The sequence below is a fragment of the Paenibacillus cucumis (ex Kampfer et al. 2016) genome, assembly GCF_019748695.1.
Lineage (GTDB): Bacteria > Bacillota > Bacilli > Paenibacillales > Paenibacillaceae > Paenibacillus > Paenibacillus polysaccharolyticus.
In genome coordinates this window covers 115,344-173,014 of record NZ_JACLIC010000018.1, presented here as the reverse complement: position 1 = coordinate 173,014, position 57,671 = coordinate 115,344, and the positions used below count along the sequence as shown (strand labels likewise).

Sequence of the window (57,671 nt, the reverse complement as noted above, 5' to 3'; positions counted from 1 at the left end):
ATCATTGTTGCCTTTTATTTGGGATCGTTAGCTTTGTTCTGACGGCCGCCGATGCCAAATACATAATAACCAACCACTACAATCGCCATAAACGTTGCACCCACAATCAGCGGAAGACGTGTATCCGGATTGAAGGCCATACCGATAATGACCAGAATCAGATACACAATAATGATGTAATTACTGATCGGGAACCATTTGGACTTGAAGTTATGCTCCTCGAGTTCCTTACCCCAGCGCTTTCTGAATCTGAACTGACTGAACGCCAGTGCAAACCAAGGCACCATTCCTGGCAATACGCTTGCGCTGTAAATGTACAGGAACAGCTTCGAATCCGGCATCAGATAGTTAAGTACAACCCCGATCAGAAGAAGCGAGATGGTTACCACGATACTGTTGCGGGGAACCCCACCTTTGGACAGCTTTTTGAAAAAAGCCGGTGCTTGTCCGTTCTCTGCCAGTGTGTATAACATCCGTCCTGCGCTGTAGATCCCGCTGTTACATCCCGACATCGCTGCTGTCAGGACCACGAAGTTAATAATTCCTGCCGCTGCAACAATGCCGACTTTGGCAAAGGTGAGCACGAATGGACTTCCGGTCTCTCCTACCTCGTTCCACGGATACAACGTAACGATCACAAATATCGCACCTACGTAGAAAATGAGAATACGCCACACAATATTTTTGATCGCTTTGCGCAGTGTATGTTTCGGATTTTCTGCTTCTCCAGCCGTAATTCCGACCATTTCAACGCCCTGATAAGCAGCTGTTACGATACATAGTGCAAACAGGAATCCTTTGATACCTCCCGGGAAGAAACCTCCATGACTAATCAGATTAGACAAACCGATCGGTTGTCCTCCATTACCCCATCCGAAGAAAATAAGACCTGTTCCGATAACAATCATAGCCACAATGGCGGTTACCTTGATCATCGCAAACCAGAACTCGAATTCGCCATAGAACTTAACTGCTGCCAGATTGGCAGCCGCAATAATGAATACCCCGATGAGCGCAGGAATCCATTGTGGAATATCCGGGAACCAGTACCCCACATAAATCCCGATTGCCGTAACTTCGGCCATGCCCACCGTAACCCATAGGAACCAATAGCTCCAGGCTGTGAGGAACCCGGCAAGCGGACCAATATATTTGTGAGCAAATGTTGCAAACGAACCGGTCACCGGCTCCTGAATCAACATCTCACCCATAATACGCATAACAAAAAAGATAATGATCCCGGCCAGCAAATAGGCCAGTAATACGGACGGACCTGCCCATTTGATCGTGCTTGCCGATCCCATGAACAGCCCCACGCCAATCGTTCCGCCGAGCGCAATCAGCTCAACATGGCGGGGTTTCAACCCTCTCGATAGTTCCTTTGATTCCAAGTGATTCTCCCCTTTTCTCATAAACAGCTTCCAATTATCATTCCATTTCAATCCACTCACATTAACGCAATGCAGAATTACTTCATCAAATTGTACGAGATGTGAAGCAGAAATACAATATGGATTATGAGGAAGTAAGCACCTACAGGTACATATGTCAAAAATTGCTCAAATCTTCAATCATTTCTTTGTGATATGAGTAGCGCTTTTGTTCATGTTACCGGAACTTTTCCAGTGTGAATCACGTATGACTTTTAATGCCTTTCCCAACCGATCCATGAAAATTAAATGAGGAGGATAATGATGCCAAGCTTGTTATTGATCTTATTTCTGTTTAACCTTTCCCTGTTTCTACTGCATGAAATGGATGCGATCCGACGATCCGAATGGAAATTGTTTATCGTATTAAAAGATATGGAAGCAGAAAAAGCATATACATATTTCACATGGATTCATCTTCCACTGTATACGATCATCTTCTCACTTCTTTTCAGCTCCTATCAGACCATAACATTCTGGGTACTAGATGTATTTTTTATCATACATACCGTGTTACACTTTTTTTTCGAAAAGCATCCTCAGAACGAATTTAAAAATAGGTTCTCCAGAACTTTGATCTATCCAATGGGATGCATTGCACTGATTCATTTAATATTTCTTATGTTGAAATAAACATTACTAATCATTAGGAGGGTTGCACATGCAACCAAAACTGCTGGAAAAAGCCGAATTATTCGTTTCTAACACCCTGATGCTCAAGAAACCATTCAAATGGCAGAACCCCATCATGCGCCGTTTGGCGGCGTTGCTATATGTAGTGGAGAATAAAAGTATAGATCCCGAAGCCATTCAACAAAGCAACGACTTGTTGAAGCAGCATACCAAACGTTTTTCTGCATTTAGGGGCCCTTCTTCCTTTCATTTTGCAGCTATGCTATCTCTGACAACGGACCAACTTGCAAGACTGCAACATACGATTCAAGTCCATGACTTGATGAAAGAAATCAAGTTCCGCAACTCTGACTACCTGGTGATGGCTGCCTATCAGATCGCTGCTCAAGTGCCGCCTGATCAATATCAGCATACCGTGGAACGTGCCAAAGCATTCTATGACCGTATGAAACAAGAGCATCCCTTCCTCACAGGACATGATGACTATATTTTCACAGCGATGTTAGCCCTCTCGAATCTGGAAGTAGACACTGCTGTCGCGCATATGGAGCAGCTCTATCGGGAGTTAAAACCTCATTTTTCCGCGAAAAACAGCGTGCAGACCTTAACACACATTCTCGTTATTGGGGATGGCGGATCTCAGGTCAGTGAACGTTTGCTGGCTTTAAGCGAGGCTTTCCGTTCAAGGAATCTTCGGATGGATAAAACGTACACATTGCCTTCACTCGCACTCTTTGCGCTATTGCCAGCAGAGATCGACTTGCTGGTAGATCAGGTTATTGAGACATACGATTGGTTAAGAACTCAAAATGGTTTTGGGGCGTGGTCTATAAACAAACAGGAGTTGCTGCTGTTCTCATCTGCATTGACTGCACTTCAACATGTGGAGAGTCTACAGAATGAGATCCTTACATCTTCCATGTCTACAACGATTACCAACATTATCGTCGCTCAGCAAGCCGCCATGTCGGCAGCAGCCGCTGCGGCAGCCGCGACTGCTGCCTCTTCCACACAATCATAGTTGATATCGGTAGCGCAAAATTGAATATTGCTATATTAATTGATCATATTAAGCACCAACAAGTAAAAAAAACGATTATGCGAGTAAACCTGCATAATCGTTTTTTAAGGACAGTTACTTTTTTATTTCATATGAATTAGTTCCCTATAAAATACCTGTATCACGAAACTCCTCAATAAAGTCATTCAACCAATCCTCCCCATAATCCAGCGCGCCCATATCACTATCAATAAAGGCCACATCCAGACCCATCACCCAGAACCTGCGAGCGATAATAAACAAGTCGACCGCCTGTTCATCTGCATTTGTAAAGCTCCGAACGGATCGATATCCTTTCATCAACGCATCCCATAACTGCTGCTTCTTCTCCGCATCACCCGACTGGCGTTTCCGAATCTTCACTTGAGCCAGATCATACGCACGCCATCCCATAGCAGCCCATTCGAAATCATAATGGATGAAGCGTTCTTGCTGCTCAAACACATTGTTGTTTCCATGCATATCGCCATGACATAAGCCGTAGTCCAGACCTGAACTGGAGATGGTAGAGATCTTTTCTTTTAACACGGTGGTAAACGTTTGCAAAAATGCTGTTTCCTTATGACTTTCTCCAATGTAACGAATGATTCGCTCCAGTGGCTCATCGATGAGAAATTTCGTATCCAGCTTAAACCTTGTATTTACTGACTCCAACTCCGTTACTGATGCTGAAGCAAGTTCTCGCTCCTGTTCCAACTTAATCCCATCCATAGCTTGGTGCAGTTCAGCAGCAGAACGGCCAAAAGCGTAGCTGGAATCCTCATCTTCCAGATTATTTTCTGTCCCTTCAATATAGTGAAAGATCACAGCTGCCCGCTTTCCTTCAGCCGCATCCAGCATTGTATACCCGGTCTGATCTTTCGTTGGGATAAAGTCTCCCACCTCTGTATGCCCACTTGAACTTAGACCTTCTTTTAGTGCAGTCAGAACACTCAGTTCATAACGAACATCTGCTTCCGCCACCTCGGTACGATATATACGCAATATATAAGTTCCTGTGCTTGTGCGTACGCGGTAAGTATCATTCAAACCTCGCAGCCAAAATCTACATTCTTTCCAAGTACCGATATCATAATGTGCCTTTAATGCCCACTCCAGATATGCCGGACTGAGCACCGAACGCAAAGCTGTTGGATGATTAAACATAGTCAAGTTCCTTCCTGTCTGATATATCATTAATATACTTAATATATATTATAAAGGGATTTATTGGAACATTTATTAAGGAGACGCTTTAGCGGTCACAACTTTCCACTTTTGCTGCTGCTCAGGCTTAGACTCCAACCCACAACCAGACAAAGCCGCACACTCCCGGAACGCAAAATGTTTGCATCCCTTACACTTCTCTTGGTTCAGATGCCTTAATGCATAGGTTATAGCTTCTCCCGTATGTTCAAACCGATGTGCCGAATCTAACCGTTCCAACAAACCTGTTCGTTTCAGCATTTCCAGCGGTTGCTCCTGAAGTCCCGACAACAGTACGATCCCGCCAGAACGTTCAAAATGCTTGATTAAACTAGCCAGGTTAGCCTCTCCTGTTGTATCTATAAATGGAACTTTCCCCATGCGCAACAAGAGCATGCCTGGACGCTCCGGAAGTGAATCCATAACCGATTTTTCAAACATATCCGCTGCACCAAAAAATAATGGCCCTTCGATCGTATACAAGCTGATCTGTGGACAATCATGTCCCTCCCGTACCATATGAGCCATAACCTTCTCATGTTTATGATCCGGATCAGGCAGTACCTTGGCTACTTTCAGCATCTCGCTCATTCGTTTCACAAATAGAATGACCGCCAGAATCAATCCCACCTCCACCGCAGTCGTAAGGCTCGTGAATACCGTAAGGAGAAAGGTCAAAAGCAGTACAAGCGAATCCCCCGTTCTGGTTCGCAGTACATAAGCAAAGGATTTTCGTTCACTCATATTCCAGGCCACCAACATCAGAACCGGCGCCATGCTGGCAAGCGGAATATGGGATGCATACGGTGCAAATAAAATCAGAACAAGCAAAACAACAACACCATGAATTACGCCCGATAATGGAGACACTGCACCCGATTTAATATTTGTTGCTGTACGAGCAATGGCTCCTGTCGCCGGGATTCCACCGAACAATGGTGTGACAAGGTTGGCAATCCCCTGCCCGATCAGTTCCCGGTTGCTGTTATGGCGGCTGCCCGTCATACCATCAGCGACAACAGCAGACAACAGCGATTCAATACCACCGAGCATAGCAATGACAAAAGCAGGTTGCAGCAGATTCACGATACGCTCCCATGTGATCTCCGGCAAGCGGAATCCAGGTAAAGTTCCAGGAATAGTACCGAAAGATGAGCCAATCGTAGCCACCTGATCTTTGAAAAAGACGGCTGCAACAACGGTCGAGCATATCAGACCCAGCAGGGAAGCAGGCACTTTGGGTGCAAACTTCGGCACAAGCAGAAGAACAGCCAGGCACACCCCCGCTGTAAGCAAACTATATATATTAATCGTCCCGATGTGCATCCCGATCTCTTTCATATTGGAGTAAAAATCCTCATGTTTCGTGACACCAGTAAGTCCAAGCACATTCACGATCTGACCACTAAAAATCAAAACAGCAATGCCCGCCGTAAAGCCAATCGTCACGGGTCTTGGAATGAATTTAATTAATGCTCCGAGTTTGAATACTCCCATAACAATGAGCATCAATCCAGCCATCATGCCAGCAATCAGCAAATTTTCATAACCATACTGCATGACTATAGCAAAAAGAATCGGAATAAATGCCCCAGTCGGACCACCGATCTGAAATTTGGAGCCGCCCAGCAGTGAAATCAGAATACCTGCAATAATGGTGGTATACAATCCATATTCCGGCTTGACTCCAGAAGCAATGGCAAAGGCCATCCCTAAAGGAATCGCAATAATACCTACAATCAGTCCCGATATCAGATCCTTGCGCAAATCAGCTATTCGATACCCCGCATATCTCCCGATGCCTCTCATGCTCCATGACCTTCTTTTCTTCATATATTTGAATATTTGAATATAAAGTGAACACTACTCCTTGATATATGCTCTGTCAATCGCAAATATCACAATCCTATAAAATTGTGCTTCCGCTACCTGATCTTGCAAACATCAAAACAAGAGCTCCCTGCTAACTTCCGGTTGCTCTTGTTTCCTGTGTCAGCTGTCTTTACGCATATCCTCAAGCATCGAAATCGCATCGACTAGATGGTTATCAAAAATCTGCTTGGCAACGGCAAGCAGTTCCTTAATCAGCGGATCACGAAGGGAGTAGGTGACTGTAGTACCTTCTTTCATGCCCTGTACTACATTTTTGCTACGCAACACAGCCAGTTGCTGGGATACCGCAGAACCTTCCGTTCCAAGAATGCTTTGCAGTTCATTGACGCTTTTATCTCCTTCACTCAGCAGTTCCAGAATGCGAATTCGCATCGGATGTGCCAGTGCTTTGAAGAAATCGGCTTTGAACTGTTGTACGTTCTGATTCATATCCTTTTGCTCCTTCAATCGAACTCATCAACCTGACCCTATCATACCATAGAACGAAGTGAGGGCTTCCATTCACACGATATGATATGATGAAAAAGCGAATACATTATTTGGTGCAAAGGAGCAGTAAACATGTCTAATTCATCTGAATATTCGCCTTCTGGCGTTCCTATTATTCGTCATAAAGATTTGGATCGCGAATGGCAATCTACTTCTTATGCAACAACCGAATGGCTGCAGCGGATTGAGAAACACGCGGATACATATCTTGGCGAAGCCGACTCTGTGTTCCATGAGCTGGTGTCCGATAGAGTTCATATCGATGTCCATATCATTCGTCCAACAGCAGAACGTAATTATTATACGTTGTATACCACAGGTATGAGTGCCTTGCCAATGAATACGCCTGAAGATGCAGAGGACTATGAGTATGCAGAACTGATGATATGTTTACCTCCGGATTGGCCTCTATTAAAAGAAGAATTAAAGGAATCCGATAATTACTGGCCGATCCGATGGTTGAAAACGATGGCTCGACTGCCACATGACTATGATACCTGGCTGAGTTGGGGTCATACAGTACCCAATGGCGACCCGGCAACGCCATTTTCCAACAATACAGATATGTGCGCCTTAATCGTGTTGCCTCCACTTGAGGTTGAAGAGGATTTCCTCACACTGGACATGGGGGGTGGGCAAACTGTGCACTTCTATGCGATCCTTCCCATTTATCCGGAGGAGCTTGAACACAAGCTGGAGTATGGCTTGGACGCTCTGCTTGATCAATTTGAAGCACATGACGTGAACGAAATTTTGGATGTAAACCGGGTCAATACCTGCGTGGAAATGTAGCATCCTAATCCAGATATGTTCACAAAGAACATCAAAAAAGCTCAATCCTGTGCGCCTCTGCTACTGGACTGAGCTTTCTTGGATGGATATTTTGTTATTCGCCGTTACATATCAGTACGAACCATATTCGAACCAGTCAAAGTCCGCCACCTGATCGGAAGACTCACCATTACTGCTACTAAACATGCCGATACAGCACCCAACAAAACCACCAGCCACTTCCGTGCTCAAGCTGGTCGTATTCACTTGTCCTGCAACCAAATGATACTTACTTCCATCTGTACTGTAGTAGAAGCTGAGTTGCTGTCCTAGCGCCACCATTTTAATGTAAACACGCGGAGTTTCTCCATCCAGCACAACTCGGCCAACCTGTGATTCCTCACCACCAAGCCACGTCATTACCCGCAGAACCCGCTGCTCACCTTCACATGCACGTTCGATTCTCACGTGATACTGGTCATTCTGGATAACCACCAGACCCGCCGTCTCATATTCATGTTGCGGCACAAATTCCATCGCAGTCGCTGCAACATAATCCATATGCCGCTGCCGTACACAGACAAAGCTGGAATTCTCAAGTTCCTTCAATGTTTGCGGTTTCAGCTTCAAGCGCAGGTAACCTTTGCGTTCAGTCAACGAGTACAGGTTCTCCTGAGGATTACGGAGGAACATCCACTGCAGGCCCAATTCATCATTGTCGAAATTTTCACAGCGCAGATCTGGTTCCACAGGTACTGCTGGCAGATTCAATACCCCCTGCTCCTCCAGTTTGCCCAGCCCTTGATTGACGACAGGCCAGCCATCTTCCCATTCCACTGAAGCAATGAATGTCTCACGACCAAGATTACTGAAAGCCCCACCATATGGTCTGGAAGCCAACATCACCATGAACCATTGACCGTTAGGTGCCTGTACCAGGTCAGCATGTCCAACATTAATAACCGGATAATGCTTGCCCATATGACGATGCGTAATAATCGGATTATTCGGATTGCCGACGTAACCTTCGGTCAGACTGCTGCTGCGTGCAATCGTAACCGCATGGTTCAGACCTGTGCCACCTTCGGCAATCATCAGGTAATAATACTCGCCGATTTTATACAAATGCGGTCCTTCCGGCCAGATCACATCCACCATCGCTCCGCGCCAGAGAACATAGCTATCTCCTACCAGCCTCATACTACCAAGATCCAGTTCACGTAGCCACACTTCCCAGTTGCCATTGTAACGGACACCTTCCGAGCAAGGCCGTGTACCTAAATAATATGCTTTGCCGTCTTCATCGAAGAATATCGTTGGATCGATACCTTCCGCACCTTCAATAAAATAAGGATCAGACCATGGCCCAGCCGGATCGGTAGCGGTTACAACAAAGTTCCCACCATGAGATACATTCGTTGTGATCATATAAAAGAGTCCATCATGATGCCGAAGCGTCGGTGCAAAGATCCCCTGCGAATGCCCTGCGCCCTCCAGATTAAGCTGAGACTCACGATCCAGCACATTACCGATCTGTTTCCAATGAACCAGATCACGGCTGTGAAAGATCGGAACGCCAGGAAAATAGGCAAACGTGGATGTGACCAGATAAAAATCTTCCCCTACCCGGCAGACAGACGGATCTGGATAAAATCCTGGCATGATCGGATTGTTAAACGTGCATTGCTCGCCTTGATTAACATTGTTCATTCTTTTACCCCTCCAATGGTGAGTCCAGTGACAAAGTATTTTTGCAAGAATGGATAAAGCACGACAATAGGCATGGCTGTCACAATGGTGATGGCTGCCCGAATGGATACGGGGGTGACCATATTCGTCACATTTTTGTACTGATCCACATTGACCGTTCCCCCTTGTGACGTTGCCGAAGATAACAGCTTCATCAGTTCATATTGCAAGGTGGTCAAATTGCGGTTACCTGCCGTATAGAGCATGGAGTCAAACCAGGAGTTCCACTGACCTACAGCAATAAAGAGAGCCACCGTAGCCAGCACCGGCTTAGAGAGCGGAAGCACAATACGCATAAAGATGCGGAAATCTCCTGCACCATCCATTTTCGCCGATTCAATCAGCCCTTCGGATAACCCCTGAATATAGGTACGGATGACAATCATGTTGAATACCCCGATGAGTCCGGGAATAATGTAAACCCAGAAGCTGTTCAGTAGCCCCACTTGTTTGATCAGCATGTATCCAGGAATCAAGCCGCCGCTGAAATACATCGTAATCACAAAGAGTGTCGTTACAAACTTGTTGAACATGTATTCCTTACGGCTCAGTACATAAGCCAGCATGGCTGTACAGAAGAGCTGTACCACGGTTCCAATGACCGTTCTGGCAACTGAAATAAATGCCGCTTGGGTCAAATGTGGATTTTGGAACACAGAAACATAGTTTTGCAGCGTCCACTCTCTCGGCCAGAGATAGATTCCCCCGCGAATCGTATCCAGACCGTTATTGAAAGATACGGCAATGGTGTTTAAAAAAGGATATAACGTAACAACCATAACAAGCAACATAAATATGCCATTGGTGATAGAGAAAATTGAGTCACCCAGGCTTCGTTTTCCGCTAATTCGATTCACAGCGCTGCCCCCTTATCATATCAACCGCTCTTCACCAAGAGATTTGGCAATCCCGTTGGCGATAAAGATGAGCACTAGACTGACCACACTTTTGAAGATTCCTGCCGCGGTGGCAAGTGAGTAGTTTCCAAGATTAATCCCGTATTTTAGAACAAAGATATCAATCGTCTCGGATACATCCTGCACCAGTCCGTTCCCCAGCAAATATTGAATCTCAAAGCCTGCATTCAGTACGTTACCGACGTTGATAATCAGCAGGATAATGATGGTTGGTTTGATACTCGGAAGTGTGACATTCCACATTTTACGGAAACGGCCGGCTCCATCAATGGAGGCTGCCTCATACAGACTTGGATTAATGGACGCCATGGATGCGAGATAGATAATCGTGCCCCATCCGATCTCTTTCCACATGCTCGACAGACCAACGATGCCCCAGAAGTATTTGGGTTCGGCAAAGAAATTAATCGGCGCATCAATCAGCCCCAGCTTGGTCATCAGCACATTCACAATCCCGTTTTCCGTCGACAATACATTCGCAACAATGCCTGTCACGATGATCCACGATAGAAAGTGCGGAAGATAAGAAACGGTCTGCACGACACGTTTAAATAAAACCAGCCGCAGTTCGTTGAGCAAGAGCGCCAGACCAATTGAACCGACAAATCCAAGAAACAGACTGATCAGACTCATCGCCAGTGTATTGCGAATGACACGCAAGAAAGTCGGGTCTGTAAATAACGTTCGGAAATGATCCAGTCCTGCCCAATCCTGCTCCATAAAACCAAGGCCTGGTCTATAGTTTTGAAAAGCCATGAGCCAGCCCCATAAAGGCCCATACGCAAAAATAGCAATAAACGCAATGAAGGGGAATGACATCCACATCAATTGGCGCTGACTTTTCATTCTGGACAAGTTATACCCGATCCAGCTCTTCCCCGAAGGAATATGACTGGTGTTGACCGAGGACTGTAGCTCCTTTTTAGCCATGCTTTTCTCTCTCCTTGATTCCGAGTTTTATCTATATCATCCGAAGCGGATGATTCGAATCCATTCCTGTCCAATGGTACACGTTTATTTGTGGATTAAGAAAGGCTACAGGATATCCTATAGCCTCTCTGCCTTGACCTTAGCTATTACCTACTGATACCGCTTCTCGTATTACTCTTCACATCACTTATCATGCTATTTGTCATATTTCTCTTACCGGAGTACTTTTCGTAAGGCTTATCGTATTGCTTATCTTGCTTCTTATCGTATAACCTGTCTTACTACTTGCATCTGTTTCACCTGTTTAACCCCATAGCTCTACACGTCTGCGAACCTCTTCGGTCAGTGCATCCTCATAGGCTTTGATATCCGCACTTTCTTTCAGTGTGGATTGATATTCTTCCCACGCCTGATCAAACTCTGCTGGTGAGGTCATGATCACTTTAGGCAACCATTTGCGTTTCACATCGTCCATCTTCTGTCTGGCAATTGTTTCTGGCTTATTCGGTTCAAAATTGAACGTATAGATCGGGAACCATGGTTCGTTCTCTTCTGCAGGCTCCAGGAAATCCGTGAATTTGGTGTATCCGTAGGCCTTGAGCACTTTTTTATCAATGTCATTCAATGTAGCAAGGTATTCTTCAGGCTGTTCTTTCGGGTCCATCGCGTTTTTACCGTCTGCTGTCATGCCTTCATGGTGAGGGAAATATACCAGCGGGCTTCCAGTGTTGGCAAGTACCCAGTCCGGATCTTTCGAATTGGCACGTTGCTCCTCGTTACGGGAGAATACGCCTTTGTCATCCACCTGATAATCTACATCTTTCTGTCCCCACGTTCTCAGAACTTCCGTCTCCGGATCAAGCAGATCATTAATGTATTGAAGCGCTCCTTCAACATCTTTACAGCTCTTCGTGATCGCTAGTCCGCCGTTGACGTTCAGAATCGGCTTATGCTGATAACGGCCTTTCACATCTTCGGACAACGTAATGGACAGTGGTACATACGTTCTTTCATACAGCTTTTGTTTGACCAGAGAAGCCTCTGCGTCGAGGAACTGCCATCCCTGGTCGACCATTCCCAGTACGCGTCCCGTTGAAATTTTGGAAATGTACTGATCGTAGTTGGCTGTGAACGTTTCATTGTCGACGAGCCCTTTGTTGTAGACCTCATTGATCTTTTTAAAATAAGCCTTGGCTTCCGGAATCGTATTGTAGTTTTTCGCTGTTAACGTAGCCTTGTCGATAATAGCGGCACCTTCGTTCGGGTAGCCTGCCAGGAACAACGGCGGGTTCTCCAGTGCGAAGTAACGCCAGTCGTAAGAGATAATCTCAAAACCAATCGTTGGCTGACCATTAATCGTTGGATTTGCTGCTTTGTACTTTTCAATCAAATCGAAATATTGATCCAGCGTTTTGATTGTTGGATAGTTCGCCCACTCCAGCACCGCTTTTTGAATCCAGAACGCTTCCCCGTCATGGGATACTTTCATGGACTCACCCTGTAAATTTCCGAATTGCGGAATGAAGTAGATATGACCATCCGTTGAATTCTTCATTTTCTTCCAATTGTCACCGAGATAGTTTTTGATATTCGGATATTTGTCGATGTAGTCTTCAAGTGGTACAAGCGCACCGGCAGATACTAATTGCTGTGTACCATCACTGCCATCAATAAAATCCGGATACTCTCCGCCTGCAATCATTACTCCAATTCGTTCTTTGGCGGTCTGGCCTGTGAGCCAATCCATCGTGACACGCACGCCTGTCTTTTCCTCAATAGCCTTCATTACGCGGTTATCATCAGGTGCAAGCTTGCCTGGTACAGCAAAAAATGCGGAAAATTGCTTCAGTTCCTTGCCGTCTGCCGTTTTCTCTTCCGTTTTGGATGACCCCGGCGTACAACCGGCGAGCACAACCGTAAACATTAACGTCAGTAGAACGAGCTGCCTTAATCTTTTTCTGACATCCTTTTTCATCATGACCCCTCCAGCGAAGTATGTTGAGAGACACTCTTTAGAAAGCGCTTTCCAAAGGTTGATTTAAAATTATCATTGTTACTTGCTCTCCTCAACGGGACAAATTATAGACCTCATCCCAATAATTCCAGATATACAAAAAATCCTGCTCCCCCTCAAGGCGCGCAGGATGATGAATCCGAGTTATGCATCGTTTGTGCCCTTTTTCGATACTGGGCAGGCGTCTCTCCCCTGATTTTCTCAAACCGGTTAATGAAATAATCGGAGTCCCGATACCCAACCTTCGTTGCAATCTCATAGACTCTATAATCCGTTCTGCGTAACAATCGAATGGCCTCGTCAATACGAATCTGATTCAGGTAATCACTGAAACTCACGCCATAATGCTTTTTGAAAATCTGGCCCAGATAGGCGCTATTCATGAAAAAATGCTCTCCAAGCAGCTTCAAGCTGACATTTTCCATATAGTGCTCATGAATGTAAGCCTCGACTCGCGCCAGTACACCCATTGCATTCCACTTCTGACGCTCTTTCAGCTTCTCCGCACATGTGTATGAAAAGTGGCAGAGATTCTCGATATTCTCTTCCATGGACAGCATGGCATAGTTCGTCTGCAGAAATGTGGACTGCATCCATTCCTCATCTGAATTCAGATCCGTATCGTCCCTGTTCACTAATCCAAGCAACGTGTACGCCAAATAATGAAGATGAATGCCCACGATGCCCGGCTCAATGCGCTGCTCCAGAAAAAATTGAAAAATGGCCTGCGCATGACCGCGTATATCTTCAGTCTGTTGCTCCTCGATCGCTTGAATCAGTCCGTCAAAGAGCTGTTTCTCCCGTCCGGCTGGTTGATTGGTGAATACACTTGTGTCCATATGTTCAAAATAATAAATCGGCCCGTACGCACTAAAGAAACGCAAACTTTTAATCTTACCGCAAGAATAATAGGACTCGTGCAGTTCCTCCAGCCTGTGCACTTCCTTGCCGACATAGATGGCTATGGCTGCACCCTGTATCTGACTTAGCTCTGTATACAGCCTTGTAACGTATTGTTCCAGTGATAATGCCTCACGCTTCAGCAACAGGTCGGTCACAATATGCAGCACTCGGTTTTTCTCACCTGTAAAAGATTTCAGGACATAGCCTACATGATTCTGATTGATATGGGCTTCCACGAGCAGACTCCCATCGTTCTGCTGTTGTTCTCGCTCCGATTCCGTTTCAATCATCAAGCATCGCAACTTCGTCATTACATCCCCATATGAGACCTGGATACTGGCGAGTGTATCTTCATCTGCCGTTCCAATCAAAATCGATTGCACCTGTTGAGTCATAACGATATGTTCCTGTTTTTCCTGATGCCGCTTTTCTTCCGTTCTTTCCATGAAAGCCTTGCGGAAGGCCTCCAGCACTTGCAACAACTCATCCTTCACAATCGGTTTAAGTATATAATCGTTCACCTGATATTTGATCGCTTGTTTGGCGTACTCAAACTCATAGAAACCGCTAAGTAACACCATCTTCATCTCGCCGCCGTATTGTTCATAGATGATTTTGGCAAGTTGCATGCCATCCATTTCCGGCATTTTAATGTCGGATATGACGAGGTCAGGCCGCATTGTTCGGATACATTCGAGTGCCTGTACCCCATTAGAAGCCTGACCACAAACTTGAAACCCAAGTGAATTCCAATCGATCAGCAAAAGCAGTCCTTGGCGAATAAATGGCTCATCGTCCACAATCAGCACGTTGATCATATTCTCGCTCCTTATCCCTGAGATGCTTGTACAAGCGGAATTTGTATGCGAATCGTAGTCCCCTTGTACCTTTCACTGTCAATGCTTACTTGCACACGTTCATCGAAATACATTCGAAGCCGAATATATGCATTCATCACTCCAATGCTGCTCAGTTCGCTAAGCCGTTCCAGACTCGGATCAAGCAACATCGTTCGAATGAGTTCCAGTTTGTCCTTCTCCATGCCAACTCCAGTATCTTGGATCACAATATGTAGTTGCTCGTTATACTTCTGGAATCTGACTTCCACGACTCCATCATTTAAGCCACCTTCAATACCATGGATACAAGCGTTTTCGACAAACGTTAACACGGTCAGCTTCGGAATCTTCATCTCCAATATCTCAGCATCGGTAACGTCAATAACGAACTGTAACTTCTCGCCAAACCGATATTGCTGGATCACCAGATAACTTTCGACAAAACGAATTTCATCTTGAATGCTTACGAGATCATTGCCCCAATTAATCGTTTGCCTGAGCAGCAACGCCAGCTTCTGAATGATATCAGAGGTCTCATGTTCATCCTTGATCAGACTCCGCATGCGAATGGTTTCTAGTGTATTAAACATAAAGTGTGGATTGACCTGACTCTGTAGCGCCTTTAATTCAGCCTGTTTCTTGGAAAGTTCAAGCGCCTGCCGTTCGACCTGCCCTTTAAATACGATCTCGATCAGATTCCTGATTTTGATGACCATCATATTGTAACTATGGGTTAAGCTACCGATCTCATCCTTGCCCGCAGGTTCTACAATCACTTCAAATTTTTCCTGTTTAACTTGATCCAAATGCGTTGCAATTCGGCCTACCCTGTGAACAAGGGATCTGGAAATAAGCCAGATAAGCAGTGTTGGTACCAGCAGATTAACAATAATCAGCAGAAGCAGATTGAATCTGGAATCCACGATCTCCGTCAGAAAATCCAGCTTCTCTCCACGCACAATAATCTGCCAATTTTCCGATACGACAGGAATCAATTCTGTGGACTGTCCCTCATCCTTCGACATGCCAGACATGAGATGGAACGGCTTCCTTGCCTGATTCATCTGTGCATCATTGGAGAAAATAATCCGATCATTCGAAACGATATAGATTTTGCCGCCCGCTCCCTCATTTTTGAACGATTTGTTAATGAAGGCGTAGTCGAGATCTACCTTCAATACTTTTTCCACCTGTTGTTTCCCGAAATAATTGAGTTTGCGTATAATGCTAACCTTACGGCCGCCTTGAGTTTGCGACATCTCTGCCTGCTGCTTGTCAAAATAGGAATAAATCATCATCTGGTCGTCTGTGTTCATGAGCGCCTGATACCATTCACTTTTCCTTATGTCATCATTCAGCTTGATAAAGTTGCCGCCATTTACAAACGTATCGTTATCTACATAAAACGTCACCTGATTCACTTGCTGATAACTGTAATAATACCGAACCAGATTGTTGCCGCTCAGCATATCATAATATGCAAAATAATAGTCTTCCTGATTGTTGTATTTGGACTCCATAAACCGATTTAGCGTAGCATCCGTATATAAAAAATTGGATACGTACAGGCTGTTATCCAAGCTGTTCCGCAGATTAAAGCGAATCCGTTGCTGCATTTCGTTGATCCGGCCCTGTTCTTTGGCTTCAATCTGTCCTTTGATGCTTTGATAAAACACGGCATTAGTTGCCACCACAGGTACAAGCACACAAAAAATAAACATTATGTATAACTTCGTTCTAAGACTCCAATCATCCAGTAACTGAATACGCTTACACTTTAACTTGCGTTTCATGTCGTTGTTGTCTCCCCCACCCGTGTCATCCATTACCACCATTATAACGAGCCATGGTGATAATGTCTCATTTGAAGTCTACAACATTCGTGTGCCTATAATTACAACCCTTTTCAGTCTTATTTTAATAATTTCATTCGTACAAATCCGCTGAGATTGTGAATTTTTATGTGATTTTCATTCACATCCAATTTTCTTAAAACAGATACGAAACTTGTTTGGTATGAAAAGATTATATCAAAGTAGTTGTTGTTGATATCAAATTCTCAGGTGTGTTGTACACATTTTGGTATAACACCGATAATTATCGTCACAAATATTTATTTTTGGGTGAAAATGTTATTAATTGTTATCTTGTGATTCCAAAGGAAAGCTAAGAAAAGAGACCGACTAATTGATCGGTCTTTCCATATGTATGTCAGCGTGCTCCTTAAAGTATAAACTAATCGTAATCACCTCTGTATATATGAACTATTCGTAGAAACCACAAAACCCTTAAAAAGTAAAATTTATTTTCAATTTTTTTACATAATGAGTGTATACATTTTTTTCAAAAAAAGTATAATGAGAGAAGATTTGAGTTGGCCAACTCCAATACTACTATTACACTACTAAAAGGAGCTTTAAGGAGCTTTCAAATGAGAAGAATTTTCACTGTTTTTCTTACAATTTGTTTATTGGTATCAAGTGTTCCCCTAGCAGCATCTGCAGAAAACAACGAGAAGGTTTCTCCTGTTATTGATGAACGAGTAATCAATATTTTAGAACAAAATAATATTGACTATCAAATTCAAGATGGTACTCTTAAGTTAAGTGAAATTACACCTGAAGCTATCGCTACTGTAAACAAATTACTTAATTCAGAGTTCAAAACAGAGTCCAAAAATAGCCTCGCTGCTACTTACCCAACTCCATATACACATATGAAAAATTATGATATTTATACTTCAGAAAAGTTCCAAGCAGCAACAAAAACTGCTTTAGGAGCAGCCGTCGTTGAATGGGCTAAAGGGAAATTTATTCCTGATCCATGGAAAATAAGTATTGCGGCAATTGGAGGCTTTGGGGTTTACTATTTCGTTACATCCAACAAAGAGAACTTATTTATTTCTATTAAATACTATTACAGAGCATTAGGGCCAGGATTTTTCACTGAAAATGGTAATTTTATTGGGGACTATGAAATTTTGAAAGAAATCAGAGTTACAGCTAATTCTAATCATACTGGCGGTAACATTGAACACGACGCAAGAAAGTCTAGTGTAGTTGAACCTTGGTTCTGAAATGAGATGATACTATTTTAGGGTACTTAATTACTTTTATATTAAACTTTATACTCGCTTACTTTATCTACAATGACCCAAGTTACATTAAGCCTGTTGTTCATTCTATTCTTATAACAATTGTAATTTTTTCAATTGATATAATTAGAAAGAAACACAAAAAACATCTAGATAAAGAATAGAAAATTAGCCCCAGACAGCGATCCGAGTCTGGGGCTAATCACATTTAATATTCTGTGCATCAAAATATGCTTAATGAACTTTTTGACAAAGGATACTCTCAAAGTACTATAACTGAGGTGGATTTAAAGATAATCATGGAAAGAGTAGGTCATGATGATGCAAAGACCACACTCAAAATATATACTCACGTTAAAAAATCACAAAGCATTTCTCAGACATCATAAAAATATGAGTTTTTCAGGAAATGTGATTCTTATGTGATTTTCAGTATTATTTTGATATGTAGACAGCCATAAAATACTTGAAATTATGGCTGTTTTCAATAATTTTTCGTTCCATGGTGATAATGGAATACACGTTTCGGACTAACATCTTACATATTTACGTTTGAATCCAAGCTGATTGCGATTCAGTGCCTTTTGAATATTGTCGGAAGCACTGATTAGCTTGCTTTTCGGCTTGTCCAGACCCACTTCAAGTGGGCCAACCCTTTTGGCCGTTTCCACCGCTAGCTCATGCAACGGAACGTAGGACATGCTAACCGTATAGATAAACAGATTCATGGCTATTTTGGCACGTTCAGGCGCACTGTGAATCGTTTGTTCGACTTGCTCAAGCATCTGTCTGATTTTATCCTCCTCGAACTCGTTATCTTTACGGCTACCTAGAAGCCAGCAGTAACAACTCCATCCGCCGGACATTCGCAGCTCTTCTCCGCTCGCAATCCAGGTGTCTGCAACCTCCTGGGCAATATCCGTCTCCGCTAAAGTTACAGCAACGATATAATCGGACACCATATAGAAATACGCCGCATCCATCCAGCGATCAAAATCGGCGTGGGTCATCACTTTCGGGTCAGCAATCACACCTGCAAAATACATGGCATCATAGTTGCCTGTTGCATACAATTGCTCAGCAAGCGGCTGATTTTTCTTGATCTGCTTCGCCATCGGTTTCATCGCCCCTGTCGCAACTCCAAACAAGGGTTCATGCGCACCATTAGAGAGATATATTTTTTTCGTGCGTTCTTTGCCCAGAGCCTCAAGCTCTTGCATAACCTCGTTTACATTCATGTGAGCAGCTCCTTTGTTTTTCAATAGTCTAGCACATCAGGTCGTATGTCCATACATGTAACGTATGACATCATTATAAATTTATTTGCGCCACAAAAAGCCCAAGACTTATAGCGTATGTGCTACAGGTCATGAGCTTTTTTGTGTGGGAACTAATCATTTCCAAGGTCGATTCGATAACAGTACAATATGGAAAGTAGCTGATATTATACCGAAGCCTGCGCTCCAATCTGGGTAATCATTGTATCAAATGGTGCGATATCAAACCTCTGCATCCCCTGTTCCGTGTCAATCGTCGTCGTCTGCGCCTGATCACTGTTGTTGATTACAACCAGCTTGCCGCTCTCGGGATAATACGCACACTCGGTATACACATTATCCGTAATATACTTGGTATTGTGTTGCTCATTACCGGCGAAGCGGATCAGATTCAGCAGCAGTCTGGCATTCACCCAGTTGAATTCGAACGAAGGCAGATAGATTCCCTTTCCTTTGCCAAAAACATGTACAGACAGTGCAATGTTCCCTTCCGTTTCCAGCACCACCTCGGCCGTTCCATCGGTCAGATAACGATGCGGCTTGCCTTTCACTGTTGCACCTTCTGGCACAAGCTCATGCCGATCCTGCACGTCATAGGCCCATTTTCCATGCACTACACGCGCACCTGTATCCTCATCCACCCCAAGCACATGAGCCATTCGGAAAAAGGTATCATAACCTTCCACAGCCGACGGCTGGTTGATGCCAATAAATGTGCCTCCTTCGTGCACCCAACGGGTGAGCTGATCCACACAAGCCGTGTCATTCCAGTGCTCGCCACCGCTCCATGCAGAACCGGCTCTTCCAGCATTAATGACGACATCCACCTCGTTCAGCACGCCTTGGCGAATATCTTCAAAATCGATAAAGCGTACATCAACCGGCAACCCGGCTAACGCCTCATTCACATGAATCAAGTCATGCATGTAAGTCTCATGAAAATGTCCCGACAACGTCCAGGATCTTAATTGGCCCCAGCTATGGAGCACCGCCACACGAGTTTGAAGCTGCGCAGGTTTGCCTGCCTGGTGCAATGCTTTGATCTCCCTGAATTCATCTGCGACCTTCTCGATATATTCCACAAAATCAGGATAAGGCTCTACCAAATGCAGGTATCCGCCCAGGCCAATCCGGTCGATTTTCTCGCGCAATAACGCGCGCCGGATGTTAATCCAGTAGTTTTTGGCATCAAGCGTTGGGTTCCCTCCCTCCTTGAAGGTAGGTAATCCACCTAACCCGACAGGGAACAGATAAGGATGCAAGCGAATTTCATGTGTTTCAGCCTTGACGCCTGAACACATTCTGGCCTCATAGCCAGAGAACACACATTTGATCATGCCATCGAAGCCAAACTCTTCAAAGCGGTCATTGTAAGGCTCCATGCCCACCCAGCTATCGTCATAGAATACATAAGCCAACTTGCCATGGCGATGAACGATATCAATCAACTTTCTGCCAAAATCAATGACAAAATCATTGATAAATGCCATCCAGTCCAGCTTGCGCTGCCCCGCAGGCATATGGCTGACCTGGTACTTTCCGCCATTCACAAAATCCTCTGCGGTGAGTGCATAGCCATATTTTTCGACAAATAAATCAAGCCCTCTTGAACTCACCGTAAAATCGTAGGAACCCCAATCCGAGAAGAGATGGCGGTTGCGCTCATCACTACCCCAAATCCAGGCAAAATTATAGAAGAGCGACGTGAATCGAACAACCGTTGTTTCGGGGTGAGCAAGGCACCATTTTTCCATCCAATCCAATAGATACGTTTGCGTGTCTGCATAGATGGGGTCGATCTGCATCAGGTGTTCTTTGTCCCAGTTGTTGGTTGTGTGATTATACATAGATATTTCTTCCCAGATACGATAGACCATGAAACTTACCGTGTATTTATGCCAAGGGGTGATGCCAGTAATGACCACGTTGCCGGATTCTCTTTCGTAATTCCACTGTGTTCTCGGTACTTCCTGTCCGGTCGTCCGGTCGTACACCTGCCAATACTTCAACGCTTCCTTCGAATCGTTCACCTTGAATTGTTCGGCAAAAAAGTCCTCCATCAGATAGATGGAGATATAATCCTGAACGGCTACCTTCGGCTGAGTAATAAGAAAACATTGCTGGAGCTTATCCTTATTCCTTGATGCCCACTCATTATGATCCCGAATGATACAGATCGTCGAATAAATGCCGTATCCGGCCTGAATGATCTCAGCCGACAACTTTGTCCCGTCACTATCTCTGATCACATCGGCTCCCCACCGCTCAGCCAGCTCCAGCGTCAGTGCTTCATAACCGGATTCTCCTGGTAACGTGAAAGAGCCTTTGGTTGATTTCGGCAACATGTTCACTCTCCTTGTCGTAACATATCCGACAGAAATGCCAGTGCCAGTCCCTGACCCCATCCTTGAATCCAGTCTTTCGGAATGTTGCGGTACCCATCGCGATCCTTCATCACAGCTGTTCCGCCGGAGACCCCGAGTACACGTCCATCCTCGCTGATATGGTGCAAAATGCCGCTAAGGGCCTTTTGTACATATTTCGTATGCAATGGGTTGCCGTTATTAATCATAGCCGCTGCAATACCGCATGATGCGGAAACTTCCTCATAAGATTCCGCATCATCCAGAACGGTACGCCATAAGCCATCTTCCGTCTGCAGCAACTTGATAGCCGCAAGCTGATCACGCAAGGAACATTCAACGTCCATACATTGCGGATACAAGTACCACTCTTTGAGTTGCGGTTTGACCTGTGACATCGTATAAGCTCCCCATGCATTCGCTCGTCCCCAGTAAAAGCCGGACATGTGATCCTTGTTCACGTTGTTATAACCGTGATACCACAGGCCGGTGCTCGGATCTTGCAGGTATTTGATATGCCAGTAATACTGATTCAGCGCATCCTGAATCATCGCTTCGTCCTTCAGCTTGCTACCCACTCGGAGCAGGAAAAAAGCCGCCATAAACAGCGTATCTGCCCAGGCCTGTTCAGGAAAATCATTCGCTGTTGATACTGTGTGCTGTAACACCCGATCGCCAAAGCGGAGCGCATGATTTTGCAAATAATCCACTTTACTCATGACGGTATCCCAATACTTCTGATCGCCTGTCTCTTCGTATAACGTGATCAATACATGTCCCATTGCACATGTATTCACCGTCCAGCTTGGCAAGCCTAGCTCTATATATTCATCCGCCCACTTCACCAGCCTGTCCAAAATCTCCTGATCACCTGTCGTTTGGTAAGCTCTCGCTACTCCGTAATAGGCTACGCCGCAGGGCCAATCCCAAGTCAAATCCATATCCAGTGTTTTTCTCGTTACGTTCTGAATAACGTTTAAAATTTGTTCACGGTCGTATTTCACTTGCAGCATTGAAATTCCCCTCTCCTGCGCACACTCCTTAAATTGAGTTTAAGAAGTGACCGTCCTGTGATGTAAACGCTTTACTTATTTCATTGTACGCAGTAAAATAGTTTGCATCTAAGCATATTCGTAACAAAACTGCGCAATTTCGATCATTTATAATCCGACGAATAGGAGCAGCCGGACATGCCCAAACCGAAAAAACCTGTCATTGAATACCGCCATTACAGCCTGCCCATAGACTTTCCTGTTCTGCTACTCAGCGGGGAACGCTGGAAAATCTCTGATATGAAGAGTGAGCACCTACATTTCCATAATCATATGGAGATTGGCATCTGTTACTCCGATGGAGGTGTAATGGAGATCAAGGGAGAAAACGTTCCTTTTCGAGCCGGAGATGTTACATTCCTACCTCGTTACCTGCCCCATACGACATACAGTTCACCTAATACGGCAAGCAGGTGGGCCTATCTCTTTTTTTCGCCAGAGGAACTGTTCCAGCATTCATTAAAAACACCGCAGAGTAACATGGAACCCAATCTCCGAGCTATTCAAGCAGGCCGTTGTGTGTTACATAAAGATCAATATCCGAAGGTGTATATGCTGGCCACATCGATTGTAGAGGAAATCCAGCGGCAAACCCCATTTTATCGAGAGAGTGCGTATGGATTATTAATGTCGCTGTATATTGAGTTGCTACGAATTCATGCGAGCGATGAGAACGGGCTTAGCCGAGAGCAGAAGCTGGAACTAGAACAGATGCGGGAAACGGAAAGGCAGAGCCGTCAGCCTGATCTGGTTATATCCCCTGCTCTGGAATTTATCACGAGGAATTACATGATGCCGGTGACGATTGATGAGCTTGCAGAACTGTGTCATCTAAGCACCACCCATTTTCGCCGCAAGTTCCATGAGATTATGGGTACGACCCCTCTTGATTTTCTAAACAGTACACGCGTAGAAGAGGCTTGCAAACGATTAAAAAGTACCGATGCCTCGGTGCTCTCGATCTCTGAGCAAGTCGGGTTCAGGTCCATTTCCAGCTTCAACCGTTGCTTCGCCAGATTAATGGGTGAGTCGCCGAAGGCTTGGCGCACAGGTACTCACATGGAAGCCCAATCAGCCAAAGCATCTATTTTGGCATTTACAGGCTGGGTCTAAACTACATAAAAAAATCCCGAAAGTCATTGCAGACTTCCGGGATTTTTTTATTTATTCCTATGACTGACTCCATTTCACAACTCAAATATGCAAACGAATCTTTAGATCAGGTCAGACTGTTGCAATAGTCTTCTCAGGATGGTCGCTGTCTCGGCTCTTGTTATCGACTGCAATGGTGCAATCGTGTTCGAACCGCGACCCGTTACTAGTCCCGTATGGACACTGGCTGCGGCTGCTTCCTTTGCCCAGCTGGCTACTTGTTCTGCATCTGTGAAGCTGGACAACTGTTTCGCAGCATCAGCAGGCACCCGACCTTCCAATCCTGTCACTTTCATGGCTCTTGCGATCAGAGTCATCGCTTCCTGACGGGTAATCTCCTCTTGTGGACGGAATGTGCCGTCTTCATAGCCGCCGATCAAACCATATTTAGAAGCAGTCTTCACGACATCTGCAAACCAGTCTTTATCATTCACATCTCGGAAGCCAGTGCTTCCTTCACCCGGCTTCAGACCCAGTGCACGTACGACGATGGCTGCAAATTCGGCTCGTGTAATGCTACGATCTGGTTCGAAATTGCTGTTTGATACGCCGCTCACGATCATACGTGAGCTCATATCGTTCACTGCTATATTACTCCAGTGGTTAGCCACATCCGTGAAGGATTTAGGAGAGTACACAATGCTATATGCACTGTTGGTCAAGCTGTTAATCTTCGCATAATATGCTCCGTTTATTATTGTAATCTTCGTTGGTACATGACGAACGCTGCCATCTTTATCAATGACGACACCTGTTGTCATTTGGTCTGGAGCAATGTTTGCCGGAAGAGCAATCGTACGCTCTACGTAGCTACTGAATTCATTTACAGGTGTAGTCTTACCGTTATAGCTGGCAATTACGTTGAATTCCACAGGTATTCCGACCAGCGTATATCCAGCTTGCTGTGAAACGGAATTCGCTGCTTGTACCGTAGTTGGATCTACTTGGGCAATCTCTACTTGAAGCTTGATGCTCTCAAGGGAGTCGTTACTATTCAACTTAAGCTGTTCAGCCACGCTGCCAATCCGAATCTGACTTGCTGGCAAAGTGTAGCTTGCTGTATCTGTCTGGAGTACCAACACCGCTTGCTTATCTTCCATAAGCTTCACCGTCTGTCCATTCAGCTCACCGATAATTACACCTGTATTCGCACTACTACTGCCCGTAACTGGAATCGTGATTACGCTGCCAGCGGCTTCGGTATTCAGCTTTTGGGCGATCGCTTCCGCATTCACAGAAATCGTCACGACCTGTTGCCCATTCACTGTCGAAGTCATTAAGGTTCCCGCAGATTGTGCCTGGCCGTTCACCAGTACCTTTACGTTACTGCTGGTATTATTATTGGTCACTGGTGAGGTAACGCCTCCACCTCCGTTACTTGCTCCACCAGTTCCAGTATTGCCAGTACCGTTATCTTCATTACTGCGAGTAATGATTAATGTATAAGTCTTCTTGGTGCTGCCGTTCGGAGCAGTCACCTCGATCGTTACTGTATTTCGTCCGTTAGCGAGCGAAATATCTGCACTTTTTCCACTCGTACCATTGATCTTAACGCTCGCACCCTCCTGAACAGAGGTGACACTAACCACCAAGGAGCGGGTTGAATTGCTCACGCTTGCTGTATAATGCTCCACATCCGGGCTGAAGACCGGAGATAATATACCACTAGTCAATGTCAGACCACCCAGGTCGGCATTGTTACTAGGCTCGCTGAGACGTTTTACGATCAGATTGTAAGTGTTGCTGTTGCCGTCCTCTGCTGTCACCGTAATCTGTACAGGATTCAATCCTGTCATCAGGTTAGAAGCCGTATAGGAATACACATCATCGGTAACGGATTGCTCGGTTGCTCCAGTGACACTGATTGTCTGGCTGGTCTCTGTCTTGGAGAAGGAGAAGTCCAGACTCGTTACTTCGGGAGCTACTTCCACTTGGTAATTTCGCTCTTCTGGCGAGAAGGCTGGAGATAATGTACCGCTATTCAGTGTAAGACCACCCAGTTGGGTGTTGTTACTAGGTTCACCGAGACGTTTCACGCTCAGGTTATAGGTATTGCTGTTGCCATCCTCGGCCGTCACTTTGATCTGTACAGGGTTCAAGCCTGTCATCAGGTTAGAAGCCGTATAGGAATACACATCATCAGTAACGGATTGCTCGGTTGCTCCAGTGACACTGATTGTCTGGCTGGTCTCTGCCTTGGAGAAGGAGAAGTCCAGACTCGTTACTTCGGGAGCTACTTCCACTTGGTAATCCAACTCTGTTGACGAGAAACCTGGCTCCAGAGTGCCTTGACCTACATTCAGGCTGGACAGTGTAGCATTCTCGGACTGCCACTTGGCATATAGAGTCAGATTACTAGTCACAGGTGACTGAAAATCATAAGCTTGTGTCAGCTCGATATCTGTATACCAGCCTAAAAACTTGTATCCAGCTTTACTCGGTGGCGATGGCTCTGTTGCCATAAGATTATGGCCGACTGACTGCGACAAGATTGGGGTGCCTCCGTTCGTGACGAAGGTAACATCCGAATTCCCATTTACCCATTGCGCATAGAGTGTAACGTCAGCGCCGTTAATGTTGAAGGTGTCATTCGGACTGTAGTCCGTGCCTGTTCCGTCTGCTGCAGTATTCCAGTGTGAGAAGATGTAGCCTTCTTTCTCCATATTTCCGGTGTTTTCAGCTACTGTGACAAGGGGCGACAGCGTAGAATAGCCCTGCATGTCTACAGGCACACTACCTGACTCATGACCATTGCCATTGTAGCTGACGTTATACTGGGTAGTAAGAGACTTCACGGTTGTTTTCTTACTAGCGGATTGATCCTGATAAGCGACATATGGAATGTTATCGGATCCCAAGGCAAACGATACATACTGCACTTGATTAAGGGTGTTCGGTCCAGTGAAGTTACTTCCTCCAACAGGTTGCCACTGATTCCCGCTGAGCTTTTTGACAACTCCAAAAGGCCGCTGTCCGAACATGGTTCCATTGTCACTATAAGAAACATATGGAGTTCCTATAGAATCGAAAGCCAGTGTATTTTCTCTGGACGAGCCAACAGAAATGCCACCAATGTTTCCAACGTTCTCCCACTGGGTACCTGTGAATTTTAGTACAGTAGTTTTATAAGAATTGTCTTGATTTGTAAAAGCAACATAAGGAACGTCGCTGGGTGCGATTGCGATCGCATGGTTCGATGATTGACCAGTTGTAAGCTTGGTAGCTCCCACGTAACTCCACGCTGATCCGTCGAACTTCTTAACAGACAACCTATAGTTGTCTGTCCCGTCACTGTAGGCTACATAAGGGGTATCCTTTGAATCCAGGGCGAGAGCCATCTCATTGGCGTCGCCTGAAGTCACCCACGTTCCCACGGTAGACCATACATTATTCGTGAACTTCACAACTTTAGCTCTGTTCTGGTTTGGATAGTCTCTATAGAGAACATATGGATTATCTGCGGAGTCAAAGGCAATCATACCAATCGCTGATCCTGGTGAAATATTGCTCCCCCCCACATACTCCCATTGACCAGCAGTGAACCTCTTTACGCCTAGCCTACCTTCGTTAGCTTCATCCGTGTAAACAAGATATGGTGTACCTTGCTTATCAATGCCAAGGAACAATTCATAGGCTTTTCCTGACGAGATTTCAGGACTTCCTACAGTTTGCCACTGGCCGTTCACAAATTTCATGACCGTCGCCTTACCAGAGTTCCCTTTATCTGCAAAAGCAACATAAGGAGTATTTTGTGGGTCTAAGGCTACGGAATTGTATTCAGCTTCTCCAGTACTAATACCTGGAACTCCTAAAGAAGCCCAAGTCTCGGTGGCTGCGTAAGCATGGTCTCCTCCCCAATTATGAAATCCGGGGATACCGCTCAGGACTAATAAAAAGGTGAGTATCATAGATACAGCTTTTTTGGCATTCAGATTCTTGCTCATGTTCTACTTCCTTTCTAAGTTTGATTTGTAAATCAAAAAGACTTAAAGATTTGCATAGATGGCCACTGAACAAAGCCATCTTATTAACACTGCTTCATAAGTAACTGCACTTTACAACCCCGGCTGCTGTAAGTACACCCAATCATTAAGTTCCGTCAACACCATGTTGTGATTTCCCTCTCCATACTCTCAGACCCATAAGTCCAGAGTTGCGCAAAGATAGGTCTTTGGATACTTTCACTAGATCCTTTCGACATATCACACATTCGAATTATACAAAATCACAATAAACAAAAAATAAACAAAGAATTTTGTCGATATTGAATTGCACCCCTTGGGGATATCCGCTACAATGCCGATAGAATACTAGAGATGATTGGTAATCTCCCAAAGGAGTAGCAGAACGTGTTATTACGAATTTCAGGTGTTGTTCTCACCGTGATACTTGCTGTTACGTTGCTGGTTCTATCCACGGCAAGAGAACCGCAAGCTGCCGCGCTCCATGCCCGTCAAGGCATTCTGGATCTATCGACCTGGAATCCGAAACTTGAGAATCGCATCAGGCTGGACGGTGAATGGGAATTTTATTGGAAGAAGCTATTCCCCGTTCCGGCCCATATCGCGGATCAAAAACAACAAGGAACACTAGCATCCCCTGATGCTTATGCCGAGGTTCCTGGTACTTGGGGACCCGTTCGGGTAGGAGATGAACGATTACCGTCCTACGGTTTTGCTACATACCGGCTTGTCCTAAGAAATACACCCGTTGAAGGCACTCTTGCCATCAAGAAAAGCAACATTCGCTTTGCCAGTGAAATTTACGTCAATGGCACCAAACTGATGGAAGACGGACAAGCCGTGGAAAAAAATGCAGGATACCAGGCAGGCAATTCACCACAAATCGCATTTTTCCCGTATCATGGCGGTGATATTGAAATACTGGTTCGGGTCGCCAACTATGACTATCCGAATGCAGGCATCTCGGGTCCGCTTTTTTTTGGAGAACAGGCTGCCATGCTAAAAAGCCATCAGAACCGCACAGCCATTGAACTGGCAACTATGGCTGTATTGGCTACCATATCCATCATTTTTCTCATCAGTTATTTGGGATCTGCGCTATATCGAAACCGGGATGACTCTCTGTTACTGCTCGGCCTGGTATGCCTGTTGTATGCCCTCTACAATGGCATGATCAGTGAACGAGTATTGGCAGCAGCAAGCACAGATCTTTCATTTAGTACGTTATATAAATTAAAGGATTTTTGCTCCGTTGCCTGTCTCGGCTTGTTGATCTTTTATTTCTACCGTTTCAGAACGGGCATGTTCTCAGGGGTTCTCACTTCTGTAACGCTGTTTATTTTTGGCGCATATATCAGTTTGCTCGTACTCTTTCCTATCTCCGTCTACGTGCTTACCGCACCTTATGTTATCGGACTGTACACGTTGATTCTGCTATGGCTTTTGGTGCAATGTGCTTTGCGGTTTGTGCTTAGCGAGAAGGGAGAACGGTTATCAAGCTTTCTATGGTACGCAGCCATGCTCTGTATCACGCTGTACTGTCTGGACATCAACCTGTTCTCGATCTCACTAAAGGAAAACGTTAATATCGGACAGGTATGTATCGTACTGTTCAGCATCCTGATGTTATTTCTAGCCGTCCTGCGGCTCTTCGAGGCCTATCTTACGGTTCGCTCTCTGAAGGATCAGCTTCTCCTACTCGATCAGGTTAAGGATGATTTTCTATCCAACACGTCACATGAGCTCAAAACACCGCTCAATGCCATCGTTAATATTAGTGAAAGTCTGCTCAAGGGTTCGGAAGGCCCGCTCACCGATGAACAAGCACATAATCTGGCGATTGTGACGGGCAGTGGCAGACGTTTGACGTACCTAGTGGATGAGCTGCTGGACTATTCCAAAATGAAGCATGGGGACATCTCACTGCACCGTTCAGCCACAGACCTGTCCTCCTATGTCGAATCGGTGTTGCGCATGCACTCCTTCCTGCTTGGTACCAAAAAGGTGGAACTGATCAACTACATCCCAGCCTATTTCCCGGCAATTTATGCAGACGGGAATCGTCTTGTTCAGATTCTGCACAACCTGATCGGTAATGCCATCAAATTCACGGAACAGGGTTCTGTCCGGATAAGTGCTACACTCGTTCAGGGAAAAGCAGCACTGCGCATTACCGATACGGGACGCGGCATCAGCCCCCACAAGTTGGAGCATATCTTCCTGCCTTTCGAACAGGAAGCAGACGCGGGGCCAATGGTTGCCGGAGGCACAGGTTTGGGTCTAAGCATCACGCGCAAACTTGTTGAGATGCACGGAGGAACCATTCACGCCGAATCAACGCTGGGTCAAGGCGCCACATTTATTTTGACGTTCCCACTGGCTGAAGGTAAAAAAGAGAAACGTGCCAACGTGACGCCTTTCAGCATGGCGCCTACGGTTTCGGGAAATCGAGCACTGAGATATGAAGAACCTGTCATTATGCAAGGGGTACGGAATGAGTGGATTCTCGTGGTTGACGATGATGCAGCCAATCTGCAAACGATCGTGAGTATGCTGAAGCTGGAAGGGTACAGTTATGCCGTTACATCCCGTTCCCAATCGGTAATGATGCTGCTGGACAAACTTCCTGCCGTGCATCTGGTGATTGCCGATATCATGATGCCAGGCATATCAGGTTATGAATTGCTTGATCGGATTCGGGAGCGCTTCTCCCCTTCCGAACTCCCTGTGCTCATGCTAACCGCAGGCAATAAAGCTCATCAATTAAAGCTTGCGCTGGAGAAAGGTGCCAACGATTTTGTATCCAAGCCTTTTGAGTCGGAGGAATTGCTTGCACGGATCGGGGGTCTAACCCGGATGAAAACATCTGTTCAGGCTGCACGCAATGCCGAAATTTCCTTTTTGCGGTCCCAGATTAACCCGCATTTTCTGTATAACGCCTTGAATGCCATTGCCGAATTATGTGTGGATGCGCCAGATGAGGCAGAACGATTGATTTTACAATTATCCAGTTATTTGCGAGGCAGTGTTCACTTCAAACATCTGGATTCCAAGACCAGTCTGGAGAACGAACTGGGTATGATCGAGGCCTATGTAGCCATTGAACAGGCACGCTTCGGATCAAGACTCGAAGTCATTATTGATGTAGATGCTGATGTGGATCGAACTATGCAGATTCCGCCGCTGATTCTGCAGCCCTTGATCGAAAATGCTATTCGGCACGGTCTAATGTCCCGTGTTGGCGGCGGCCGTGTGATGCTATCTATTCGCAATCTCAGCGAAACGGAAACCAGATTTACCATTGAAGACAACGGCATAGGTATGACGAAACAGAAAATGAAAGAGCTCCGCCAGGTCGCCGATGGTAGCACAGGTGTCGGTTTATGGAATATATCCAGCAGACTCAAACTGCTGTATAACAGGGATTTTCGGATGGAAAGTCATGATGGTGAAGGAACCCGTATTACGCTCGATCTTCCCATTCAACACCAGAGTATGAAGGGTAACGGGGGGTACATTACATGATAAAAGTAATCATCGTAGACGATGAGGATCTATCGCTCAAACGACTAAAACGGATTTTGACTGAAAGTGGAGCCATTGAGGTATGCGAAGTATTCCATGATCCCGAGAAAGCTTGCGAATATGCAGCAAATCACAGTTTTGATGCTGCTTTCCTGGATATTACCATGCCACGAATCTCCGGGATGCAACTGATCGGCGAATTGCGCAAGCATCACCCCTCCCTGCCGATCGTGCTGGTGACAGGATATGAGGAATATGCCGTACAGGCTTTTGAAAAAGAAGTCATCGACTATATCATCAAACCTGTGACAGCCGAGCGTGTAAGTCGTACGATTCAGCGCTTGCAGCAACTTCTCCGGGACACAGCTATCTCATCGGAGCCGGTATCCCCATCCCCACGTCTGACTGTGCGGATGTTAGGCGAATTTACCGTGCTTGATGGAGCGAATGTGGACATCCCTGTGAAGCTACGAACGCCGAAAACAGAGGAGTTACTCGCATTTCTTTTATGTGCGAAATCGACTAGCCGTGATGTACTGGCTGATACGTTATGGAAGGATCTCAGTCCGCAGAAAGCCTGGACTAATATCAACTCAACACTTTACTACGTCCGGCGTGCGGTTGGAGATAACAGCGATGTTCCCCTTATCCAGAAGGATCGAAACGGGATTCGGATTGACCGGGATTCCATCGATTGTGATCTGTATGAGTTTGAAGCGTTATTTCGCCAGATCCGTCAAACTTCAACCTATTCACCTGAGATGTTCGAAAGAATAGATACCTTGTACCGGGGTGAACTTTTGAAAGGGCGGCATTATGAATGGGCACTCGCATGGTCAAGGCAGCTCGAGAGGGACTTCATCACAATGATGGAAACGGCTGCTCAATATCATATCCAGCAAAAGCAACCCCTGCGTACACTGCATTATTTGGATCGAATTCTGCAGATCGATTCGATTCGGGAGGATATTCACCGTGAAAAAATCGTGATCTATCTTTCGCTGGGGCGGCGGACTGAAGCCCAGTGGCAATACCAGTTACTCGAGGAATCGCTTCACGAGGAGCTTGGCTCCCGCCCAGCAGCCGATATTCAGCTGTTGTTACGTCAATCTTAGCTGAGACAGACACAAAGACAGAGACAAACAGACCAAGACAACAAAGCCCAAGCCTGGCGGAATGACCGCAAGCTTGGGCTTTTTGAATGTTTAAGCTGAAGTTTATTTAGAGATTCTCCGTAGCCAGCGTGAATCCCTCAATCACCGCATCTTCATCCACTTCAATCATAATACAGCGTCTTCCCTGATAGTTGACTTGTCTCACATATTTGAGATCCTGCGGACTGATCGAGATGGTCGCCACCTTGGTATCAATCTTGATTGATTTGGAAGTGTACTTCGGCATCACGCTGTTCGCCTTCAGTTCATAGTTTTTATTGTCGACGATTGTTTCGAATGCACGTTCCACTTTCTCGGTGGTCAGTTCTTCTACGCCGCTGGCTGTAAGCAGACGTTCTACGTCTTTGTAATCCAACTTCGGTGGCTCTTCCTCATGGGATTCCTCGTTCACTTCAATAACCCGGTTGATCTCTTCATATACATGAGCCAGGGTTGTGGCATCCATCTGCTCACCCGTGATTTCTTTGACGATATCCTCGAATATTGCGCGCTCCTCCAAGGCCGTCACCGAACGTTCCCCATTCAGCACATTTTCAACAAAATGAGGGTCCGGGAAATTGGATTTGCCCGTGCAGTACAGCACACGATTTACGTCGGAATAGTTGTCCGTAACGCTTGGATATAGGAAACCCTGTTCCGGCGTGCTTAATTTGATGATCGGATCAACGATGATGTTGTACTTGAATTCCCGCTCTACATAATCGAAGAGCAGCGTCTTCCGCTGTTTCTCCGTGGAATTCACACTACACAGGATGAAGGGATGAGCAAAGACCTCATTTTTCTCGCTTTCCTCTGTTGCCTCATTTCTCGCCTTCGTTGGCAGATAATACTGCCCTTTAATAAACGTAACCACCATATCCCGTTCAAACTTGGCATCAGCCATCATACGATCGACAAGCAACAGCATCAGATCCTGCCACTCATCCGGGTCACCTGTGACGAGTGCCTGGTGAAGCATCACCTGTGCCGGCTCCTCCGCTTCTTCTTGGAACTTCAGTTCGAACAGTTTCTGATCCAGTTCACCTGTCAGCAATTTTTTGAAATTACCCATGTATAACTCTTGCTTCTCCCGATCCACCAGTTCAAACGGATGACGTTCCCAGTGATAGACTTCATTGGTTTCTTTCGTAATATAGACATTCAGGATGTCGTAAATGTTCAGCAGGTCATGATCCAGCTTGAATTGTTTGCGAATGTGCGCGACTTCTTTTTTATTCATGATTCGTTAGACAACTCCTCAAGTAAATTGGCTTTACAAGTATAAACGATAAAAAAAAGCTTCGCCAGAAGGATAATCTTTGTAACCGATTTTTACCATATTTTAACTTCACTCTTTTAATGACCCTAAATAATATATAGTAAGCAATTAAATTTATTAAAGAAAGGAATCTTCAATTATGGAGGAACAACAATTAAGAAAAATCAAAAAAGCAATAATGAATTTTCAACAATACATACCCGCAGGAAAAAAAAAATTGTTAAAGATTGACTCTATGAATATAAAGGAGTTGTTATCTTCTTTAGATAATGTCTTTGAATTGGAAGAACAAGCTATAGAAGTAGTACATTCCAGGCCATATGTAACTGACGATTATGAGAATGATATTATGTTTTTTGCTATACAATTGTTAGATTCCATGGTATCAAGCCACAATGAACTTAAGACCTATGATGAATATAAGAATTTACTTCGCCACAGACATGTGGCTTATGGGTTTTATAATACGATCGAGCAAAAACGTATAAAAGTAGTCGATGTGTTGGATGACCTTCTAATAGAAAGTTTGCTCTACTCAGGCTTGGTTAAATTCTACCAAAATTACTTTGGGACTTTCACGGATAATCAAAGAGCAATCAAATTTCTCTGTAAATTTTATCCTAAAGACAACAGTTCAATTGGACAAAAAGAAAAAGATGCTACAGTTAAAGCAATTTATAGACATATTACTAATGCTGGAACACCAAGTGATTTCGGTTTCGCCTTCAGTGGGATTGAAAGTATTCGGGAGAATATAGAATATCTTCCTGTAGAAATTATTGATCTTTTACTTCAAAAGTACGAGTTATATAAAATCGTTAATAAAGGTGTATACAGAAACCAAGTATTCACCATCATTAATTACTCTGCATTACCTGTTTCAGAAAAGCAAAAATATAAATTCAGTTTTTTGGACAGTTTACTTATAGCAGATTTAATGAACTCTGGTCTTTATCAAAAATACGGAGTCCAAGAACATTTAATTAGAAATTATCTTCATCTCGATGAAAATCTAACGTCGGACAAGCTTGGATTAATAATAGATAATCATAAAAAAAGTATTTATGGCTATTGGACAAATTCTTGTGCTTTCGATAGACAGTTTATCATAGATGAAAAAGCAATTATTAATATGCATCTTCATTCTGACAATAAACAGGTATCTATTACCTACATAGATAATCCTAGTACAGAGGTAATTTTCGAATACTCCTATCAAGATTGGATGTTAGATAACTACCGCTCAATAGAATCAGAACAAAAAGTTTTGGAATTCATAAATGAAGATTATTCAAAAGAATCAGAGTACATTCACAGGCCTCTTAAGTTTTCACTTCTTTATCTTAATCGTTATAGAGGTATTAAATCTCAGCTAATTGATTTTGACCATAAATTCACTTATGACGTTAACACTAAAGAACTCAAAATTTCATTAAACTCCGATGAGATCCCAAACTTTTATGGAAATAAAGTCTACTCACTTTCATGTATAGTTGGCAAGAATGGTATGGGCAAAACCAGTACGGTAGATTTTTTACGAGATACTTTTTTCCGTCTTATCCATATCATAAAAGAGAAGCGTATTTCATGTAATAACGGAGTCGTAAATGAACTTGAATATGAGCCTTATAAAATAATGGAGAATAACATCGAATTTTTTATTGTATTCCATTTAGGAGATCAACCATATTATTTGACAAATATAAACAGTACCATGACTTCAGGTGCCCATTCCTTTAATCACAAAGCATATAAAAGTAGAAATGAATTAAGCAAAGTTGTATATTTCTCAAGTATGCTCAGTGTTAATCAAGATAGTCTATTTGATATTGAAGAACTGATAAAAAGAGAAAAAGAAGACAATGAAGAGGATTATGCCAAATCTCTTATTGATTCAAGGCACGTTGATTATTCTGAAAATTCAAGTTTCATTGAAAAAAGAAATGTTATAAAAAACGCTATAATTAATAAAGATACACGAGACAGGCCATCTGAAACATTCAACAAGGATCTATGTTATCAACTTGCTTTTTTAGACTATTTGGTACAAGAGGAACTTTTGAAATATTTTGATTTCCCAGAAGATAAGAATTTTTTTGTGCTAAGTACCTTATCTGAACCTCCTGAAACACAAATATTAGTTGAAAATCTAGATGAAAATCTTAACTCTATAAGTCAGTTTCTTACTTTACCTGATGCCAAGCTTGGACATTTTTCATCTGGACAGCATGCTAAATTTTCTTTTCTATCTAAGCTCTACTGGTTTCTAGAGGGGCATGGAAAGTATTCAAAAACTTTTGAGAATTTAGCTGGGACCCAACTTTTTAGTGATGATCAAGCATTACAAAAAGGAGAAACTGCACTTCTATTTGTCGATGAAGGAGAGCTTTATTATCACCCCGAATGGCAGCGAAACTACATTAAGATTCTTATTGATCTCATACATGCTTCAAAAACCGAATCTAAGTTCCAAATCGTTATTACGACAAACTCACCATTCATTATCTCTGATGTTCTTAGTGAGGACATTTCTTATCTTTCAAAAGAAGATACCGAGTTTGACCAAACATTTGGCCAAAATATACACAAACTCCTTACACATAATTTTTTTATGAATTACACCATAGGTGAATTTAGTCGTAAATTCATTGTAGATGTCAGTGAATTACTGAGTCCTGATGAAAACAATAACATTAAGCCCAAAATCAGCACATTTCTAAAACAATACTTTGACACTCCTTTTGAATCTGAACAATTATATGAAAAAATGAGCCAATTGATTAATAAAATTGGTGAACTAGTATACAGAGAAAAACTGATGCTCACTCTTAGCCAAAAGTTAGGTGAGGATGCTGAGTTGGATCTTTTAGTTAAACAGAGAGATGAACTAAATCTCAAGATTAAACAGTTTAAATTAATTAAAGAAAGGAAAGAGACAGAATGATTCAAATTCAAAATTATTCAGAAAAGTTTGAAAGTGAATATTGGAAAGCTGTTATTGACAAAATCCCCACCCCTTGTCAAAAACTAATTTTGAAAAGTTGTAAAAAATATCTACCCACTAACTTCTTTGATGAGAGCAGTGATGAATTTAAGACCCTACTTCTTGCACCTTTGCAAAAGTTAAAGGAAGCATACTCCTTTATCAATGAAAATAGCCTTGAAATAATGAATAAAGAATCCTTTATAAAATCAGATAAAAATAATCCTCCTATGAAGAAATTATATAAAAAACTACATGACTCCTACTCAATTATTGCAAATTCGGAGGTTAACAAGGTTTCTGTCCGTGTTAGATTAGTTCGAAGTTCCGGTCTTAATGTATGCCCCTATTGCAATAGAGATTATATCAATTGCAGGGCAGACAATGTTGCAGGAGCACAATTAGATCATTTCTTTAGTAAAGCTAAATTTCCTTTGTTTTCAATTTGCCTGTATAATCTAATACCAGTGTGTGGAAATTGCAACAGAATAAAGGGGGCACAGAAATTAGAATTCTCCTCTCCTTTTGATAGTTCAATCAACTGGATCAATGATATAACGTTCACTTATGATGGAACCACTTCAGATGATATGAAAATTATTGTAAAAACAGAAAGTGGTACCGAACATAATATTGCAGGAATGAGAATTCGTGAAGCGTATCAGATTCATAGCACTGAGGTACTTGAACTAATCGAAAAAAAACAGATGTACAACAACACACAAAACGAGGAAATTCAAAAAGTATTGGGCAAAATCAATTTATCTGATTCAGAAATCAAAAAAATTATTTTCGGACCCGAAATTACTGAGGACCAATTTAAAAATAAACCTCTTACAAAGATGATGTATGATCTACATAAGGAATTGAAAATTTATCCCTGACCATCTGCAATTTTCTGAGAATTATACGGGTTATATTACATAGTGATGGTAATTCAATATTTGTCGCCTTTCGAGATATCGTATTTCACGGTATCTTTATTTTTACTCTTAATGTACACATCCAGATCAGAATTAACAGTGGGACACTAGCTCCCCTCAACATACATTATCTCCTTCCATATACCATTTATTAACCTAAACAACATTTGTCCATGTCCAAGCAACGTCAGGCTATGGTTGAAATGCCCCTTAATCCGTTAAGTTCATGATAGTTATACATGATAATTAATCCCCCTATTTGTAACATGGAGAAGATGGCATTAGGTTTTTTTTAAAAAATTTAGGAATCAGGACAAGGAAGGAAGCGAGTCAGATCATGAGTATTAACACCAATGCAATGATGGGATTTGCCCCTGCGCTGGGCTGGAATTCATGGAATACGTTTACGTGGGACATCAATGAGCAATTGATTCGGGATGTTGCCGATGTGTTTGTAACGGAAGGATATCGTGACGCCGGGTACGAGTACATTGTCATTGACGATTGCTGGAGCCTGAAGGAGCGGGATGCGGACGGCAATCTGGTCGTAGACCCTGCCAAATTCCCGAGTGGAATGAAGGCGCTTGCAGATTATATTCACGACAAAGGTTTGAAGTTTGGCATGTACTCCTGTGTCGGAACACATACTTGTGCCGGGTATCCAGGCAGCTTCGAGCATGAATTTCAGGATGCGGCATTATTCGCCGAGTGGGGCGTGGATTATTTAAAATATGACTACTGCTTCAAGCCGCGCCATATCTCTGGCGAATTGTTATACAAACGCATGAGTCTTGCGCTCAAAAACTGCGGCCGCGATATTCTTTTCTCCGCCTGCAACTGGGGAGAGGACAATGTCTACGAATGGATTCGTGAATCAGGGGCCCATATGTACCGTTCCACCGGGGATATCCGTGATAACTGGGATTCGGTCAAAGAGCTTGCTCTTTCACAGCTCGGAAAACAAAGCTATACGGGCTCCTTCTGCCACAATGATATGGATATGCTCATCGTTGGTATGTACGGCGGAAGTAACAATGACTTTATCGGTAGCATTGGTGGCTGCAACGATATTGAGTACAAAACCCATTTCTCCCTCTGGTCGATGATGGGTTCACCGCTTATGATTGGGTGTGATGTGCGCAAAGCCAATCAGGTTACCAAAGACATTTTGCTGAACCCCGATCTGCTTGCCATTAATCAGGACGCAGAGGCACGCGGGGCTTACCGCATCAAACCTGAGCCGCAATGGTTCCATACCGATGATGTATTCATGCTGGTGAAGGTGCTTACGGACGGTGATCTAGCGATTGGTTTCTTCAATCTGAGCGACAGCCAGCGCGAACTATCCCTGCAATTTTGGGATATGGGACTGCCTTACGCATCAGGCTACTCCCTGTCTCTCTATGACTGCTGGGAGCACAAGGAACTCGGTGTATTCCGCGAGCGTTATGCTCCCGTCGTAGCGGCCCATGATTGTCTCGTCGTGCGAGCCAAACTGGTGAAATAAATGGCACAAAGCCGGCTGTGCACCAACTGTCAGGTTCCGCTCACTTCCGACGATGTCGGCATCTATCTGAAATTAGTCTCATTAACAGCCCGGCAATTTGTCTGCATCGACTGTCTTGGGGTGAAGCTGAATTGCGGGCGGGAGCCGATTGAGAAGCTCATTCGTTACTTTCGTGAGTCCGGGAACTGTGCACTTTTTCGCTAAACGTTACTTGTAAATGTCTTACTAGTTATTTTTTTCTGGTGCAACATCATATATGCAGATGGCGTGTATGATGTTGCCTTTTTGAATACCCTAGAAAAATAAAGCGGATCATTATATCCTACCGAATATGCTATGGATTGAATGGACAATTGAGATGACTCAAGGAGCTCGCAGGCACGCCGGATACGACATGCCGTTATGTACGTTGACACCGATTCACCTGTAGCTTCCTTGAACTTGCGGAACAGGTAACTTCGCTCCAGATTTACGGCCTGTACAATCTCTGCTACCGTCAAGGATGATTGCCAGTAGTTTTGCTCGATATAAGTTTTCGCCATCCATACCTCATCTCTGGTTTCTGTCTGCTTCTCGCTCGGAAAAAATTCAATGTAATAGGACAGTAACAGCTGCAAACGTGCATCCGCTCTTAATACTTCACTTGGTGATGCACCTGCATTCCAGGCCAAATGAAACCACATCTCCATCGTTTCCGGTGCGGCTGGCAGTACAGGGTGCTTAACCGATAGTTGTGTCAAATCTACGATCCGCCCTGCGTCTCGTCCGTTGAACTCAATCCATACGTACTCCCACGGGTCCGCCGGGTCGGGGTAGTAATAGATTTCTTTTTGCGGAAAAATGATAAAGCTCTCTCCGGCACCCAGCCGATAATGCTGGCCTCCGGTTTCCAATGTACCCTGCCCTCGAATGATGTAGTGTAGCGCATAGACGTCACGTACACCTGGTCCCCACTGATGAAGGTTTACAGGTTTGTGTCCGCCGCTGATAAAAAAAAACTGGCTCGCCCTGCTCCCGTCTCGCCATAATGTGTCCACGTCAGCAACTCCTTTCGTGATCCCAGTCATTATATATCATTATGAGGGGTTATTGGTTTAATTTCGATGCTGGAAACAACGCTTCAAGTTGCTTATGATAGAAACAGAGGGCATATTGCCCAGCAGATTTGTAAGCGCAACCAAACATCTTGGATCGACATACATGAACGATGTTCAATTCAGAGAGGAGAATGTTGTGTGCTTAGAACTGTTACGGTCGAAAATGGTCAAGTTCAGGGACTGCCTGCCGCAGATCCACGTATTACAAGCTTTAAAGGTATTCCGTTCGCCGCGCCCCCTGTAGGCCGGAATCGCTGGCGTGCGCCACAGCCTGCTTCCGATTGGGATGGTGTACTGCAAGCCTTTGATTTTGCACCGACCTCCATGCAGGCACCAACCGTCATTGATGATAATAACATCTATACGCGAGAATGGGCGGTTGATCCTGATCTGCCGATGAATGAGGACTGTCTGTATCTAAATGTGTGGACACCTGCCAAACGAACCGATGAGAAACTACCGGTCTTTGTCTGGTACTTTGGTGGGGGGCTCCAAGTCGGTCACACGGCCGAGATGGAATTTGACGGTGAACGCATTGCGCGCAGAGGCATTGTGGTCGTGACCATCAATTACCGCTTGAATGCATTTGGTTTTCTGTGCCATCCAGAAATCAGTGCGGAGTCACCTCACGCACCGGCGAATTTTGGACATCTGGATCAGCAGGCAGGAACAGCCTGGGTGAAGCGTAATATTGCCGCGTTCGGCGGTGACCCGGATCAAATTACAATTGGGGGACAGTCTGCTGGCGGTGGCAGTGTTCTTAGTCAGATGACCTCTCCGCAAAATAAAGGCCTATTTCAGCGAGCTGTCATCATGAGCGGTATTGCAACAGAGTTATATCCAAACGTTCCTGTACCCGCTGTTCGCAGTACGCTGCGAGATGCCGAGCAGAAAGGCGTTGAATTTTTTCGTTTCCTTGGTGTATCTTCTCTGGATGAAGCCAGACAGCTGGATGCCGTCACACTACGGGATAAAATTCTGGAATATCGAAGCTTCTGGGGAACGGTCATTGATGATCAGTTCTGTATAGGTGATCCGTTCACTCGTTTCATGCAACATAAGCGTGAACTTGTTCCCGTCATGCTTGGGCATACGTCCTCCGAGTTCTGGACCCGGCCTGCGGTAAACAGTGTGGAGGAACTGAAACAGATGGCTACAGAGCTATTTGACGAGGATGCTCCTTCCTTTTTAGAGCGATGTGAAGCCGATACTGGCGATCTGGATCATGCCTTACAGCTGGCTTCTGTGCGCATGATTGAACATGCGATTCAGCTTGTAATCCGTTCTAATAGCGGTCATCCGTCGGAAACACCGCTCTATTATTATAATTTCGACGCAGACATTCCGGGCTGGGATCAACCAGGCACGTTCCATTCGGTCGATCTGTGGTTCTTTTTTGAAACACTCGCCAAATGCTGGCGTCCTTTCACGGGTAAACATTATGATCTGGCACGCCAGATGTGTAACTATCTCTCGAACTTCATTGCGACAGGTGATCCCAACGGCTTGGACTCCACCGGTAAACCACTTCCCTACTGGATTCCGAGCAGCACCGAGCAGCCGTATCGCATGGAATTTGGTGATCTGGCCCAGCTACAGCGTGCCGTACCGGAACGTGTGCTTGAATTGATCATTGAGCAGTATTTTAAAAAGCAGACTGAACCTGTAGTTTGATGTAGTTGCTGTAAACCACATCGTTCTTGAGCAAACTTCAGAGTATCCGTCCTAAACGCATATCTGCTTCTTCCTTCAGCAAGTATCTGTCCGACAAAAAAGAGCCATGCAATATGCACGGCTCTTTTGGTCTTGTCTATCTTATATTTCTCTTTTTTCTATCTTACCATTTAGCTGTTTTACGAGCACTCTCTGGATCAGTCACATTAATCCCACTCAAAAGCTCCAGTATACAATTGATAATACGTACCTTTCGCTGCTAACAGCTGTTCATGGTCGCCACGTTCCTTGATCTTACCATGCTCCAGCACCATAATGGCATCGGAATTCCGCACGGTAGACAAACGGTGGGCAATGACAAATACCGTTCTGCCCTGCATCAGATTATCCATCCCCTTCTGAACCAGCGCTTCGGTACGTGTATCGATAGATGAAGTGGCTTCATCCAGAATCATGACCGGCGGACTCGCAATCGCTGCTCTGGCAATCGCTAGCAACTGGCTCTGTCCCTGTGACAGTCCATTGCCGTTACCATCCAGCCGGGTCTCATACCCGTCAGGCAGACGTTCAATAAAACTCGCCGCATACGACAGCTTCGCCGCCTGAATGACCTCATCGTCACTGGCCTCCAGCCTTCCGTAGCGAATATTCTCAGCGACCGTACCCGAGAACAGATGGGTATCCTGCAGTACAATTCCCAAGGAACGCCGCAAATCTGCTTTGCGAATACGCTGAATGTTGATGCCATCATAGATGATCTCACCTTCAGTTATATCGTAGAAACGATTGAGCAGGTTGGCTACAGTAGTCTTGCCTGCACCCGTTGCACCCACGAACGCAAGCTTCTGTCCAGGCTTGGCATATAACGTAATATTCTGGAGCACTTGTTTCTTTCCGCCATACGTAAAACTGACATCCTTAAACTCCACTTTGCCTTTCAGAACAACGCTTGTTCCGTCCTCCAGTTTCCAGACCCATCCGGCCTGATCCTTGTTTTTTTCCAAGGTCACACGGCCTTCATCTGCTTCAAGCTGTTCATCCATCATGTTAAATATCCGCTGAGCCCCTGCAACAGCTACGACAAACATGCTGACCTGCGAGGAGATTTCGGCAATCGGCATTGTGAAATTACGGGATAAACTCAAAAAAGCTGCAATAATCCCCAGACTCAGACCGGCGTTCCAGCCCGATATGGACATAGCTCCGCCCGCAATAGCCACAAGCACGTAGATTAATGTCGACAGATTCTCATTGATTGGCATGAGAATATTCGAATATTTGTTAGCTGTCGCCGAGTCGTCAAACAATTTTTCATTCAGATGTGCGAATTGTTCCATCGCTTTTTGCTCGCGACCAAACACTTGCACTACCTTTTGCCCATGAATGATCTCCTCGATATATCCATCCACAACCCCGATAGACTCCTGTTGCTGAAAAAAATGCTCGGTTGCCTTGGTACCGACGGTTTTGGTAACCCAAAGCATCGCGAGTGCACCTAGCACAACCACGATCGTTAAAGGCACATCAAGAAACAACATCGTACCGAGAACGACCACCACTGTCACGGCAGTGGACAACAGCTGGGGCAATCCATCCGTCAGCATCATGTTCAGCGTATCCACATCGTTCGTGTAATGACTCATAATATCCCCGTGGGCTTTACGGTCAAAATATTTAATCGGCAACTTCTGCATGTGATCGAATAAGCGGTCACGAATCCTCTTCATAATCTGCTGTGAGACGGTAATCATCAGCCGTTTCGAGACAAATATACTGATGACTCCAGCAGCATAGATCACAGCCAGAATGATTAAAGCCTGTAACAAGGCATCAAATACTGGATTTTGATTTCCAAGTAGCGGCGTAATAAAGTCGTCGATCAGCAATCGCAGAAAGGCCGCTGAAGCAACAGAGACGGCAGAACTCACCAGCACCAGGATCAGCGCTAGTGTCGTTCTGAATTTGTAATACTTAAAGTAGGTTAGCAGACGTTTTATCGTCCGGCCATATTGAATGTTATCCATCCAGTGCTTCACCGCCTTTCGTCTGTGTATAATAAGCCTCTTGATAAATTGTATTTCGACCCAGCAGTTCCTCATGGGTTCCGATATCTACCATCTTGCCTTCATCCAGCACGACAATCTGATCGGCATCTTCCACAGATGCAATACGCTGGGCAATGATAATTTTAGTTGTATCCGGTATGCTTTCTTTGAAAATGTTGCGAATTAACGCGTCGGTCCGTGTATCTACCGCGCTGGTAGAGTCATCCAGAATCAGAATCTTCGGTTTTTTGAGCAAAGCTCTGGCAATACACAGTCTCTGCTTCTGACCTCCCGAAACGTTCGTACCGCCTTGTGCCAAATGAGTGTCATATCCATCCGGAAACGTGGAAATAAACTCATGTGCCTGCGCTGCTTTGCACGCTTCGATCAACTCTTCATCGGTAGCATGTTCATTGCCCCAACGCAGATTCTCCTTAATCGTGCCTTCAAACAGGACGTTTTTTTGCAATACCATCGCGACCTGGCTGCGAAGCAAACTTAGATCGTACTCCTTCACATTGACACCACTGACAAGCACTTCACCCTCACTCGCATCATATAGACGTGGAATCAACTGTACCAAGGTAGATTTTGCACTGCCCGCAGCTCCAATAATACCAATCGTCTGTCCCGAAGAAATTTGCAGATTGATGCCAGACAGGGCATAATTCTCGGCTTTGCCTGAGTAACGGAAGGACACATTGCGGAATTCAATCTCGCCACTGTGCAGCTCTGTAACTGGCGATTCAGGGCTGGTAATGTCCGGCTGTTCACTTAACAGGTCATTAATCCTTCCCGCCGAAGCCCGAGCAATGGCAACCATAATGACAACAATACCCAGCGTCATCAAACTCATTAGAATTTGCATGGAATACGCGAATACACTCGTAAGCTCCCCGGTAGTCATGTTTCCGCCCACAACCAGTTTGGCTCCAATCCATGAGATCATCAGCATCACGGCATACATCACAATTTGCATCAATGGAAGTTCATACGACAGAATGCGTTCTGCCTTAGCCATCTGTGCAAATATTCGCTGGGATACGACCTGAAACTTGGATACCTCACGCTCTTCTCGCACATAGGATTTCACAACCCGGATACCGCGTACGTTTTCCTGCACAACTTTATTGAGATCATCGTAACTGTCAAAGGCACGCTCAAATATCGGAAAAGAATACTTCATGATAATCATCATGCCAATTGCCAGCACGGGTATAACAATCACGAACCATGTAGCGATGGACGGGCTGATACGATACGTCATAATCGTTGCAAAAATCATCATGACCGGGCTGCGGAAGGCAATCCGGATAATCATCAGAAATGCATTTTGCACATGCGTAATATCCGTAGTCAGCCTGGTGACGATCCCTGAGGTCGAGAATTTATCCATATTGGAGTACGACAGCTGCTGCACATGACGGAACAGGTCGTAACGCAAGTTTTTGCCAAATCCCGACATTGCGATTGCAGAATGTTTACCCGCCAGCGCTCCAAACACCAGAGACACCAGGGCAAGCAACACCAGAATCAAGCCGTACTTGGTTACCTGATTCATCTGGCCCCCCGTGATCCCCTGATCGATCAATTCAGCCATAAACAGCGGAATAATGACTTCCATGGCCACTTCACCAAGTAAAAACAAAGGCGTCAGCCACGTATCCTTTTTATATTCACGTACACTTTGCAGTAATTTCCTGACCATAAGCATTCTCCTCATCTAAAATAAACACGCTGATCTGCGATCTAAAGGTAGATCGGCGGTCAGAACAGCTGTATTATAAACTGTATAGCAACTATACAGTCAATCCATTATTTTCGACCTGGAGGTACTTATGCATTCCAATGAAATGTTGTCCATTAGCGCTTTTTCCAAGCTGTCCGAGGTTTCGCGCAAAACCCTCATTTACTACGACCGCATTGGTCTGTTCAAGCCTGCCTATGTTGCAGATAACGGTTATCGCTATTACAGCCACAGCCAGTTTGAAACGATCGGTGTTATTCATATTTTCAAAGAGCTCGGCATGTCCCTGGAGGAGATTCAGCAACATCTCGGTGAGCGTTCTCCAGAAACGACTCTTCAACTTTTGCGCAAACAGGAGGAGAATCTACAGTTGCAGATTGCCAAACTGACTCAGGCCAAACAAATGATTATGCAGCGTGCGGAAAATATAGAGCAATCCATGCACCTCGACACCAGCCAAATGCATGTCATCTGGCAACCTGAAACCCCCTTGCTGCTGAGCCGCCGTATCTACTCATCCAAAAAGGAGTTCCCTGAGGAACTTTGGGAGGATTTTCGAGTACGTTTGAACAAGGAACATGCCCCGCTCGGTTATCCCGGCGGCGTCATCATTCCTAAAGCAGATCTGCTACGCAAGGATGGAGATATGATCTCCCATATGTATAGCTACATGACAACAGAGCATCATGAACAGGCGTATATGCCGGAGGGATATTATCTTGTTTCTTATGCCAGAGCCGACTATGGAGATACCGAGAGGTTTTTTCCGCAAATCTTTGATCATATAGAGAAGAAACAGTATGTCATTAAGGGTGATGCTTACGAGGATTACATGCAGGATGAGATTGTGCTGCAGCATGCGGAGGATTATCTGGTTCGGGTTATGGTGCATATTGAGGAGCCAAATGACAAAGGAGATCTATATAAGTTGAACTAAAGATTTTACACGGCCCACTCTGATGACAGAATAACCTGGAGAGTAGCTGTTATCCCCGGATTTTTTGGATTCCCTTTTCCAAAGGGGAAAATCCGGTGATAAAGGCGAAGCGTATGCTTCCGATGCTAGCTTTCTTTCAGAAAGCTTTTAGCTCCGCTTTTTCAGGTTTTTTCTGTCCTCTCCGTTATTGTGTAAAAGAATAGTTCAACTTATATAGCTTAACTCACTTAACTTGGCTTAATTAAAACCAAAAAAGGAACAATTCGCAACCTGCCGAATCGTTCCTCTCTATTACTGTTGGGAGTGCCCTATTTCATCTAACCTAATCCAAACTATATTTCATTTACACCCTTAACAAACCACGGAAACCTCTTGCAGCGTAATAGGACTCTGCCCCGTTATGGTACATAAACACGGTATCGTAACGGCGGTCGCAAAAAATGGCTCCACCCCGCTGTCTAATATGTTCAAGTGTCACCACCCAGCTGGATGTTTTCAGATCAAAGTTCCCCAGTTGCTGAAGTTCACGATACTGGGTCTCATCCAAAAGCTCAATGCCCATCTCGATGCACATTTGAACAGCGCTATGCTTAGGTTTGTTCTCTTTGCGTGCATCCAGTGCAGCCTGATCATAACATACACTACGGCGACCCTTGGGACTCTCTGGTGAACAGTCTATAAAGATATATTCACTTGTCTCACTGTCCAACTCCACAACATCCGGTTCGCCGCCCGTCTTCTCCATCTCGTGCAGTGACCATAGTTTGTCCGGGTTTGCTTCCAGTTTAGCCTCTACGTTAGCCCATTCCAGATCGGAATGACGACTCATATTCTTTTCAAAACGGGTCTTTAATGCCTTGAACAATTCATCACGTTGTTCCGGTGACAGATCTTTTTCATTTTCAATGGAGTTCATGGTCATCCTCATTCTCCCCCGGTTCATTAGCATATAGTGGTGCAGCGCACTTATTCTACTCGATTGTAGTGAAAACTATGATGTTATTCAAGTATTGTCCAACTGTCCAACGCCAGCAGACGAACCGCTTCTTGTTCATGCTGTCGGTAAGCTCTTAAGCAATTGCGGCAATCCTGATTCCATAGTAAATCCTCACCAGCGACCTTGAGCAAAGATAGTCCAATCCAGGAAGAAGCAATATCCGTCCGCGTTCTCAACACATCTACGATGTGGAGTAGCTGCTCCGGTTTCCAATATCCTTTCCCATCAAGCACCGTACGCTTAATCTGCCGATCGACCGATTCAAGTACATACGGATGCGCATTAGCGATATCAATAACAGGATACAACTGAAGTAGCGCCTGATCCGGCTGGCTCCAATCCATTGCAGCCAGGTGCAGACGAATCGCCGTGAGCTTCAGCGATTCATGATGCTGAAGAGTCCTGATAATGGATGCATATAATGGAGCAAGTCGCCTTTTCACCGATATAGAACCCGAGACAAGCTGATCAATTAACTCCAGCAAACGTTGACGATGAGGTAAATCCCGCTCTCTACCTGCGTTCCAGTCGTCCTGGGCCTCCACTTCAGCCAACTGCCGGATGACTTGTACGACCTCATCATTCACTTTCCCGTCCCTGCTAACCGTGACCAAGGCAAGAATCGCGGCTTTCCAGCGCGTACCATCCTGTAGATCGATTAGTGCTTTGCCAGCACATTGTGAAATGACCTCTGCACTTACATGTCCCCAGCGTGACATCGCATGAAAGGCTTCCATCGATACCATCGGGTCATCATGCCCCGCAATTTCGGTAATCCACTGTAAATATCGCAGTCGCGCTTCCACCGGAAGTTCATCCGGACGCTGATTCAGCAAACTGCGCGCGATGTCTCGATCCGAAGAGGACGCCATGATACTCATCATTGTCCAGCTTCGCTCATCGTCCAGACATTGTCTGGCCGCATGACCAATAGCAATAATGACATCCTTGTGCCGCTTCGGCTTCTCAAATTCACGGATGAGTAAGGTCACACTTTCACTACTTTTATAAGTTCCCAGCAACCGAACCGCTTCTTTCCGCACCGTAATCTTGAGTTTTTCCCGGTCCAACAGGCTCGAAAGCATGGACGTGAGCAACACCGGGTTCACCCTGCGTGCGCACCTCGGAATGGAGTACATCGCTACTCGTGCACGATCTCCATCCAGATTATTTAACAACACAGGTAGGGCGTCTTCCGGTTCCTCCGTTAACGAAAAAGCATGCAGGGCAGCCTCCACGATATGTACTTCCGGATCAGTTAGTAGCTTCTCTAGCAATGGATTCGAACGATAATCCGGCATACCCGCCAAACTCCGCATCGCATTTGCACGCTCATAGAAGTTTCGCTTGTTGTCTTGTGCCACTCGGTCAAGTAGCGAAGCCAGCGCTTGTTGCTGACGAGGCAACCAGCGATAAAAGCCATGATATGCTGGAACCAGATAGATGGTTTTCCCCGTTAAATGCTTGCCTTTGAGGACTTTGCCAGAGATAAACGGATCTAGCCACTCCTGACGTTTCCGGTGTAAATGCTCAAACACTTCATAAAATGAGATGAATGTCGGATCAAGATCCAGCAGCTCCCTAACCCGTTTATCCCTGGTCTTGTAGGGAGCGAGCCAGTACCTGACGGCTTGAGCCGCTGACTTTTTACTCTTCACCAATTCCTCGAGCAGGTCGTGCAGTTTGGGCAGTCGATCAATCGCTTTGCCAAATGCACTAGCCATCTGTAGAACGACGTAGTCACTCTCCCGCTTGTTCGCTTCTACACCTATAGCATAGATCTCATCAAATAAGGTTTCGAGTGCGGCCTGCGGCAGACTGTTCCACTCTCTGGAAAATAACATAAACTGCCCATCACGCATCGCCATGCGCTTGATCGCTCTAAGCGCAAATTGGAACAAGCGACGCCCAGGTTCACTTGCATGCTCCAGCAGCATGTCAAAAGCCAATTGCTCGACTCCCGTTCTGGTTCCATACGAAGTATCTCTGGCCTCAATGACACTGTCCACCAGGATCGTCAGATGTGGCACATGCTCTTCCTTAAACAACGTGACCGGACATCTCGATAGTTCTGTCATTACCATAAAACGTACCGGGTCCTGATCGTTTTTCACTCTCGTCAGGAACCGTAACGTGTCCTCCATCCCACTACGGGACAGAGCCGTGCTTTGAATCAGCCGGGAATAAGCCATAGCACGCTCATCCGCGTTCGATACCTGAACAGCCTGCTCCAGCGTCTCTCTAACTTGTGCAATCAGACGACGTGTTGTCATTTCGAACGTTCTGCCCCGGTCTTCCCGGACTTCTCGCAGGGTGAGCATGCGAACCGCTTCTTTGTCGCGTAACTGATGCGGCAGTACATCGAGCAGGGCCATAGGGAACATTCGATTCGTTCGCTCCTGCACCGGGTACGCTGCATCAAATAACGCTTCACGGCTTGAAGGCGCGAGCGTATCCAGCACCTTTGCCACTTGAAAAGGAGCTTCGGCAAGCATAGTCACCAGAGCAGTCCATTGTGCAGTGGTGAAGTATCTTCTCTTTTTCAACACACCCGCCGGAACTCCGTTATTCAGCAGATATGCCCTTGTCTCCTGCCTCGCGAGCAGTTCAAATACTTGCTCAGGGCTGGTCCGAATCAGGATACCCAGTTGATTCTTAATCACAGGATGAATCTGTTCTTTTGGACCATAAGACAATGCATATTCCAGGACTGCTGCTGGTCTCAATATACTCAGCTTCTCTACTACCGTGCCCATCTCATACCACACACTGGACCTGTCGCTCTCCGATACTTGATTCAAGGCATTTTCTAAGTAAGCAGCGACCAGGTCCGGGTTCCGGGTTGTTATGGTTCGCCAATTATCAATTGCATATCCAAGCTGTGGCAATCGTGTGCGAACCGTTGCTTCACCACACATGGATAGCAGGAAAATAGCGTCATCTGCGCCCCAACGTTCCAATACGACCGGCAACAGCCGTTCTGCCCAGTCCTGTCTGGTATACTTCACAATGCTCCGCAACAGTTGTTGACGACAATGGTGCGACATCGAAACGATCTCGGTTTCAATGTCATAACCCGGATCAGTGACCACCTCTGCGAGCATCCGGGCAGCCCGGCCCCTGACCCCAGCCTTGGGATGATTTAACGCATGTATAACAGCTTGTGCATCCTTTACCGCGCCAGCTCCGGTTAACGCCAGATGTGCCTCGTACGCTGTCCCGCTGTCCAGTAGCTCAATCAGAAGCGTAGCGTAATCTTTCGCGCCCACAGCCAGATGATGCCGTCCCAGTCGTGCAATCTCTTTCATTCGGTTCGAATAACCAAGCGAGTCCAGTTCTTCTAAAACTCGAGTTTTACTCAGTGGAGTATGATTGTTCTTCATGAAGCCTCTCCCCTCAATCACATTGTGTTCCTTACTTTTAAATCATTTTCATTTACACTTTTTCCCCTTTTGCTACTCTCTTATATAACCCTTCCTAACACTTGGAAGTTACATCGAATAATCAAAAATGTATTATTTCTGCCTAGGGCGTGTCTTGAAACCATACGACTTCCGATCTCATTTACTGAGAATAACGGGCAGTTCGATCTGTAGGATAAATGTTTCCTCTTGCTCAGATATCTTCAATGTTCCGTTATGCTGTTCGATGATTTTCTGGCAACTGACGAGTCCGATCTCGTTACTGTCCTTCGTTTTGTCCACAGGTTTAATCCGGTTCCGAGCGGTCATGATTAAAGTGTGTTGCTCGATAGATAAATCGATATCCACTGGATGAGAACGATCCGCATATTTCTTTATATTCGAGAAAATATTATCAAACACACGACGGATCGCAACAAGATTCAACTCGATCAAAAAGGCCTGTTCCCCGTATTTCTGCTTCAACTCAACATCGAAATTTTCCATTAAGGCCAGTTGCTCATCCAGAAGCTGATCAAGCAACTCTCGCCCATCATAGATTTCGGATTCCACATCCTCTTCCTCTGATGCAGAAGAGACCGTGAAGTACTCAAACAGCTTATCTGATAGAATCTTGATCTGATACGCCTTCTCTCGGCTATTGTGAATATACTGGTGCAGATCCTCCTGTGTCTTGTATTTACCCAGTTCAATGATGTCCATGTATCCAAGCAGAATCGTGAGCGGTGTGCGCAAATCATGAGAAATCGCCGTAATCAACTCTCGATTCGCACTTCTCACCCTCTCCTCGCTACCGAGCCGTTCCACAAAAGATTTTCGCATCTCGTCGATACTCCATGCCAGCGATGACAGCTCGTCTTTACCAGACACTGTAATCTTATAATCCAGATTGCCGCCTTCCAGTATTTTGATCTCCCGCTCAAGCTTGCCAATATAGGATATTTTCCGATTAATCATGAGCAAGAATGCAACAATAAACACAATCAAAGCTGCGAATACCGTCAAAATCAAAAGCAAGTTATAGTACTGATATTCATAGAAACCAACCAAATAAATCTGAGCCGGCTGATCTGCAAACTGGACGGTTGTAATCGGTGTTCTGGACGGTAAGAACTGAGTTATTAGCTCTTTATTTATCGCAGGATCCGCTTCCGTGTTGGATGCATAAATCAATTTATCCTGTTCAAATATGAATAGCTCCAAGTACCGCTCCCCACGAATCCATTCCGAGAGTCTCTGATGATCCTGCGTGGACAAGTGCTCACTGCTTACCATGGTCTGGAATCGTTTCAGCGCATCCTGCTGCCTGTTTTCGATAAACGTCGATTTGCTGAGATAACTGTCCAGTGCCGTCTCACCAACCACCTGCAAGACGATGAATGTACCTACGGCAACGAACAGCGAGAGAATAATGGCAAGTACCAGCTTGAGCTTCAGTTTTTTTCCGATGAGCAGTTTATTCAATTTTGTACCCCTTCCCCCAAACGGTCTGCACATATTTAGGATGCTGCGGGTCATCTTCCAGCTTGTTTCTCAGATTACGAATATGAACCATTACCGTGTTATTACAAGTATAAAAATAAGGCTGCTGCCACACGCTCTCATAGATATTTTCGGCTGAGAAAACCTTTCTTCGTTTGGACGCCAAGAGCAACAGAATCTGATACTCAATTTCCGTCAGCGAGATTTCTTTCTCACCGATATACACCGATTTGGCATCCTTGTGAATGGTCAGATCCTTCACCGCAATGTTCTCAGCCTCTTCGATCTTCTCCTTGCCCCGGTAGACATAATATCGGCGAAGCAGCGCTTTGACCCTTGCCACCAGTTCGGTATACGAGAATGGCTTGGACAAAAAGTCATCGCTCCCCGACGAAAAGGCTAGTTGTTTATCCGAATCCTGTGTTTTTGCTGTCAGGAACAAGATCGGCGCACTCGTTTTTTCACGAATCTCCAGACATGCCTTCAGTCCAGACTTATTGGGCATCATCATATCCAGAATAATAAGATCTGTCTCTTCCGTTACTTTATCTACCGCATCTTGGCCGTCGACGGCTTCAATGACTTCGTAGCTTTCACTTTCTAGTAAAATCTTCACGATCTCACGAATCTCACTATTATCATCTGCAATTAAAATCTGCTTGTTGTTGTTCATTCGAAATCCCTCCGTTCATTCCAGTATAGTCTGCGTGTTTTGACAGAGCCAGCGGATCAGGATCGCCTTAAGAATTCTTAAGAAGTTAAGTAGGTATCTCTTCATGATTTCGATTTATACTGTTAATAGTCAAAGTAATTAAAAAAGGAGTCTTCAGCTATGCCGCAAACTTCAAAACGTATCGTGATGAAAGTACTGCTGGGTCTGATCGCTGTCGTATCCACAGTTCTGCTGATCTATTATGCACCAGCTATCATTAAAATCATGTCGTCGATGGATAATTTCAGAGCTTATATTCATTCAACGGGACACTGGGGCCCGATCATGTTTATTTTATTTCAAATTCTACAGATCGTCGTTGCGCCTATTCCCGGAGAGGTCGTACAGATTGCCGGTGGATATATCTACGGTACTGCACTCGGCTCCTTCTATACTACGGTCGGTCTGATCATAGGATCAGCGATCGCATTCTATTTCACCCGTTTTATCGGTCGTGACTTTGTATCGCGCCTGCTACGGAAGCAAAATATGAAATGGATGTCATTCATGCATGATGAGCGAAAATTTGCTGCCTTTTTGTTTATCTTTTTCCTCGTTCCCGGGTTGCCCAAAGACATGCTCGTCTTTGTCGCTGCGCTGACATCCATCAGCTCTTTACGCTTCTTCACTATTCTGCTGATTGGACGTTTGCCCTGGATTATCGCTTCGGCCGTGGTAGGTTCCAACCTTCATATGCAACAATATACCATTGCCATCATCATATCGGTTATTGCTGTCGTTGGATTTATATTCGGATACATCTACAAGGACAAATTAATGAATCTGTTCTCCAAAGCGGATAAAATGAATCCGACAATTAAGAATATGGAGAACAATGAAGATAGTGAGATCAAGGAGATAAACGAGACAAAGGGACTCAACACGACGTTAAAAACAAAAACTGCGCCTGCTTTAGTTAAGCCGAGAGACTTGGCACCGAAAAAAGGATAAAGATGACAGAAGAGTTGAATATGTACGATGCCATCACACACACAACAAAACACGAAATACGGAATATGGATTAGATATGCATGATCTATTTCCGTCATCATTGGAGGAACCATATATGCAAAACATTGTAACGGATCGATTGATTTTACGTAATTTTGCCGCAACGGATGCGGCCGGATTGCTCGAGTATACCGCGAATCCACGAGTGAACTGCTTTATGGATCACCAGCTGTCAACACTTGAGGAAGCAATCGCTGAGGTAGAGAAACGAAGCAAGGACGACTCCCATATCGCCGTTTGTCTAAAAGACAGCAATGAGATCATTGGAGAATTGTTTGGGATGACAGAGGGCCATGATCCAGATTCAGATTCAGATTCGGACTCGAAATCGAATTCAGACTCAAAATCAGACCCAGATACGTATAGTGTCGGCTGGAATTTTAACGGGAGGTTTGAGGGAAAAGGATACGCCAGCGAGAGTGCTCGTGCCTTCATGGAATACCTCTTTATGGAGCAGGGAATTCGGAGAATTTACGCTTACGTGGAAGACGATAACTTCCGGTCTCAGAAGCTATGTGAGAAACTCGGCATGCGCAGGGAAGGTCTGTTCCTTGAGTTTATTTCTTTTGTGAAAAATGAAGACGGCACGCCGAAATACGAGAATACGTATCAATATGCGATATTAAAAAAAGAATGGCTGGCGCAGCAGGCTACTGCGAAATAGCGTGATCCAAATCCCCGGATCGTGTGTATATATTCCTTGAGCCGATCATTACAGCGTAAGTAAATTCAGCGCCCTGCCAATAAAAAAAGCGGCAGCTTCCCCCGATTGAATTTCGGGACAGGCTGCCGCTTCTTTATGTTTATCTAGTTCCCAACAACGTGCCAATGACTTTCTCCGCCATAGCCTTGCCCTGAGAGATACAATCCGGAACGCCAATTCCGCGGTAACCTCCGCCACCAACGTACACTCCAGGCATAACATCTTCCAGTAACTTCTCAACCTCTGCGATTCGTTTTAGATGCCCGACTTGATATTGGGGCATGGATAACGGTAATCGGTTGATCTCTGTAAAAACAGGCTCTGCGGAGATCCCAATGGTATCCTGTAATTCGCGGCGTACTTCAGCAATGATTTCTTCATCGGTAAGCTGATGACTCATCGGGTCACGGCCGTATTTCCCCACATAGGCTCGCAAAAGAATGTGACCTTTCGGCGCTGTATGCTCCCACTTAGATGATGTCCAGGTGCAGGCTGTAATTTTGCGTTCTTCCTTGCGCGGTACAACAAAGCCGGATGCATTCAGGGAAACACCCACGTCCTGCTCGCTATAAGCAAGTACGACGTTCATCACCGAAGCATACGGGATCGCACGCAGGTGTTCTGCAATCGCCTCATGCTCATGTGCAAGCATATCCGCTGCTGCATACGCTGGAGTCGCAACCACTACCGCATCCGCCGCAAGCGTCGTTCCATTGTTAAACTGAACCGTATAACGTATAGTATCTTTTCCTTGCTCTTGTTCTGCTTTCGACACACGGGAAATTGCCGTGTTCCTGATCAAATGCGCTGTGGAAGAAAGTGTCTGTTCAAGTTGCGTTACCACACCTTCCAGTCCGCCCCGTGCACTCAAAAACATGCTTCGAGTGGCCGTGCCCGATGGTTTTGATGCGGGTTTGGGAGCTGGACGGGTTGCCGATATAGTTGTAGGTTGTGACGTAGACTCCGTTGTGGTTTGAGCCGTAGGCTTGACTGTTTGCTTTGGGGCGCGGCTTTTTCTCACACCCAGCATGCCCACGATCAGGCTACGGTGTTTTTGCTCCGTTTCCTGTAGCATTGGAAACGTTGCTTGTACGCTCAGTCCGTCCGCATTGCCTGCATATATGCCTGCCAAGAGCGGCTCGGCGATCTGCTCCAGTACTTCATCGCCAAGGCGTCTGCGTAGCAGTTGCCCCAGAGACTCATCCTCCCTGCTCGACCTCCGCGGCAAAACAAGATCTGCCGCTGCTCGCACCTTGCCCCGAAGGGACAATAAACGAGTTGTTACGAAGGGTTTCCACTTCGTAGGCACACCGAGCATAAAGCCATCCGGGATCGGATGCAGTTTATTCCGATAGGCGATATAGCTATGCGACACCCCTGGACGCGTACCAACGAGTTCTTCACCCATACCGAGCTCCTGCATAAGCTCAATGATGGAGGTTTTCCGTGCGAGAAAAGAATCGGGCCCCCGTTCGATCACGAATCCATCCCTTTTACCGGTGTGCACATGTCCACCGAATCGATCATTTTTTTCAACAATAATAAGTTCTGCTGCAACATCATTCGCTCTGCAAAACTGTTCGATATAATAAGCTGCGCTCAATCCGGTAATGCCACCGCCAGCGATGACAACTTGTTTCGTGCGTTGATTATCCATGCCACACTTCCCGCCATATAAACTTTAACGCAGCGCCGCCGGGATATAGGCACAGGAAGGATCACTGTCCATGTAATCTCCCGTCATTGCATACGCTCTTGCTCTGGAGCCACCACACATCGTTTTGTACTCGCAGACTGCACATTTTCCGTTCAATTTCGACTTATCCCGTAAGGTCTGCATCACCGGTGAATTCCGGTACACCTCAATTAGCGACTCATTCTTCACATTACCGCACACCACGGGCAAGAAACCGCTAGGATAGACGTCCCCCGTGTGACTGATAAACACAAACCCGTCCCCATCATTGACCCCTTGCGGTGCACGTCCCAGCATATCTTTGCGTTTGGCGAGACCCTTGGCAAGATCTGCATGATTTCCTGCGCTCTGCTCGGATTGAAGTTCTAAGCCTTGCTTGGAGTTCTGCTCTGAGGCCTGTTCTGCTCCTGCTGTCCGTTGCTGTATCATTACTCGTCTGTAGTGAGGCGCCTCCGTTGATTTCACACCGTAAGGCATCTCATGAGCAAGCTGCACCATCCACTTCATGACCTGTTCATGCTCTTCCGCTGTGATCATATCTTTCTCCTGAGCTCTGCCTGTCGGAATGAGGAAAAACAGACTCCACAGCACAACGCCCATCTCTTTCACCTTACGGCTGATGGCCTCCAGATCGTGGAGGTTATAACGGGAAACGGTCGTGTTGATTTGAATCGGAATGGCTGCTTCCTGCAAAAATCGAATGCCCCTCATCGTCATATCATAAGAACCTCTGGTTCCGCGAAAATGATCATGGATCTCGGCCGTTGACCCATCCAGACTAAACGCCCAGCGGGATAAACCGACTTCCTTCGCTTGCATAATTGCCGCTTGAGTGACCTTCGGGGTGGCACTAGGCGTCATGGACACGGGTAGCCCCTTCTCCCGAATCGCATACTCCGCCAGTTCAAACAGATCTGGCCGCATTAGCGGGTCACCCCCCGTGAAAACAAATAATGGTTGTTCCTGCATAGCGGCAATATCATCTATCAGCCTTTTTCCCTGTTCGGTGGTCAGTTGACGTGGATCAGCCCGATACTGGGCCTCTGCCCGGCAATGCACACATT

The 57,671-nt window shown here is 45.2% G+C and carries 39 protein-coding genes (1 of these 39 only partly in view); 15 read left to right on the top strand and 24 right to left on the bottom strand.

Annotated elements, in window-relative coordinates:
• Window positions 1-14: 14 nt before the first annotated feature.
• Complete coding sequence (locus H7T88_RS11080) at window positions 15-1,391, bottom strand: amino acid permease (RefSeq protein ID WP_221788462.1); 1,377 nt, start codon at window positions 1,389-1,391, stop codon at window positions 15-17.
• 288 nt (window positions 1,392-1,679) lie between these two features.
• Here H7T88_RS11080 and H7T88_RS29035 point away from each other — a divergent pair, with 288 nt between their 5' ends.
• Both H7T88_RS29035 and H7T88_RS11075 read left to right on the top strand, forming a co-directional pair.
• The gene (locus H7T88_RS29035; protein ID WP_312027607.1) at window positions 1,680-2,063 is read left to right on the top strand and encodes a DUF6713 family protein; all 384 of its coding nucleotides are present in this window, start codon (window positions 1,680-1,682) and stop codon (window positions 2,061-2,063) included.
• 28 nt (window positions 2,064-2,091) lie between these two features.
• A complete protein-coding gene (locus H7T88_RS11075; protein WP_221788460.1) occupies window positions 2,092-3,084 on the top strand; it encodes a DUF4003 family protein in 993 nt (330 codons plus the stop codon).
• 144 nt (window positions 3,085-3,228) lie between these two features.
• Here H7T88_RS11075 and H7T88_RS11070 read toward each other — a convergent pair whose 3' ends face one another.
• From H7T88_RS11070 to H7T88_RS11060, 3 genes are all read right to left on the bottom strand, one after another.
• A complete protein-coding gene (locus tag H7T88_RS11070; protein ID WP_221788458.1) occupies window positions 3,229-4,269 on the bottom strand; it encodes a phosphotransferase in 1,041 nt (346 codons plus the stop codon).
• A gap of 75 nt (window positions 4,270-4,344) precedes the next feature.
• Window positions 4,345-6,117 carry a SulP family inorganic anion transporter gene (locus H7T88_RS11065; RefSeq protein WP_154960321.1) on the bottom strand — a complete coding sequence of 591 codons (1,773 nt, stop codon included), beginning with the start codon at window positions 6,115-6,117 and terminating at the stop codon, window positions 4,345-4,347.
• Window positions 6,118-6,300: 183 nt separating this feature from the next.
• Entirely contained in the window at window positions 6,301-6,630 is a 330-nt protein-coding gene (locus H7T88_RS11060; RefSeq protein WP_154891673.1) for an ArsR/SmtB family transcription factor, read from the bottom strand.
• 132 nt (window positions 6,631-6,762) lie between these two features.
• Between H7T88_RS11060 and H7T88_RS11055 the strand changes: the two genes are divergently transcribed.
• Complete coding sequence (locus tag H7T88_RS11055; protein ID WP_154960322.1) at window positions 6,763-7,482, top strand: suppressor of fused domain protein; 720 nt, start codon at window positions 6,763-6,765, stop codon at window positions 7,480-7,482.
• Between the two features lie 111 nt (window positions 7,483-7,593).
• On the opposite strand, the gene H7T88_RS11050 is transcribed toward H7T88_RS11055, so the two are convergent.
• From H7T88_RS11050 to H7T88_RS11025, 6 genes are all read right to left on the bottom strand, one after another.
• Window positions 7,594-9,171 carry a glycoside hydrolase family 43 protein gene (locus H7T88_RS11050; RefSeq protein ID WP_154960323.1) on the bottom strand — a complete coding sequence of 526 codons (1,578 nt, stop codon included), beginning with the start codon at window positions 9,169-9,171 and terminating at the stop codon, window positions 7,594-7,596.
• Window positions 9,168-10,067, bottom strand: a complete 900-nt coding sequence (locus H7T88_RS11045; protein ID WP_186375587.1) for a carbohydrate ABC transporter permease — start codon at window positions 10,065-10,067, stop codon at window positions 9,168-9,170. Before H7T88_RS11045 ends, H7T88_RS11050 begins: the two co-directional genes overlap by 4 nt.
• A 15-nt stretch (window positions 10,068-10,082) precedes the next feature.
• Window positions 10,083-11,057, bottom strand: coding sequence for an ABC transporter permease (locus H7T88_RS11040; protein ID WP_186811797.1), 975 nt, complete (start codon window positions 11,055-11,057; stop codon window positions 10,083-10,085).
• Between the two features lie 304 nt (window positions 11,058-11,361).
• Complete coding sequence (locus H7T88_RS11035; protein ID WP_260510833.1) at window positions 11,362-13,035, bottom strand: extracellular solute-binding protein; 1,674 nt, start codon at window positions 13,033-13,035, stop codon at window positions 11,362-11,364.
• A 152-nt stretch (window positions 13,036-13,187) separates the two neighbouring features.
• A complete protein-coding gene (locus H7T88_RS11030) occupies window positions 13,188-14,792 on the bottom strand; it encodes a response regulator transcription factor (protein WP_221788456.1) in 1,605 nt (534 codons plus the stop codon).
• A gap of 11 nt (window positions 14,793-14,803) precedes the next feature.
• Window positions 14,804-16,606, bottom strand: a complete 1,803-nt coding sequence (locus H7T88_RS11025; protein ID WP_221788454.1) for a sensor histidine kinase — start codon at window positions 16,604-16,606, stop codon at window positions 14,804-14,806.
• Window positions 16,607-17,244: 638 nt separating this feature from the next.
• On the opposite strand from H7T88_RS11025, the gene H7T88_RS11020 reads away from it, so the two are divergent.
• Window positions 17,245-17,889 carry a hypothetical protein gene (locus H7T88_RS11020; protein ID WP_221788452.1) on the top strand — a complete coding sequence of 215 codons (645 nt, stop codon included), beginning with the start codon at window positions 17,245-17,247 and terminating at the stop codon, window positions 17,887-17,889.
• Window positions 17,890-18,437: 548 nt separating this feature from the next.
• Here H7T88_RS11020 and H7T88_RS11015 read toward each other — a convergent pair.
• The 3 genes from H7T88_RS11015 to H7T88_RS11005 form a co-directional block, all read right to left on the bottom strand.
• Entirely contained in the window at window positions 18,438-19,145 is a 708-nt protein-coding gene (locus H7T88_RS11015; protein ID WP_221788451.1) for a DNA alkylation repair protein, read from the bottom strand.
• Window positions 19,146-19,351: 206 nt separating this feature from the next.
• Window positions 19,352-21,529: a 1,3-beta-galactosyl-N-acetylhexosamine phosphorylase gene (gnpA, locus tag H7T88_RS11010; RefSeq protein WP_260510832.1), complete on the bottom strand. Its 2,178-nt coding sequence runs from the start codon at window positions 21,527-21,529 to the stop codon at window positions 19,352-19,354.
• A 2-nt stretch (window positions 21,530-21,531) separates the two neighbouring features.
• Window positions 21,532-22,560 (bottom strand): glycoside hydrolase family 88/105 protein, encoded by a 1,029-nt coding sequence (locus H7T88_RS11005; RefSeq protein WP_221788450.1) that lies wholly within the window; start codon window positions 22,558-22,560, stop codon window positions 21,532-21,534.
• 177 nt (window positions 22,561-22,737) lie between these two features.
• Between H7T88_RS11005 and H7T88_RS11000 the strand changes: the two genes are divergently transcribed.
• Window positions 22,738-23,712 carry an AraC family transcriptional regulator gene (locus H7T88_RS11000; protein WP_090923168.1) on the top strand — a complete coding sequence of 325 codons (975 nt, stop codon included), beginning with the start codon at window positions 22,738-22,740 and terminating at the stop codon, window positions 23,710-23,712.
• A gap of 101 nt (window positions 23,713-23,813) precedes the next feature.
• Here the strand turns inward: H7T88_RS11000 and H7T88_RS10995 are convergent, their stop codons facing one another.
• Window positions 23,814-27,695, bottom strand: coding sequence for an S-layer homology domain-containing protein (locus H7T88_RS10995; RefSeq protein WP_221788449.1), 3,882 nt, complete (start codon window positions 27,693-27,695; stop codon window positions 23,814-23,816).
• Window positions 27,696-28,100: 405 nt separating this feature from the next.
• Here H7T88_RS10995 and H7T88_RS29030 point away from each other — a divergent pair, with 405 nt between their 5' ends.
• Together H7T88_RS29030 and H7T88_RS10985 are read left to right on the top strand one after the other, a co-directional pair.
• Window positions 28,101-31,238, top strand: coding sequence for an ATP-binding protein (locus H7T88_RS29030; protein WP_221788448.1), 3,138 nt, complete (start codon window positions 28,101-28,103; stop codon window positions 31,236-31,238).
• On the top strand, window positions 31,235-32,353 hold the full coding sequence (locus H7T88_RS10985; RefSeq protein ID WP_154891665.1) for a response regulator: 1,119 nt from the start codon (window positions 31,235-31,237) through the stop codon (window positions 32,351-32,353). Before H7T88_RS29030 ends, H7T88_RS10985 begins: the two co-directional genes overlap by 4 nt.
• A 106-nt stretch (window positions 32,354-32,459) precedes the next feature.
• Here the strand turns inward: H7T88_RS10985 and H7T88_RS10980 are convergent, their stop codons facing one another.
• A complete protein-coding gene (locus tag H7T88_RS10980; protein WP_221788447.1) occupies window positions 32,460-33,632 on the bottom strand; it encodes a DUF4317 domain-containing protein in 1,173 nt (390 codons plus the stop codon).
• Between the two features lie 178 nt (window positions 33,633-33,810).
• Between H7T88_RS10980 and H7T88_RS10975 the strand changes: the two genes are divergently transcribed.
• The 4 genes from H7T88_RS10975 (at window position 33,811) to H7T88_RS10960 (ending at window position 39,288) form a co-directional block, all read left to right on the top strand.
• On the top strand, window positions 33,811-36,615 hold the full coding sequence (locus H7T88_RS10975) for an AAA family ATPase (RefSeq protein ID WP_221788446.1): 2,805 nt from the start codon (window positions 33,811-33,813) through the stop codon (window positions 36,613-36,615).
• A complete protein-coding gene (locus H7T88_RS10970; RefSeq protein WP_221788445.1) occupies window positions 36,612-37,538 on the top strand; it encodes a hypothetical protein in 927 nt (308 codons plus the stop codon). The genes H7T88_RS10975 and H7T88_RS10970 overlap by 4 nt, the downstream gene beginning before the upstream one ends.
• Before the next feature lie 376 nt (window positions 37,539-37,914).
• On the top strand, window positions 37,915-39,084 hold the full coding sequence (locus H7T88_RS10965; RefSeq protein ID WP_221788444.1) for a glycoside hydrolase family 27 protein: 1,170 nt from the start codon (window positions 37,915-37,917) through the stop codon (window positions 39,082-39,084).
• Window positions 39,085-39,288 (top strand): hypothetical protein, encoded by a 204-nt coding sequence (locus tag H7T88_RS10960; protein ID WP_090923182.1) that lies wholly within the window; start codon window positions 39,085-39,087, stop codon window positions 39,286-39,288.
• On the opposite strand, the gene H7T88_RS10955 is transcribed toward H7T88_RS10960, so the two are convergent.
• The gene (locus H7T88_RS10955) at window positions 39,285-40,121 is read right to left on the bottom strand and encodes a helix-turn-helix domain-containing protein (protein WP_312027606.1); all 837 of its coding nucleotides are present in this window, start codon (window positions 40,119-40,121) and stop codon (window positions 39,285-39,287) included. The genes H7T88_RS10960 and H7T88_RS10955 overlap by 4 nt on opposite strands.
• Window positions 40,122-40,319: 198 nt before the next feature.
• Here H7T88_RS10955 and H7T88_RS10950 point away from each other — a divergent pair, with 198 nt between their 5' ends.
• Window positions 40,320-41,855 (top strand): carboxylesterase/lipase family protein, encoded by a 1,536-nt coding sequence (locus H7T88_RS10950; protein WP_221788440.1) that lies wholly within the window; start codon window positions 40,320-40,322, stop codon window positions 41,853-41,855.
• A gap of 206 nt (window positions 41,856-42,061) precedes the next feature.
• Here the strand turns inward: H7T88_RS10950 and H7T88_RS10945 are convergent, their stop codons facing one another.
• Window positions 42,062-43,879, bottom strand: a complete 1,818-nt coding sequence (locus H7T88_RS10945; protein ID WP_221788438.1) for an ABC transporter ATP-binding protein — start codon at window positions 43,877-43,879, stop codon at window positions 42,062-42,064.
• A complete protein-coding gene (locus tag H7T88_RS10940) occupies window positions 43,872-45,608 on the bottom strand; it encodes an ABC transporter ATP-binding protein (RefSeq protein ID WP_221788436.1) in 1,737 nt (578 codons plus the stop codon). The genes H7T88_RS10945 and H7T88_RS10940 overlap by 8 nt, the downstream gene beginning before the upstream one ends.
• A gap of 130 nt (window positions 45,609-45,738) precedes the next feature.
• Between H7T88_RS10940 and H7T88_RS10935 the strand changes: the two genes are divergently transcribed.
• Window positions 45,739-46,584, top strand: a complete 846-nt coding sequence (locus H7T88_RS10935) for a MerR family transcriptional regulator (protein ID WP_221788434.1) — start codon at window positions 45,739-45,741, stop codon at window positions 46,582-46,584.
• A 343-nt stretch (window positions 46,585-46,927) separates the two neighbouring features.
• Here H7T88_RS10935 and H7T88_RS10930 read toward each other — a convergent pair whose 3' ends face one another.
• The 4 genes from H7T88_RS10930 to H7T88_RS10915 form a co-directional block, all read right to left on the bottom strand.
• Window positions 46,928-47,506: a DUF4256 domain-containing protein gene (locus H7T88_RS10930; RefSeq protein WP_221788433.1), complete on the bottom strand. Its 579-nt coding sequence runs from the start codon at window positions 47,504-47,506 to the stop codon at window positions 46,928-46,930.
• Window positions 47,507-47,583: 77 nt separating this feature from the next.
• The gene (locus H7T88_RS10925) at window positions 47,584-50,964 is read right to left on the bottom strand and encodes a HEAT repeat domain-containing protein (RefSeq protein ID WP_221788432.1); all 3,381 of its coding nucleotides are present in this window, start codon (window positions 50,962-50,964) and stop codon (window positions 47,584-47,586) included.
• Between the two features lie 177 nt (window positions 50,965-51,141).
• On the bottom strand, window positions 51,142-52,467 hold the full coding sequence (locus H7T88_RS10920; RefSeq protein ID WP_221788431.1) for a sensor histidine kinase: 1,326 nt from the start codon (window positions 52,465-52,467) through the stop codon (window positions 51,142-51,144).
• Window positions 52,460-53,158, bottom strand: coding sequence for a response regulator transcription factor (locus H7T88_RS10915; RefSeq protein ID WP_154960339.1), 699 nt, complete (start codon window positions 53,156-53,158; stop codon window positions 52,460-52,462). Before H7T88_RS10915 ends, H7T88_RS10920 begins: the two co-directional genes overlap by 8 nt.
• Before the next feature lie 159 nt (window positions 53,159-53,317).
• Here H7T88_RS10915 and H7T88_RS10910 point away from each other — a divergent pair, with 159 nt between their 5' ends.
• Window positions 53,318-54,148 (top strand): TVP38/TMEM64 family protein, encoded by an 831-nt coding sequence (locus H7T88_RS10910; RefSeq protein WP_221788430.1) that lies wholly within the window; start codon window positions 53,318-53,320, stop codon window positions 54,146-54,148.
• Between the two features lie 115 nt (window positions 54,149-54,263).
• A complete protein-coding gene (locus H7T88_RS10905; RefSeq protein WP_221788429.1) occupies window positions 54,264-54,872 on the top strand; it encodes a GNAT family N-acetyltransferase in 609 nt (202 codons plus the stop codon).
• Between the two features lie 139 nt (window positions 54,873-55,011).
• Here H7T88_RS10905 and hemG read toward each other — a convergent pair whose 3' ends face one another.
• Both hemG and H7T88_RS10895 read right to left on the bottom strand, forming a co-directional pair.
• A complete protein-coding gene (hemG, locus tag H7T88_RS10900) occupies window positions 55,012-56,568 on the bottom strand; it encodes a protoporphyrinogen oxidase (RefSeq protein WP_221788428.1) in 1,557 nt (518 codons plus the stop codon).
• A 24-nt stretch (window positions 56,569-56,592) separates the two neighbouring features.
• Window positions 56,593-57,671, bottom strand: the 3' portion of a protein-coding gene (locus H7T88_RS10895; protein ID WP_418792771.1) for a TIGR04053 family radical SAM/SPASM domain-containing protein. Its footprint extends 112 nt past the window's final position; the window shows 1,079 of its 1,191 coding nt (coding positions 113-1,191); the start codon falls outside the window, past its right edge — the gene reads right to left on this strand; the stop codon is at window positions 56,593-56,595.

Bases quoted from the DNA above. Each gene is read 5' to 3' on its own strand.
- H7T88_RS29035 (WP_312027607.1), top strand. From the start codon at position 1,680: ATGAGGAGGATAATGATGCCAAGCTTGTTATTGATCTTATTTCTGTTT.
- H7T88_RS11075 (WP_221788460.1), top strand. From the start codon at position 2,092: ATGCAACCAAAACTGCTGGAAAAAGCCGAATTATTCGTTTCTAACACC.
- H7T88_RS11070 (WP_221788458.1), bottom strand. From the start codon at position 4,269: ATGTTTAATCATCCAACAGCTTTGCGTTCGGTGCTCAGTCCGGCATAT.
- H7T88_RS11065 (WP_154960321.1), bottom strand. From the start codon at position 6,117: ATGAGAGGCATCGGGAGATATGCGGGGTATCGAATAGCTGATTTGCGC.
- H7T88_RS11060 (WP_154891673.1), bottom strand. From the start codon at position 6,630: ATGAATCAGAACGTACAACAGTTCAAAGCCGATTTCTTCAAAGCACTG.
- H7T88_RS11055 (WP_154960322.1), top strand. From the start codon at position 6,763: ATGTCTAATTCATCTGAATATTCGCCTTCTGGCGTTCCTATTATTCGT.
- H7T88_RS11050 (WP_154960323.1), bottom strand. From the start codon at position 9,171: ATGAACAATGTTAATCAAGGCGAGCAATGCACGTTTAACAATCCGATC.
- H7T88_RS11040 (WP_186811797.1), bottom strand. From the start codon at position 11,057: ATGGCTAAAAAGGAGCTACAGTCCTCGGTCAACACCAGTCATATTCCT.
- H7T88_RS11035 (WP_260510833.1), bottom strand. From the start codon at position 13,035: ATGATGAAAAAGGATGTCAGAAAAAGATTAAGGCAGCTCGTTCTACTG.
- H7T88_RS11030 (WP_221788456.1), bottom strand. From the start codon at position 14,792: ATGATCAACGTGCTGATTGTGGACGATGAGCCATTTATTCGCCAAGGA.
- H7T88_RS11025 (WP_221788454.1), bottom strand. From the start codon at position 16,606: ATGAAACGCAAGTTAAAGTGTAAGCGTATTCAGTTACTGGATGATTGG.
- H7T88_RS11020 (WP_221788452.1), top strand. From the start codon at position 17,245: ATGAGAAGAATTTTCACTGTTTTTCTTACAATTTGTTTATTGGTATCA.
- H7T88_RS11015 (WP_221788451.1), bottom strand. From the start codon at position 19,145: ATGAATGTAAACGAGGTTATGCAAGAGCTTGAGGCTCTGGGCAAAGAA.
- gnpA (WP_260510832.1), bottom strand. From the start codon at position 21,529: ATGTTGCCGAAATCAACCAAAGGCTCTTTCACGTTACCAGGAGAATCC.
- H7T88_RS11005 (WP_221788450.1), bottom strand. From the start codon at position 22,560: ATGCTGCAAGTGAAATACGACCGTGAACAAATTTTAAACGTTATTCAG.
- H7T88_RS11000 (WP_090923168.1), top strand. From the start codon at position 22,738: ATGCCCAAACCGAAAAAACCTGTCATTGAATACCGCCATTACAGCCTG.
- H7T88_RS10995 (WP_221788449.1), bottom strand. From the start codon at position 27,695: ATGAGCAAGAATCTGAATGCCAAAAAAGCTGTATCTATGATACTCACC.
- H7T88_RS10985 (WP_154891665.1), top strand. From the start codon at position 31,235: ATGATAAAAGTAATCATCGTAGACGATGAGGATCTATCGCTCAAACGA.
- H7T88_RS10980 (WP_221788447.1), bottom strand. From the start codon at position 33,632: ATGAATAAAAAAGAAGTCGCGCACATTCGCAAACAATTCAAGCTGGAT.
- H7T88_RS10975 (WP_221788446.1), top strand. From the start codon at position 33,811: ATGGAGGAACAACAATTAAGAAAAATCAAAAAAGCAATAATGAATTTT.
- H7T88_RS10970 (WP_221788445.1), top strand. From the start codon at position 36,612: ATGATTCAAATTCAAAATTATTCAGAAAAGTTTGAAAGTGAATATTGG.
- H7T88_RS10965 (WP_221788444.1), top strand. From the start codon at position 37,915: ATGAGTATTAACACCAATGCAATGATGGGATTTGCCCCTGCGCTGGGC.
- H7T88_RS10960 (WP_090923182.1), top strand. From the start codon at position 39,085: ATGGCACAAAGCCGGCTGTGCACCAACTGTCAGGTTCCGCTCACTTCC.
- H7T88_RS10945 (WP_221788438.1), bottom strand. From the start codon at position 43,879: ATGGATAACATTCAATATGGCCGGACGATAAAACGTCTGCTAACCTAC.
- H7T88_RS10940 (WP_221788436.1), bottom strand. From the start codon at position 45,608: ATGGTCAGGAAATTACTGCAAAGTGTACGTGAATATAAAAAGGATACG.
- H7T88_RS10935 (WP_221788434.1), top strand. From the start codon at position 45,739: ATGCATTCCAATGAAATGTTGTCCATTAGCGCTTTTTCCAAGCTGTCC.
- H7T88_RS10930 (WP_221788433.1), bottom strand. From the start codon at position 47,506: ATGACCATGAACTCCATTGAAAATGAAAAAGATCTGTCACCGGAACAA.
- H7T88_RS10925 (WP_221788432.1), bottom strand. From the start codon at position 50,964: ATGAAGAACAATCATACTCCACTGAGTAAAACTCGAGTTTTAGAAGAA.
- H7T88_RS10915 (WP_154960339.1), bottom strand. From the start codon at position 53,158: ATGAACAACAACAAGCAGATTTTAATTGCAGATGATAATAGTGAGATT.
- H7T88_RS10910 (WP_221788430.1), top strand. From the start codon at position 53,318: ATGCCGCAAACTTCAAAACGTATCGTGATGAAAGTACTGCTGGGTCTG.
- H7T88_RS10905 (WP_221788429.1), top strand. From the start codon at position 54,264: ATGCAAAACATTGTAACGGATCGATTGATTTTACGTAATTTTGCCGCA.
- hemG (WP_221788428.1), bottom strand. From the start codon at position 56,568: ATGGATAATCAACGCACGAAACAAGTTGTCATCGCTGGCGGTGGCATT.